This window comes from Streptomyces sp. YGL11-2 (genome assembly GCF_050054615.1).
Classification (GTDB): Bacteria; Actinomycetota; Actinomycetes; order Streptomycetales; family Streptomycetaceae; genus Streptomyces.
Window position 1 is genome coordinate 18,830 of the sequence record NZ_JBNHIN010000027.1, and the last position, 57,671, is coordinate 76,500.

The 57,671-nt window shown below is 69.4% G+C and carries 43 protein-coding genes and 4 pseudogenes (1 of these 47 cut by a window edge); 24 read left to right on the top strand and 23 right to left on the bottom strand.

The genetic code is table 11. The features are described 5' to 3' along the window. Window positions 1-107: 107 nt before the first annotated feature. Both ACO1BR_RS27065 and ACO1BR_RS27070 read right to left on the bottom strand, forming a co-directional pair. Complete coding sequence (locus tag ACO1BR_RS27065) at window positions 108-1,106, bottom strand: helix-turn-helix domain-containing protein (protein ID WP_426797713.1); 999 nt, start codon at window positions 1,104-1,106, stop codon at window positions 108-110. Between the two features lie 267 nt (window positions 1,107-1,373). Beyond that, window positions 1,374-1,760, bottom strand: coding sequence for a VOC family protein (locus ACO1BR_RS27070; protein ID WP_426797714.1), 387 nt, complete (start codon window positions 1,758-1,760; stop codon window positions 1,374-1,376). Between the two features lie 202 nt (window positions 1,761-1,962). Between ACO1BR_RS27070 and ACO1BR_RS27075 the strand changes: the two are divergent. Together ACO1BR_RS27075 and ACO1BR_RS27080 are read left to right on the top strand one after the other, a co-directional pair. After that, window positions 1,963-2,208, top strand: a pseudogene (locus tag ACO1BR_RS27075) (histidine phosphatase family protein); the annotation flags it as partial. Next, a pseudogene (locus ACO1BR_RS27080) lies at window positions 2,207-2,477 on the top strand (IS5/IS1182 family transposase); the annotation flags it as partial. The pseudogenes ACO1BR_RS27075 and ACO1BR_RS27080, both read left to right, overlap by 2 nt. Before the next feature lie 28 nt (window positions 2,478-2,505). On the opposite strand, the gene ACO1BR_RS27085 reads toward ACO1BR_RS27080, so the two are convergent. From ACO1BR_RS27085 to ACO1BR_RS27100, 4 genes are all read right to left on the bottom strand, one after another. Next, complete coding sequence (locus tag ACO1BR_RS27085; protein WP_426797715.1) at window positions 2,506-3,051, bottom strand: helix-turn-helix domain-containing protein; 546 nt, start codon at window positions 3,049-3,051, stop codon at window positions 2,506-2,508. 152 nt (window positions 3,052-3,203) lie between these two features. Then, entirely contained in the window at window positions 3,204-4,091 is an 888-nt protein-coding gene (locus ACO1BR_RS27090; protein ID WP_426797716.1) for a DUF4190 domain-containing protein, read from the bottom strand. A gap of 221 nt (window positions 4,092-4,312) precedes the next feature. Further along, entirely contained in the window at window positions 4,313-5,197 is an 885-nt protein-coding gene (locus tag ACO1BR_RS27095) for an aminoglycoside phosphotransferase family protein (RefSeq protein ID WP_426797717.1), read from the bottom strand. 344 nt (window positions 5,198-5,541) lie between these two features. Continuing rightward, a complete protein-coding gene (locus ACO1BR_RS27100; protein ID WP_426797718.1) occupies window positions 5,542-5,892 on the bottom strand; it encodes an ArsR/SmtB family transcription factor in 351 nt (116 codons plus the stop codon). Between the two features lie 90 nt (window positions 5,893-5,982). Here ACO1BR_RS27100 and ACO1BR_RS27105 point away from each other — a divergent pair, with 90 nt between their 5' ends. Continuing rightward, entirely contained in the window at window positions 5,983-6,960 is a 978-nt protein-coding gene (locus ACO1BR_RS27105; RefSeq protein WP_426797719.1) for a quinone oxidoreductase family protein, read from the top strand. A 450-nt stretch (window positions 6,961-7,410) separates the two neighbouring features. Here the strand turns inward: ACO1BR_RS27105 and ACO1BR_RS27110 are convergent, their stop codons facing one another. After that, the gene (locus ACO1BR_RS27110) at window positions 7,411-8,076 is read right to left on the bottom strand and encodes a class I SAM-dependent methyltransferase (protein ID WP_426797720.1); all 666 of its coding nucleotides are present in this window, start codon (window positions 8,074-8,076) and stop codon (window positions 7,411-7,413) included. Between the two features lie 412 nt (window positions 8,077-8,488). On the opposite strand from ACO1BR_RS27110, the gene ACO1BR_RS27115 reads away from it, so the two are divergent. After that, on the top strand, window positions 8,489-8,962 hold the full coding sequence (locus ACO1BR_RS27115; RefSeq protein ID WP_426797721.1) for a carboxymuconolactone decarboxylase family protein: 474 nt from the start codon (window positions 8,489-8,491) through the stop codon (window positions 8,960-8,962). 385 nt (window positions 8,963-9,347) lie between these two features. Here ACO1BR_RS27115 and ACO1BR_RS27120 read toward each other — a convergent pair whose 3' ends face one another. Together ACO1BR_RS27120 and ACO1BR_RS27125 are read right to left on the bottom strand one after the other, a co-directional pair. Continuing rightward, window positions 9,348-10,394, bottom strand: a complete 1,047-nt coding sequence (locus tag ACO1BR_RS27120) for an alcohol dehydrogenase catalytic domain-containing protein (protein ID WP_426797722.1) — start codon at window positions 10,392-10,394, stop codon at window positions 9,348-9,350. A gap of 88 nt (window positions 10,395-10,482) precedes the next feature. Further along, entirely contained in the window at window positions 10,483-11,469 is a 987-nt protein-coding gene (locus tag ACO1BR_RS27125) for a GlxA family transcriptional regulator (protein WP_426797723.1), read from the bottom strand. Between the two features lie 191 nt (window positions 11,470-11,660). On the opposite strand from ACO1BR_RS27125, the gene ACO1BR_RS27130 reads away from it, so the two are divergent. From ACO1BR_RS27130 to ACO1BR_RS27140, 3 genes are all read left to right on the top strand, one after another. Next, window positions 11,661-12,614, top strand: coding sequence for an NADP-dependent oxidoreductase (locus ACO1BR_RS27130; protein WP_426797782.1), 954 nt, complete (start codon window positions 11,661-11,663; stop codon window positions 12,612-12,614). A gap of 399 nt (window positions 12,615-13,013) precedes the next feature. Further along, window positions 13,014-13,721: a M24 family metallopeptidase gene (locus tag ACO1BR_RS27135; protein ID WP_426797724.1), complete on the top strand. Its 708-nt coding sequence runs from the start codon at window positions 13,014-13,016 to the stop codon at window positions 13,719-13,721. Between the two features lie 348 nt (window positions 13,722-14,069). Beyond that, a complete protein-coding gene (locus tag ACO1BR_RS27140; RefSeq protein ID WP_426797725.1) occupies window positions 14,070-18,347 on the top strand; it encodes a molybdopterin-dependent oxidoreductase in 4,278 nt (1,425 codons plus the stop codon). A gap of 191 nt (window positions 18,348-18,538) precedes the next feature. On the opposite strand, the gene ACO1BR_RS27145 is transcribed toward ACO1BR_RS27140, so the two are convergent. From ACO1BR_RS27145 to ACO1BR_RS27170, 6 genes are all read right to left on the bottom strand, one after another. Further along, entirely contained in the window at window positions 18,539-18,664 is a 126-nt protein-coding gene (locus ACO1BR_RS27145; RefSeq protein ID WP_426797726.1) for a hypothetical protein, read from the bottom strand. A 67-nt stretch (window positions 18,665-18,731) separates the two neighbouring features. After that, complete coding sequence (locus ACO1BR_RS27150) at window positions 18,732-19,922, bottom strand: RNA-guided endonuclease InsQ/TnpB family protein (RefSeq protein WP_426797783.1); 1,191 nt, start codon at window positions 19,920-19,922, stop codon at window positions 18,732-18,734. 182 nt (window positions 19,923-20,104) lie between these two features. Then, window positions 20,105-21,331, bottom strand: a complete 1,227-nt coding sequence (locus tag ACO1BR_RS27155; protein ID WP_426797727.1) for a DUF418 domain-containing protein — start codon at window positions 21,329-21,331, stop codon at window positions 20,105-20,107. A gap of 192 nt (window positions 21,332-21,523) precedes the next feature. Next, a complete protein-coding gene (locus tag ACO1BR_RS27160) occupies window positions 21,524-22,183 on the bottom strand; it encodes a TetR/AcrR family transcriptional regulator (RefSeq protein WP_426797728.1) in 660 nt (219 codons plus the stop codon). Between the two features lie 362 nt (window positions 22,184-22,545). Beyond that, window positions 22,546-23,316, bottom strand: coding sequence for a class I SAM-dependent methyltransferase (locus ACO1BR_RS27165; protein WP_426797729.1), 771 nt, complete (start codon window positions 23,314-23,316; stop codon window positions 22,546-22,548). A 271-nt stretch (window positions 23,317-23,587) separates the two neighbouring features. Then, complete coding sequence (locus ACO1BR_RS27170) at window positions 23,588-24,166, bottom strand: DJ-1/PfpI family protein (protein WP_426797730.1); 579 nt, start codon at window positions 24,164-24,166, stop codon at window positions 23,588-23,590. A gap of 504 nt (window positions 24,167-24,670) precedes the next feature. Here ACO1BR_RS27170 and trpS point away from each other — a divergent pair. Continuing rightward, window positions 24,671-25,783: a tryptophan--tRNA ligase gene (gene trpS / locus ACO1BR_RS27175; RefSeq protein ID WP_426797731.1), complete on the top strand. Its 1,113-nt coding sequence runs from the start codon at window positions 24,671-24,673 to the stop codon at window positions 25,781-25,783. Window positions 25,784-25,957: 174 nt separating this feature from the next. On the opposite strand, the gene ACO1BR_RS27180 is transcribed toward trpS, so the two are convergent. Together ACO1BR_RS27180 and ACO1BR_RS27185 are read right to left on the bottom strand one after the other, a co-directional pair. Next, on the bottom strand, window positions 25,958-26,128 hold the full coding sequence (locus ACO1BR_RS27180; protein WP_426797732.1) for a hypothetical protein: 171 nt from the start codon (window positions 26,126-26,128) through the stop codon (window positions 25,958-25,960). A gap of 113 nt (window positions 26,129-26,241) precedes the next feature. Next, window positions 26,242-26,835: a TetR/AcrR family transcriptional regulator gene (locus tag ACO1BR_RS27185; protein ID WP_426797733.1), complete on the bottom strand. Its 594-nt coding sequence runs from the start codon at window positions 26,833-26,835 to the stop codon at window positions 26,242-26,244. Window positions 26,836-26,970: 135 nt separating this feature from the next. Here ACO1BR_RS27185 and ACO1BR_RS27190 point away from each other — a divergent pair, with 135 nt between their 5' ends. The 7 genes and pseudogenes from ACO1BR_RS27190 to ACO1BR_RS27220 all read left to right on the top strand — a co-directional run bounded on the left by ACO1BR_RS27190 (window position 26,971) and on the right by ACO1BR_RS27220 (window position 37,928). Beyond that, entirely contained in the window at window positions 26,971-27,708 is a 738-nt protein-coding gene (locus ACO1BR_RS27190) for an SDR family oxidoreductase (protein WP_426797734.1), read from the top strand. A 392-nt stretch (window positions 27,709-28,100) separates the two neighbouring features. Further along, complete coding sequence (locus tag ACO1BR_RS27195) at window positions 28,101-30,491, top strand: ATP-binding cassette domain-containing protein (RefSeq protein WP_426797735.1); 2,391 nt, start codon at window positions 28,101-28,103, stop codon at window positions 30,489-30,491. Between the two features lie 410 nt (window positions 30,492-30,901). After that, a pseudogene (locus tag ACO1BR_RS27200) lies at window positions 30,902-32,724 on the top strand (1-deoxy-D-xylulose-5-phosphate synthase). Beyond that, window positions 32,721-32,978 (top strand): annotated as a pseudogene (locus tag ACO1BR_RS27205) (flavodoxin-dependent (E)-4-hydroxy-3-methylbut-2-enyl-diphosphate synthase); the annotation flags it as partial. The pseudogenes ACO1BR_RS27200 and ACO1BR_RS27205, both read left to right, overlap by 4 nt. Before the next feature lie 613 nt (window positions 32,979-33,591). Next, the gene (locus tag ACO1BR_RS27210; protein WP_426797736.1) at window positions 33,592-35,460 is read left to right on the top strand and encodes a glycoside hydrolase family 35 protein; all 1,869 of its coding nucleotides are present in this window, start codon (window positions 33,592-33,594) and stop codon (window positions 35,458-35,460) included. 371 nt (window positions 35,461-35,831) lie between these two features. Beyond that, window positions 35,832-36,545 (top strand): hypothetical protein, encoded by a 714-nt coding sequence (locus tag ACO1BR_RS27215; protein ID WP_426797737.1) that lies wholly within the window; start codon window positions 35,832-35,834, stop codon window positions 36,543-36,545. Between the two features lie 81 nt (window positions 36,546-36,626). Then, complete coding sequence (locus ACO1BR_RS27220) at window positions 36,627-37,928, top strand: glycosyltransferase (protein WP_426797738.1); 1,302 nt, start codon at window positions 36,627-36,629, stop codon at window positions 37,926-37,928. Between the two features lie 1,644 nt (window positions 37,929-39,572). Here ACO1BR_RS27220 and ACO1BR_RS27225 read toward each other — a convergent pair. Continuing rightward, window positions 39,573-40,106 carry a GNAT family N-acetyltransferase gene (locus ACO1BR_RS27225; protein WP_426797739.1) on the bottom strand — a complete coding sequence of 178 codons (534 nt, stop codon included), beginning with the start codon at window positions 40,104-40,106 and terminating at the stop codon, window positions 39,573-39,575. A 221-nt stretch (window positions 40,107-40,327) separates the two neighbouring features. Here ACO1BR_RS27225 and ACO1BR_RS27230 point away from each other — a divergent pair, with 221 nt between their 5' ends. From ACO1BR_RS27230 to ACO1BR_RS27250, 5 genes are all read left to right on the top strand, one after another. Further along, window positions 40,328-40,717 carry a hypothetical protein gene (locus tag ACO1BR_RS27230; protein WP_426797740.1) on the top strand — a complete coding sequence of 130 codons (390 nt, stop codon included), beginning with the start codon at window positions 40,328-40,330 and terminating at the stop codon, window positions 40,715-40,717. A gap of 288 nt (window positions 40,718-41,005) precedes the next feature. Beyond that, window positions 41,006-41,251, top strand: coding sequence for a chaplin family protein (locus ACO1BR_RS27235; RefSeq protein WP_426797741.1), 246 nt, complete (start codon window positions 41,006-41,008; stop codon window positions 41,249-41,251). Between the two features lie 393 nt (window positions 41,252-41,644). Then, entirely contained in the window at window positions 41,645-42,301 is a 657-nt protein-coding gene (locus tag ACO1BR_RS27240; RefSeq protein WP_426797742.1) for a class I SAM-dependent methyltransferase, read from the top strand. Window positions 42,302-42,655: 354 nt separating this feature from the next. After that, the gene (locus tag ACO1BR_RS27245; protein ID WP_426797743.1) at window positions 42,656-43,804 is read left to right on the top strand and encodes an NAD(P)/FAD-dependent oxidoreductase; all 1,149 of its coding nucleotides are present in this window, start codon (window positions 42,656-42,658) and stop codon (window positions 43,802-43,804) included. Between the two features lie 84 nt (window positions 43,805-43,888). Continuing rightward, a complete protein-coding gene (locus ACO1BR_RS27250; RefSeq protein ID WP_426797744.1) occupies window positions 43,889-44,362 on the top strand; it encodes a flavodoxin family protein in 474 nt (157 codons plus the stop codon). Between the two features lie 224 nt (window positions 44,363-44,586). Here ACO1BR_RS27250 and ACO1BR_RS27255 read toward each other — a convergent pair whose 3' ends face one another. Then, window positions 44,587-45,117 carry a GNAT family N-acetyltransferase gene (locus ACO1BR_RS27255; protein WP_426797745.1) on the bottom strand — a complete coding sequence of 177 codons (531 nt, stop codon included), beginning with the start codon at window positions 45,115-45,117 and terminating at the stop codon, window positions 44,587-44,589. A 663-nt stretch (window positions 45,118-45,780) separates the two neighbouring features. Between ACO1BR_RS27255 and ACO1BR_RS27260 the strand changes: the two genes are divergently transcribed. From ACO1BR_RS27260 to ACO1BR_RS27270, 3 genes are all read left to right on the top strand, one after another. After that, complete coding sequence (locus ACO1BR_RS27260; RefSeq protein ID WP_426797746.1) at window positions 45,781-46,983, top strand: hypothetical protein; 1,203 nt, start codon at window positions 45,781-45,783, stop codon at window positions 46,981-46,983. Between the two features lie 423 nt (window positions 46,984-47,406). After that, window positions 47,407-48,549 carry a DUF4185 domain-containing protein gene (locus tag ACO1BR_RS27265; RefSeq protein ID WP_426797747.1) on the top strand — a complete coding sequence of 381 codons (1,143 nt, stop codon included), beginning with the start codon at window positions 47,407-47,409 and terminating at the stop codon, window positions 48,547-48,549. Window positions 48,550-48,892: 343 nt separating this feature from the next. Next, window positions 48,893-49,597: an HNH endonuclease family protein gene (locus ACO1BR_RS27270; RefSeq protein ID WP_426797748.1), complete on the top strand. Its 705-nt coding sequence runs from the start codon at window positions 48,893-48,895 to the stop codon at window positions 49,595-49,597. A gap of 141 nt (window positions 49,598-49,738) precedes the next feature. On the opposite strand, the gene ACO1BR_RS27275 is transcribed toward ACO1BR_RS27270, so the two are convergent. Further along, window positions 49,739-51,460: an acyl-CoA dehydrogenase family protein gene (locus ACO1BR_RS27275; protein ID WP_426797749.1), complete on the bottom strand. Its 1,722-nt coding sequence runs from the start codon at window positions 51,458-51,460 to the stop codon at window positions 49,739-49,741. A gap of 95 nt (window positions 51,461-51,555) precedes the next feature. Further along, window positions 51,556-52,113 carry a PadR family transcriptional regulator gene (locus ACO1BR_RS27280; protein WP_426797750.1) on the bottom strand — a complete coding sequence of 186 codons (558 nt, stop codon included), beginning with the start codon at window positions 52,111-52,113 and terminating at the stop codon, window positions 51,556-51,558. 399 nt (window positions 52,114-52,512) lie between these two features. On the opposite strand from ACO1BR_RS27280, the gene ACO1BR_RS27285 reads away from it, so the two are divergent. Next, window positions 52,513-55,134, top strand: coding sequence for a methyltransferase (locus tag ACO1BR_RS27285; protein ID WP_426797751.1), 2,622 nt, complete (start codon window positions 52,513-52,515; stop codon window positions 55,132-55,134). 158 nt (window positions 55,135-55,292) lie between these two features. Here ACO1BR_RS27285 and ACO1BR_RS27290 read toward each other — a convergent pair whose 3' ends face one another. Further along, window positions 55,293-56,669 (bottom strand): hypothetical protein, encoded by a 1,377-nt coding sequence (locus tag ACO1BR_RS27290; protein WP_426797752.1) that lies wholly within the window; start codon window positions 56,667-56,669, stop codon window positions 55,293-55,295. 405 nt (window positions 56,670-57,074) lie between these two features. Then, a protein-coding gene (locus ACO1BR_RS27295; protein ID WP_426797753.1) for a C2 family cysteine protease crosses the window boundary here: on the bottom strand, window positions 57,075-57,671 show its final stretch. It continues 723 nt past the right edge of the window; the window shows 597 of its 1,320 coding nt (coding positions 724-1,320); the start codon falls outside the window, past its right edge — the gene reads right to left on this strand; the stop codon is at window positions 57,075-57,077.

The following is a 57,671-nucleotide window of genomic DNA, read 5'->3' on the forward strand; positions in this document are numbered from 1 at the left end:
CCGGTGCGCACCGGCCTGCGACGCACAGGATCTGCCCCACCAGCGGTTCGCGTACCTCACGGCCGTCATCGCCTCCCCCGTCACCACCGCTGACGGGAATCCTCCTGTCAGGGGCCGAGGGGGGCGTGCTGGGCGCGGCCGGTGCGGTGGCGGTATTCGTTGGGCGGTATGTCGTAGGCGGTGCGGAAGGCGCGGGTGAAGTCGGCGGGGCGCGGGTAGCCCCAGCGAGCGGCGATCAGGTAGATGGGGGTGGCCCGTAGGGAGGGGTGGGCGAGGTCTCTGCGGGCGCCTTCGAGGCGTTGCCGACGGATCCAGGCGGCGACGGTGCCGTCGCCCTGGTCGCGGAAGAGTCGGTGCAGGTAGCTGACCGAGATGTAGTGGGCGGCGGCGATCATGCTCGGAGTCAGCTCCGGGTCGTGCAGGTGCTGCTGAATGAACGCCTTGATGCGCAGCAGTGACGTTCGTCGGCGCGAGTCGTCCGGCACCGCGTTGGCTGCGTCGAGGTGGTGGGCAACCACGGAGGTCAGCAGGTCGTGGGCGAGCGCACCGAGTCGGGGAAGGTCGCCCGGCCCGTAGGGGGTGGAGCGCGCGGTGATGCTGCTGAGGAACTGGGTCAGCAGCCCCCCGAACCCGGTCGTTCCCGATAGCGGCGTTGCCAGTATTCGCTCCAACCGCTTGGCGGGTGCCCCCAGCAGTGCCCGGGGGATGTGGACGCGCACCAGCCTCGTCGTCCCACCATCTGCGCCGAGCCGTAGGGAGAAGGGCTGCGAACTGTCGTACAGCGCGAGTTCGTGTACCTTCAGCATGGTCTCGCGCCTGGCCTGGCTCACCACGAGCGTGCCGCTCAACGGAATGATGACCGAGCACAGTTCGGGGTCGGCCTGTCGGATCAGCTTGGGCGTTCGCACCACCTCGACCGGCGACAGGGCCAGTTCCACGACGTTCACCGCCGCGAGGTCCAGCATCCGAGCCGTCGCCTGGACGCCCTCAGGATTGTCGCTGATTGCCCGCATGGGGTGTTCGGAGTTGACCCAGAGGGCGTCCAGCGCAGCCAACCGGTCCTTTGCCGGCAGGTCCTCGCTCCGGAACACCATCTCGCTCAGCATTCCCACAACGTCTCCCGGAATCGGTCACGACCGGCCCCCTCGACCTGTCTCCGACGCTGCGAGGCTATCGCCGACCGCTGAACAGGCGAGAAGCAGGTCGTTTACCCGCCATCTCGTGCGGCATGTTCGGTAAGCCCAGTGGCATGGGGATCGTCGAGCGCACTGCACCGTGGGCCTTGCGCCTGACGAGCTGGGGGAGTTGTTCCAGCGGGTGGTTCCCCTGGCACCCAGCACGGTCACCCTCGCAGCGATCCGGCTGTGGCTCCGTCAACGACTGCCGCTCAGTCCTTCGGGTCGATGGCAGACGGCCTCGACGTTGTTCCCATCGGGATCGCGGACAAAGGCTCCGTAGTAGAACTCGTGGTAGTCCGGCCAGAGCCGGGGCGCGTGCAGTACCTCGGCACCCGCGGCAAGGGCCGCTGCGTAGAAGCCGTCCACGGCGGCGCAGTCGGCCGCGGCGAATGCGATGTGCAGCTCGCGCGCAGGCGCGGGATCCGTCGCGGGGACCAGCCACAACGGGTGGCCCGTAACCCCGAAGCTGATGTTCCCGCCGAACTGCTTCTTACGTTCGCCACCTAACGGCGCGAGTACGGCATCGTAGAAAGCGGCGCTGGCCACGATGTCGCGCACCTGAATGGCGATATGATCTAGCATGCGCCAACCCTCTCCCATCGCGGGGGTGTTGTCGCGCGTTTTTCCTTCATCCGCTGCCCGGACGGGCGCAGCGGCACACGCCGGTGCTCCGACCCATTGACCACGCCTCAGAGCTTGCCTCTCTGGCTGGTGGAGGGAACCGGCACTCAGTGCGGCCGCGTCCGTTGATGCACAAGATCCAGTGGGCGCAGAGGAGCTTGAGATGACCGGCACAGCCACCCGTTACCTCTATCTCGCCCGGCACGGTGAGGCATCGGCTGATGAGAGTGGACTGACAGAGGCCGGCCGACGGCAAGCCACACTGCTCGGCCAACGCCTCCGGAACATTCCCTTCACAGCTGTCCACCACGGTCCACTGCCGCGGGCAGAGCAGTCCGCGCGCCTGATCGGCGACCAACTCAAGAACGTCCCGCTCCACGTCTCAGACGTCGCCAGGGACTACGTGCCAACATGCCACCGGAGCCCGCAAGGGGGCCGTCCCAGGCGCGCCCACCGACCATGCCGCCCTGGGTCGCTCCCGCGGCGACCTGAGCACAAACGGCCACGTCGCCAGTGACAAGCATACGCGGCCCCTGGCGATCAGGGTCACCGCCGGGCAGGCAGGTGACGCCCCGGAGTTCACCGCCGCGATGGCCGTGCTCCGCGCGCCCCGCGCGCCCTGGCACCAGACCGGACATGGTGATCGCGGACCAGGCGTACTCCTCGCGCGCGATCCGCTCCCCCGCTGCACCAACAGAGACAGAGCCTAGCCGTCTTGGTGCGGCAGCCGCTCCAGCGGGAAGAGGATCGGGCTCAGCAGGTGCAGACTGCGGCCCGGCGCGGGTTTGTTGTGTCTCTTGGACCTGATGGCGCTGAGGAGTTCGTCGACCAGCTCGGCGAGTTCGTCCCGGTCGAGCCAGAGCGGAATCTGGGTGTAGCCCACCGAGTCGGCGATCGGGTCGGTGTCGTCCCGGTCGAGGTAGGCGTTGAAGTCGGCGTGCAGGCCGGCCAGCGCCGCGGTGAAGCCTTGCCGGTGGTCGTCCAGGGACATGGACGCGGCCTCGTCGGCGTCGATCACCGCACGCTCGCGGCGCAGTCGGTAGTGCCGTTCGACGGCGCCGTGCACCCGCTGCTCGTCAGTGACTTCCAACACCCCGGCGTCGGCCAGCAGTCCGACGTGCCGGTACAGGGTGGTCTTGGGGACGTCGGGAAGGCTCGCGCACAGGTCGGAGGTGGTGCGCGTGCGCCCACCTGACATGGCGTGCACGATGCGCAGGCGCACGGGATGCAGGAGCAGGTCGAGCTTGTCCACCCCGATACAATCCCACATCCGCTACTGCCCCCAAAGTTGGGAAAGCAACGGGAAGGGGTGAGCCATGGCCCGGCAGCCGCTCCGAGCCCGGCGCGAGGCGGGCCCGAGGCGGGCCCCTGAGCCGCTCCGTCATGGAAAGTCGGCGTACGCCGTCAGGTGGTGGGACCGCTCCAGTAGGCGTCGTCCCACCGCTTCACGTCGGGGCTGAACTCGACCTCGATCCGGTCGGCGGCACCGGGGGGCAGAGAAAAGGCGTACTTGCCCACGGCTTCCCTGCCGGGGAGGACATAGCCGGTGAGGACCTTCTGCCGCCCGCTACCGTCGATCACCAGCTCCGCCGACGCCCCGTCAGCGTCGTTGACGCTGGGCAGCCCGGTCTCGACGGCGGCCCGCTGGCCACCGGTGTTGACCACCGTGACCGTGACCTGGACGGCCTTGTTGCCCTTGGCGTGACCGAGGACGTAACCGTCCGGGCTGAACGGCACCGGCTTGCCGACCGTGACCTTCAGACCGTCGCCGAAGGTGTACGACTTGCCGAAGGACAAGTGCCGGGCCTTCTCGGCGGCAGCCGCCGACTCCTTGGCCGCCTTGGCCTTCGCGCGCGCATCGGCGTCGACCTCCTTCACGTGCGCACGGTCACGGTCGACCGCCCCCTTGACCAGCACGACGGTGAACGCCGCGCCGCCAGCCGCCGCGAGCAGACCCAGGACGCCCAGAACGACACCGCTGAGCGCCATGGCCTTGTTGGTGGCCCGACCCATGCGCACCCGGCTCAGCCCGATCCCACCGAAGATCACGGCCAACAATGCCGGCAGCCAGGACAGCCAGAACAGGAAGATGAACGCGCCGAGGACGAGGCCGACAAGGCCGAGTACCAGTGCGGTGATGCCCATGCCGTTGCTGGGCTGCGGGGTCCAAGCCGGCGGCGGCCAAGGCGCCCGGTACGCGTCACTCTCAGCGGGCGGCGCAGTCCAAGGGTCGCGGTGCTGGGGCAGCGGATCCCCGGTCGTGGGGCCGTCGGCAGAGACGGGCGTGGTCATGCAGAATCCTTCAGCCAGATCACTCGGTGAATTTCCGACCATACCAGGAGTTTTACCTTTTCATTACCCCTCACGGACGCGGTCGGCACACCACCCAGGCACCCAGGCACCCAGGCACCCAGGCGCGAACTTGCAGTTGGCGCAGCGAGCGCTGCGCTGCGGACATGGACCCACCTGCGGCGGCGACGCGCACCCCACCGTCACAGCCGCACACGAACCGGTCAGCCCTCGTGCAGCACCGCCCGGATCACATACCGGGCGTTGTGTGCCATCGCCCGGTTCGTCCTGCGGTAGTACGGCAGCGCGATCAACGCCTGCGAGAGCGTCCGCGCCCGGCCGCGGCTCCATGCCGCGTCGTCCACGCCGAGCGCCTCACGGAAGACCTCCCGCGCATCGGCCGGCAGCAGATTCCATGCCGGGAACAGGTCACACGCCGGATCGCCCACTCCCATGCACCCGAAATCGATCACCGAGGCCAACCTGCCACCCTCCACCAGGAGATTTCCCGGCATCACATCAGCGTGCAGCCACACCGGCGGCCCGTCCCACCCCGGGGCCCGCAGCCCCTCCTCCCATACGGCCACCGCGGCATCGCAGTCGACACCCTCCTGCGGAATCCCACGCAGTTCCTCGATGGCCGCCCGCGTCGACGCGTCCAGAGAGGCAAGAGGCCCACCGCGGTGGGCCCGCGGCGCCCCGGGCAGGGTGACGCACCGCATCGCCGCCACGAAACCGGCCAAGTCCTGCGCCAGCAGCACAGGTTCGCCCAACTCCCCTTCCACAGGGGTCTCCCCCACCAGCCACCGATACACCGCCCACGGCCACGGGTACCCCTCCGCCGGCTCCCCCGCCCCGAGCACCTCTGGAACGGGCACGGGCAACCGGCCCGCCAGTCGGGGTAGCCACTCCCGCTCCCGCACCACGTCCTGGGCTCCGCCCTCGCCCAGCGGCAACCGTACAACCATGCCCTCGCCCAGCCGATACACGGCGTTGACCGTGCCACCGGACGTAACGCGCTCCACCGCCAGCCCCGCCCACTGCGGAAACCGCCCAGCGATCAACCGTCGCACCACGTCATCGTCGATGGGGTACGGTCCGGGATGCATCGGCCTTGTGCTCATGGAGCGCCATCCGATCCCCCAACGCCGCCCGCGTCAAACGCTTTACGCCTCGCCCCGCGCGGGGAGGCGGAGCCGCCGCGTGCGGCGACGGATGACTGCAGACACGTCCGGGAGAGGGCATGCCGGGGGTGGCGAGGATCGCGAAATGACCTCAACAGGCGGAGAATCGAGGCAGGTTGGATCCCCCCAGCCCAGGGTGAAGGCCGCCACCCGCGAGGAGACGCGCGAGGCGGCAAGCAGCACAGTCATCCCTGTCCGGTCGCCGTTCCGGCGGAGCCCCTCCGGTGGTTCACCGGCCGGGCGGACAGCTCACCGTTCGCTCGGAGGGCTCAGCGATCGAGCGGGTCCCGGCGCAGGACCAGGTCGAGGAGCCCAGGGAAGCGGGCGTCGAACTCCTCACGGCGCAGTCGGTTGACCCGCTTCGGGCCCATGTCGCGCTGCTCGACGATGCCTGCCTGGCGCAGCACGGAGAAGTGGTGACTCAGTGCGGCCTTCTGCACCGGTACGTCGAAGCTGCCGCATGCGCGGGTCCAGTCGTCGCTGCCGGCAAGCTCACGGACCAGTCGGAGTCGGACCGGGTCGGCCAGCGCGGCCAGCGCGGTCTGCAACGGGACGTCGTCGGGGTGGGTGTGCGCGGGGGCGGCCCGGTGGCCGGCGGTTCGGGTGGTTCGGTCTGCCATGTCATTCCCCCTTGCCTGGTGTTCGATGAACATCATACACTCCGGATGTTCGATGTCCGTTGAACACTCGGCTCGGTGAGGTGTGTCCGTATGCGTGTGGTGCGGTTTGAGCGGTATGGCGGCCCGGAGGTCCTTTCGGCCGTGGAAGTTGAGGTACCCGAGCCCGGCCCGGGGCAGGTGAGTATCGATGTCGCCTTCGCCGGGGTGAACTTCGCCGATCTCAAGGCGCGGGCCGAGGGCTACCGTGTGCCCGCGCTGCCGTTCGTGCCGGGCCTGGAGGTGTCCGGCCGGATCCGCGCCGTGGGCGAGGGGGTGGCGGCGTTCCATCCCGGCCAGGAGGTGGCCGCTCTGACGCCGGGCGGGGCGTACGCGGAAGTCGTGGTCGCCGACACCGCGACCGTGTTCCCCATAGAGGACGGCCTGGACCTGCGCACCGCCGCCACTCTGCCCACCGTGCTACCGACGGCCCATGCACTGCTTCACGAGGTGGGACGGCTGCGCGAGCGGGAGAGCGTACTCGTCCAGGGAGCGGCGGGGGGAATCGGCACGGTCGTCGGGCAGTTGGCAAAGGCAGCCGGAGCGGGCGCGGTGTACGGGGTCGTCTCCCGGCCGTCGAAAGCCGGTCATGCCCTCAAGTACGGCTACGACGAGGTCTTCTGCGCAGACGACTTCACCGACGAGGTGCGCCGGGCCACGGCAGGCCGGGGCGTCGACCTCGTCCTCGACCCGGTCGGCGGCGACACCTTCCGCCGTGGCCTGGACTCGCTGGCCGTCTTCGGCCGGCTGGTCTCCTTCGGTAACGCCTCCTCGGCCGAACCGTGGCAGGTGGGCCAGTCCGAGCTCTACCCGACAGGCCACTCCGTCGCGGGCTTCTCCATCCTCTCCCTGGCGCACACCGCCCCGGAGGCGCTGCGGGAACTGGCCGAGCGAGCCTTCCGTACGGTCGCCGACGGCACCGTGGAACTCCCCGTCACCGCCGAATTCCCCCTCGCCGAAGCCGCCGAGGCCCACCGGCTCCTGGGCAGCCGGACCACCACCGGCAAGCTGCTGCTACGAGTGGCGGCGTAGAGGCCGATGCAGCCCCTGCAGGGTCGCCTGGTCCGTGTGGAGGCGTGCGCCGACCGGACACGTGAAGTTGAGCCTGGGGCACTCGGCGACCGTTGGACGTATCTGCGCCCTTGAGGGGTTCTGTCGGTTCTGTCGACCTATGGCTCGGGGAGGAACAACAGCCCCCCATCGCGCCACAGTCGCCGGAGGCTCCCATGACGATTCATCAACTCGACCCCGTCGTCGCACAATTCGTTGACGCCGCCAACGCGGCGTAGGCCGGGGGCTACGATGCGCCCGGCGGTGGCATTACGGCCCCCGCCGGGTCGACCTGCGACGACGGACCCAACAGACAAGGCGAGATCTCACCGGTCTGCTGGACGGCGTGCCCACCGAGACACGCAACCACCCACCGGACACGCCCGGCCCGAGCAGGTCTCGGTGGTGGATGGTCGCGCTACGCCGGACCAGTCAGGAGGACGCCCCTCGGCAGTCACAGGCCCGTTCCCGTTCGGGGTGAACCGGTGGGCTCACCGGCACCAGATGGTGGACCCGGGCCGGCGGCAGGTTCCCCAGCACCGTCTCCGTACGGAAGGTGTGACGGCGCAGGATGCGGCGCAGTACGCCCAGACCGGCGAAGGTGCGCTCGCGTTCCGCCGCGTCGGCGAACGTCCGGCGCATCGTCTCGCCTCCCACATAGCCGAAGAACGACAGCGTGCCGCCGGGCCGTAGCGCCCCGAGCAGCCGGTCGAAGATCTCCTGCGTGGTCCGGGCCTCGAAGTTGGCGAACGGCAGGCCGCACACGATCGTGTCGTAGGAGCCGAGTTCGTGTTCCTGCACAAGGCCCGTGCGGATCCGGAGCCTGGGATCACCGGCATATGTCTGCCGCAGCAGGTCGGCGAAGCGCGGATTGGCCTCGATCAGGTCCAGGGTGTCCAGCCGGTCGAGTGAACCGGCGATGTGCCTGGTCACCGCTCCCGTGCCCGGACCTACCTCAAGTACCGCGCGGGGGCGACCCGGGCTGGGGATCAGATATCGGGTAAGGGCTCTGCTGAGCCGGGCGCTGCTCGGGGCGATCGCCCCCACGTCCTGACGCGTCCTCGCGTACTCCCGGAGGAACAGAGCCACTTCAGCCACAAGTCACCCACTGCGATAGTGAAAGTACCGGTATTGCCCGTTGCGTAGCTGGATGCCCCAGTTCCGCAACATCATTCGGACCAGTCTGCCCCTGACCTGGTAAAACGACCGGCAAATGCCTGGGGAGATGTGGTGAAGGAAGGGTGTCGGAACAGACTCATTGCTGACTGGCCGTTAACAACGGATCCGGCTTCCCGTCCGCCGCCCCACCGCACGCCGCCGAACACGGAGTGACTGGGGATGCCCGGTGCCGGGGACCATCTCTCCCGGCACCGGATCCGAACGACCCCGCGGGTGGCCCCTGCAGCGGTGCAGGGTGGCGAGACGCAGGTCACATTGGTTCGTGTCACAACGTGCGGGAGCTGTTTCGTCCAAGACGGTGTCACCACCAACAACGACACAGGAGCGCACCATGGAAGCTCGGCTGAACCTCATGACCAGCCCGGCCGCGGCCAAGGCCATGAAGCACATCATCGCGGCGCACAAGGCGCTCGCGGACTCGACGCTGCCGGCCGCGACACGCGAACTGGTGATGCTCCGCGCCAGCCAGATCAACGGCTGCGCCGGATGCATCGACATGCACACCAAGGAAGCCGCCGCGGCGGGGGAGACCTCGTTGCGCCTCAACCTGGTCGCAGCCTGGCGCGAGGCCACGGTCTTCACCGACGCCGAGCGCGCCGCACTGGAGCTGGCGGAGCAGGGCACCCGCATCGCGGACGCGGCCGGCGGCGTACCGGACGAGGTGTGGGCGAACGCCGCCAAGCACTACGACGAGGACCAACTCGCCGCCCTGGTCGCCCAGATCGCCATCATCAACGCCTTCAACCGCGGGAACGTCATCACCCAACAGCCTGCCGGCGACTACCAGGTCGGCCAGCTCCACTGACAGGACGGCCGTGGCCGCCGGTGCCGACCACGCCAGCAGCCAACACCCCGGGCACCGCTTCGTGGGGGCCCGGGGTGTTGTTCCGGCTCGTCCGGTGGTCCGACTGCCCCTCACGCGAACTCCGACGGCACGCGCTCCGCGTGGGCCGTGGAACAGTGCTGTCCTGCGCAGAACCTGACAGGTCATCGGCGCGAAGCGTGATGCGGGGTCGACGTCACCTGACGCCGATCCCGGCCGGTGCGCCGCCGATTCGCCACACACGGCCAGCCGGCATGGCCACGGCGCTTTTCGCCCGTGCTCTGCAGGTGCTCGGCCGGATTCGGTTCGTCGTGGAACTGAGCGTTCGTCGTGGGACCGAGCCCGTCAACCACCTGGTGTGGTGCCATCAGGGCAGCATGACGACCTTGCCGAACTTCCCCGGACCAGCCAGCCGGGCGTAGGCGTCGGCGTAACGGTCCAGTGGGAAGGCCGCGTCGACAGGTACCCGCAGCCTGCCGTCGGCCAGCAGTGGGACGACACTGGTGCGCACCGTGGCCGCGAGGAGCGATTTCTCTGCGTGGGAGCGGCCTCGAATGGTGGTGCCGATCAGCTGGGCGCGCGCAAGCATCAGGTCAAACATGCGCAAGGGGGCCACCGTCCCGCCCTGGACCCCCACAACGAGGATCCTCCCCCGAGTACGCAGCAGTTCAACCCGCCGCAGGCAGTCCTCCCCGCCGACCAGCTCGACGACGACGTCGTACGGCGCCCGTCCGCTCTCCTGACCGGGGACCACCACCTCTACGCTGCTGCCGACGGGGGCAAGTTCCTTCATTCGGTCGTGCAGTTCGGTCCGGCGCACGCTTGCCACGACGTGGGCGCCGGAAACGGCGGCCACCTGCACCATGGCCGTACCGACCCCGCCCGCAGCTCCGGTGACCAGAACCCGATCGCCCGCGCAAACACCGGCTTGGATGACCAGTGCGTCCCAGGCAGTACTGAACGCCTCGGGGAAACCTGCTGCCTCCCGCCAGGACAACCCCGCGGGTATCGGAAGCAGCAAGTCGGCGGGCACCACGATCCGCTCGGCGTGGCCACCGCCACCCACGAGGGCCATGACCCGGTCACCGACGCCCACTCCCGTGACCCCCGCGCCGACCTGTTCGACCTCACCGGCGATTTCCAGCCCGGGGATGTCGGCCGGCCAGCCTGATGGCGCCGGGTAGTCACCCCGGGCCTGCTGAAGGTCGGCCGCGTTGAGCCCTGCGGCGCGGACCCGCACTGCCACCAGGCCGGGCCCAGCCACCGGATCAGCGCGCCGTTCAAGCCGGAACGCGCCCCTGCCGTCGATCACAACTGCTTGCATGATCACGAACCTACTCTCCCGCTCCGGGCACGACAGCCGGGAGCATTCCCCCTCCAGGTCGTACCAATGTGCCGCAGTGATCTGGATCAAGGACCTCCTCGCACGAGCCGTCCCGGGAACACCACCGCATACGCGGACGAGGACCAGCCTGCGGCCCCGTCACAAGGACCGCGAACGTTCACCCGGTGGCGGGTTCGGCCTTGCGGGTGGCATGGAAGGTGCGCCGGTAGGTGAGTGGGGGTACGCCGATGGCGGCGTGGAGGTGCTGGCGGAGGGAGGTGGCGGTCGCGAAGCCGACCTGGCCGGCGATGCGGTCCACGGACAGGTCGCTGGTTTCGAGGAGTTGGCGTGCTTGGGAGATGCGCTGCTGGATGAGCCACCGTCCCGGACTGGTCCCGACCTCGTCCTGGAAGCGTCGCGCGAAGGTCCGTACGCTCATCTGCGCGTGGCCTGCGAGGTCGGACAGGGTCAGTGGCAAGTGCAGCTGCTCCAGGGCCCATTGCCTGGTGGCGGCCGTTGTGGCGGCGGTGGGTTCGGGCACGGGGTGTTCGATGTACTGCGCCTGGCCGCCTTCCCGCCACGGCGGAACCACGCACATGCGGGCGACATGGTTGGCCACCTGGCTTCCGTGGTCGGTGCGCACCACGTGCAGGCACACATCGACGCCCGAGGCTGCGCCGGCCGAGGTGAGGATGTCGCCGTCGTCGATGAAGAGCACCTCGGGGTTGAGCCGAACCTGTGGGAACAGCTGCCGGAAGCGCTCGGCGAGCGCCCAGTGCGTGGTGGCGGGGCGGCCGTCGAGCAGTCCGGCTGCCGCGAGGACGAAGGCACCGGTACAGATGGAGATGAGCCGGGCGCCGGGGCGGATCATGGCGAGGGCCTGGGCAACGAGTTCAGGGAGTTCGGCGGTGGCCAGGGCCAGGTCGAACGGCGGGATCACCACGGTGTCGGCGGTGCGCAGCACCTCGGGACCGTGCTCGACGGCGATCTCGAAGTCGGCGTCGGTGCGCACCGGGCGGCCGTCGGCGGTACAGGTGAGCAGCTCGTAGCGGCCGTGCACACTGCCGAAGACCCGGTTGGGGATGCCGAGTTCGAACGGGTACACCCCGTCGAGTGCGAGGACGGCGATGCGGTGCGGCGATTCCGGCCGCGTTATCTGGTCCATGACACGACCGGTCCTTCCCATCGGTTCTCCCCGCCGCCTGATTGGCAGGATCCTATCGAATAGTGACCATCATGCCATTGCCCGTGCCGTCACGCGGCGGCAGTGTGGACCGCATGAGTGCAGAGACCAGGGAAAAGACCACCACCGAGCACGCCGCGACCGGGCACGACACGGCGACCGGGAACGACACGATGCGGGCGATGAGCCAGGACGTCCTCGGCGGGCCCGAGGTACTGAAGGAAGTGGAGGTGACGCGCCCGGAACCCGGTCTGAGCGAGGTACTCATCAGGGTCCACGCGGCAGGAGTCAACCCCACCGACTGGAAGCACCGGGAACTCGGCGTCTTCCTCGGTGAGCCGCCGTTCGTCCTGGGGTGGGACGTCTCCGGAGTGGTGGAGGCGGTCGGAACGGGAGTCACCCTGTTCAAGCCGGGCGACGAGGTCTTCGGGATGCTGCCCTATCCGCACGGTGTGGGCTCCCACGCCGAGTACGCCACCGGGCCCGCCCGCGCCTTCGCCCACAAGCCCACGGTGATCGACCACGTCCAGGCGGGGGCACTCCCGCTCGCCGCCCTGACCGCCTGGCAGGCACTTGTCGACACTGCCGCGGTACGGGCCGGGGACCGTGTGCTGATCCACGCCGCGGCCGGGGGTGTGGGCCACCTCGCGGTGCAGATCGCCAAGGCGCGCGGCGCGTATGTGATCGCTACGGCCAGCGCGGCCAAGCACGCGTTCGTGCGCGGCCTCGGTGCCGACGAAGTGGTCGACTACCAGCGGTCCGACTTCGCCGAGGCCGTCCACGATGTCGACGTCGTCCTGGACACCATCGGTGGCGAGTACCAGTTGCGTTCACTGCGCACGCTGCGCCGTGGCGGCCTGCTGGTCTCGATCCTGCCCTTCGCGGCGCAGGGGCTGGCCGAAGAGGCGGACCGGCTCGGAGTGCGTACGGAACTGCTGCTCGTCGAGGCCGATCACGCGGGGATGACGGCGATCGCCGAGCTTGCGGAGGTGGGCGCGCTCCGCGCGGAGGTCGCGGGTACGTTCCCGATGGCGCAGGCCGCGAAGGCGCACGAGCTCGGCGAGACGAACCGAACGGCGGGCAAGCTGGTGCTCGTCATGACCGCCACAGGCGGCGCCGGCGACTGATCGGCGACGGAGTTCCGCAGACTCCGCTCATCCCATCCCGGTACGGCTCAGGCAGCCGCTGGGGAGGCACCGGCCCGTCGACTGCGGCCGGCAAGGGGCTGCCTCCTCAGCGGATCCGCAACGGCGGCGACTTTCTGGAACCTTGCCGACCGTCTACCGCTCCCCCACCAGTGCATCGTCGCCATCGCCCGGGCGTCCTTCGCGGGAGTGTGTGGTGATCGGCGAACTCGCCGAGTGAGGGCCCCTGTTCGAGGAGGGGCAGCCCTCAGAAGTGCCGGATGCTCATGGCCTGGGTGTGCATCCGGCATGAGTGCTCTTGCCTCGGTGGACGCGCCGATACGATGATCGATCGAGACTGGCGCAACACCCGGCAACACCCGACAACGCCCAGGAGTCCTCGTGACCGACGAGACAGTGGATGTGCAGGAGACCCGGCGGGTCGAGGGGCTGATTGCAGCTCAGGAGAAGGCCGTCGCACTGTTCCACGAGGTGGAGAGGCGTGAGTTGGTGGCGCCCGGCCGGGGTGAACGCGAGGTCAGCGACCTGATCCGCGATCTGGCCAACGAGATGTTCGGCACCACCAAGCACTGGCACAAGCGGATCATCCGCTCCGGGCCCAACACCCTCGCGCCGTACCGGGACAATCCGCCGGACCGGGTCATCGAGCCCGACGACATCGCCTTCGCCGACTTCGGGCCGATCTTCGAAGAGTATGAGGCGGACTTCGGCCGCACGTACGTCTTCGGGGACGATCCGCACAAGCACCGTCTCCGCCGGGACCTGCCGGGCATCTTCGACGCCGGCCGCGCCTTCTTCGCCGCACACCCGGACATCACCGGCCGTCAGCTGTACGCCGAGGTCGAGCGCCTTGCCATGGCGGCCGGTTGGGCCATCGGCATCTGGCATGCCGGCCATCTGGTCGGCGAGTTCCCGCACGAGACGAACGACGGCGCCAAGGCCGATTCCTACATCACCCCGGAGAACAACACCCCGTTGCGCCGCACCGACCGAGCGGGCCGGACCTGCCACTGGATCCTCGAACTCCATCTGGTCGACCGGGAAGGGGGCTTCGGCGGGTTCTACGAGCAGCTCCTCGACCTCGCCTGATGCGCCGGCTCCGGGCCCGGCGGGCGGGTGCCATCGGTGCTCCGGCGACACGGCTCGCCCGACTACTGAGCGGTTCCGGCCGTAGCAGGACGTAGTCGCAGGCGTGGGCGTGGCCGCAGCCGTCCTCGCGTCGTCCCTGGTCGTGCGCCGGTGCGGGCCGCCGCGGCAGGTGGGCGCGCTCGCCTCACATGGCACGGGTGCGACGTGTGCGTGAGGCGTAACTCCGGATGCTCCTGTCGTGTGACGGGCCGGAAATTCGGTCTTTCTACGGTGCTGGGCAGAGGGCTGCCCGCCACCTGCGGGACGGTCCGGTTCGGCAAGGCGCACGCACCACGGGGTGGGGTTTCGGTGGCATCTGGCTCGAAGGGCGGCGGTGTCCGCACGGTCTGCTCGTACTGCGGGGTGGGCTGCGGGATCGTGCTGGACGTGGCACGGGACCCCGCTGACGGCCGCCGCCGCGTGGCGAAGGCGTCCGGGGACAAGGCACACCCCACCAACTTCGGCCGGCTGTGCACGAAGGGGGCGACCAGCGCGGACATGATGGCCGCGGCCGGCCGTGCGGAGAAGGCACTGGTACGTGCCGAGCGTGGCGCCGAGACGGTCGAGACGGATGTGGACGAGGCCATCACGGCGGTCGCCGGGCGACTGCGGGCCATCCTGGACGCGCACGGGCCGGACGCGTTGTCCTTCTACGTGTCCGGGCAGATGTCCCTGGAGGCGCAGTACCTGGCGAACAAGCTGGCCAAGGGCTTCGTGCGCACCAACCAGATCGAGTCCAACTCACGGCTGTGCATGGCCTCCGCCGGATCCGGTTACAAGCTGTCGCTGGGCGCGGACGGCCCGCCCGGCTCGTACCAGGACTTCGACAGCGCGGACGTGTTCTTCGTGATCGGCGCCAACATGGCCGACTGCCACCCGATCCTCTTCCTGCGCATGATGGACCGGGTCAAGGCCGGCGCCAAACTGATCGTCGTCGACCCGCGCCGCAACGCCACCGCCGACAAGGCCGATCTCTTCCTGCAGATCAGGCCCGGCACCGACCTCGCCCTGCTGAACGGCCTGCTGCATCTGCTGGTCGCGAACGGCCACACCGACGAGGAGTTCGTCGCCGAGTTCACCGAGGGCTGGGGGGAGATGCCCGCCTTCCTTGCGGACTACCCGCCCGACCGGGTCGCGGAGATCACCGGGCTGACCGAGGACGACATCCGGCAGGCCGCGCGGTGGATCGGCGCGGCCGGTGACTGGATGAGCTGCTGGACCATGGGCCTGAACCAGTCCACGCACGGCACCTGGAACACCAACGCCCTGGTCAACCTGCACCTCGCGACCGGCGCCATCTGCCGTCCGGGGTCCGGTCCGTTCTCGCTGACCGGCCAGCCCAACGCCATGGGCGGCCGCGAGATGGGGTACATGGGACCGGGGCTGCCCGGTCAGCGCTCCGTGCTCGTCGACGCCGAGCGTGCCTTCGTCGAGCGACTGTGGCGGATCCCCGAGGGCTCCCTGCGTACCGAGGTCGGGCGCGGCACCGTCGAGACGTTCGAGCAGCTGGCCGCCGGCGACATCAAGGCGTGCTGGATCATCTGCACCAACCCGGTCGCTTCGGTCGCCAACCGCAAGACCGTCATCGCCGGTCTGGAGGCCGCCGAACTCGTCATCACGCAGGACGTCTTCGCCGACACCGAGACCAATGCGTACGCCGATGTCGTGCTGCCCGCGACGCTGTGGGCGGAGTCCGACGGCGTGATGGTCAACTCCGAGCGCAACCTCACCCTCGTACAAGGGGTCGTCGACCCGCCCGGACAGGCGCTTCCCGACTGGCAGTTGATCGCCCGGGTGGCCTGCGAGATGGGCTTCGCGGACGCGTTCGGCTACGCCTCCGCGGAGGAGGTGTTCGAGGAACTCAAGCAGGCGTGGAATCCCCGGACCGGCTGGGATCTGCGCGGGGTGAGCTACGAGCGGCTGCGCGCCACGCCGGTCCAGTGGCCGGCACCGGACGCCGGCGGACCGGACCGCAACCCGATCCGCTACCTCAACGACGGCGTCAGCCAGCCACTGCTGGAACGCGAGGACGGCACACGCCCTCGCCTGGCCTTCCCGACCCCGAGCGGACGCGCCCGGTTCTACGCACGTCCGCACCTGCCGCCGGCCGAACTCCCCGACGACGACTACCCGTTCGTGCTCAACACGGGTCGCCTGCAGCACCAGTGGCACACCATGACCAAGACCGGCAAGGTCGCCAAACTCGCCCGACTCAACCCCGGTCCGTTCGTGGAAGTCCATCCCGAGGACGCCGACGCACTGGGGATCGCGGAGGGCGACCACGTGGAGATCGCCTCGCGCCGCGGGCGAGCCGTACTTCCCGCCGTGGTCACCGACCGGGTCCGGCCCGGCACGTGCTTCGCCCCCTTCCACTGGAACGACCTGTTCGGCGAATATCTCAGCATCAACGCCGTCACCAACGACGCCGTCGATCCGATCTCCTTCCAGCCCGAGTTCAAGGTCTGCGCCGTCACCCTCACCAAGACGGCCGTCCCTGTCCCGGAGGCCCGCCCGAACACCCGGCCCGAGCCCGCCCCGGCGGACACCGCCCACCGGGGAGAGCCCATGAACCCCGTACCGACCGCGGCCGGCGCAACCGCCCGGCCGGACTCCGCCGTCCCCGCGCTCGCCGCACTGTTCGGCATCGGCGACCTCGCCCCCGCACCACTGGCGGAGCCGGAGCGCCGCTACCTCTCCGGCTATCTCTCCGGTCTCGCCCTGACCCCGCCCGACGGACGTGTCCCCGTACTGCCGCCCGACGCGCCCATCGCCCCCGAACGGGCACTGTGGGTGGACGGCGTCCTCGCCGGCATGTTCTCCCGCACCGCGGCGCCCGCCACCACCGCACCCGCCCCCGTGCCCGCGCAGCCCACCGCGCCGGAAGCCGACCCGGCGGTACCGGTCCGTCGCCTGGTCATCCTGTGGGCGTCGCAGACCGGTAACGCCGAGGATTTCGCCACGACGGCCGCCGCACACCTCGCCGAGGCGGGTCGCACCCCCGAACTCCTGCCCATGACCGACGTCGCGCCCGCCCAACTCGCCGCCGACACCGACCTGCTGATCGTCACCAGCACCTTCGGCGACGGTGACGCCCCGGACAACGGCGCCGACTTCTGGCAGGCGCTGTCCGCCCCGGACACCGAGCCGCTGGAGGGAATCCGGTACGCGGTCCTCGCCTTCGGCGACTCCCACTACGACGACTTCTGCGGCCACGGCCGCCGGCTCGACGAACGGTTGGACGCACTCGGAGCCACCCGGCTCGTCGCCCGCACCGACTGCGAGCCCGACTTCGAGGAGACCGCCGAGCGGTGGCTGGGCCAGGTGGTCACCGCCCTGGCCACCCCCGAAGACGGCCAACCCACCGCCACGGGCGGGATCGCGACGACCGCACCCGCCCCCGCCGCCACCTCAGCCGTCGCGGCCACGCCCGCCACCGCCTCCCCGCCACCGGCTTCCGCACCGGCCGGCCACACCAAGGCATCGCCGTTCGCCACCCTCCTCGTCGGCAATCGGCTGCTGAGCCTGCCGGGTTCCGAGAAGGAGGTACGGCAGTTCGCCTTCGACACCCGCGACGGCGAACTCGCCTACGACGCCGGTGACGCCCTCGGCGTATGGCCGGTCAACGGCGCCGGTCTCGTCGCCGAATGGCTCGCCCTCACCGGACTGGACCCCGACGAACCCGTCGACATCGGCGACGGCGCACCCAACTCCTTCGAAGACGCCCTGCGCACCCGACTGGACATCACCCGCCTGACCACCGACCTGCTCAGGTTCGTGGCGGACCGCACCGGGAGCCAGGACCTGAGGCGACTGCTGCGGCCCGACAACAAGGACGCGCTGGCGAAGTGGAGTTGGGGCCGCCAGGCCGCCGATGTCGTCGCCGAGTTCCCGGTCCGCGCGTCCGCCGCGGAATGGACCGCCGTACTCAAGCGCCTCCAGCCCCGCCTGTACTCCATCTCCTCCAGCCCACTCGCGCACCCCAGCGAGGTCCGCCTCACCGTCTCCGTCGTCCGCTACACCAACGACCTCGGCCGCCACCGCAAGGGCACCTGCTCGACCTACCTCGCCGACTGTGCGGACGACGGCCCGGTACGGGTCTTCGTGCAACGCTCACCGCACTTCCGCCCGCCCGCCGACCCCGCCACCCCCATGATCATGGTCGGCCCCGGCACGGGCGTGGCCCCCTTCGTCGGCTTCCTCGAAGACCGCCAGGCCCGCGGCCACACCGGCCCCAACTGGCTCTTCTTCGGCGAACAGCGCCAGGCCACCGACTTCTACTACCGCGAGGACCTGGAGGCGTACCAGGCATCCGGCCACCTCGACCGCCTCGACCTCGCCTTCTCCCGCGACCAGCGCAACAAGGTCTACGTCCAGGACCGGATGCGTGAAAAGGGTGCCCGCCTGTGGCAGTGGCTCCAGGACGGCGCCCACTTCTACGTCTGCGGAGACGCCGGACGCATGGCTCAGGACGTCGACCAGGCACTCAGGGAGATCGCCGCCACCCACGGCGGCATGGACACCGACGAGGCCACCGCCTACGTCAGGCGCCTCTCCACGGACAAACGCTACGTCCGCGACGTCTACTGACGATACCGGCCGCCGCCGACCGCCCCGTGAGGGCAAGCGTCCTGCGGATGACTGTGGTGCCGTCAGGTTGCCAGTGACCTCTCAGGTGGCACCGTCCGAACAGCGCACAGACACCCCTGCGCGTAGCGGAACTTGGACCCCCGCCCGGCCGACGGACGCCGACCGGACAACAACCCAACGCCCGCTTGCGGTCAGGTCGAAGCGGTGAGCCCGGTGGGCACCTGCCACTCGTAGCGCCGGCCCTTGTTGGTCAACCGGTGGACCGACCTGAACATCACCGTCCCCAGCTGGCTGGCCGCGTCCGCCACTCCCGGCACCGCGTCACTCCCCTTGCTTTGACTTCCGCTCCCCGTCCTAAATGGCGGGGATTCCTACCACGGTCGGCTAACCGTCTCGGTGGGTTCCTGCTTCACCGCGCTGTGCCGGGACCAGAGGTTCCGGTCTTACCTGCGCTCCACAGGCTGAAACGGCTAGTCCGGCCGTCTTGGCGACGTTGACCGCCGCGTTGATGTCTCGATCGAGGATGGTCCCGCACGCCCCGCACTCCCACACACGAACGTGGAGGGGTTTGGGGCCGTCCTTGACGCCGCAGGCCGAGCAGACCTGAGAGGTGGGTTCGAAACGTCCGATTCGGCGGAAGGTGCGGCCGAACTTGGCGGCCTTGTACTCCAGCATCGTGACGAACGCGGACCACCCGGCGTCGTGGACGGACTTGGCCAGCTTGGTGCGGGCGAGTCCCTTGACCGCCAGATCTTCCACCGCGACCGCTTGGTTATCGCGTATCAGCGTGGTGGAAAACTGGTGGTGGAAGTCCCGCCGTGCGTCCGCAACACGGGCGTGTGCCCGTGCGACGCGAACCCTGGCCTTGTCCCGGTTGTTCGACCCCTTCGCCTTCCGGCTCAAAACCTGCTGCGCCTTCTTGAGCTTCTTCTCGGCTCGGCGCAGGAAGCGCGGGGCGTCGATCTTCGTACCGTCGGAGAGGACGGCGAAGTGCCCTAGACCCAGGTCGATGCCGACCACGAATTCAGTCTCGGGCAACGTCTCGGGCTCGGTCTCGACCACGAACGACGCGAAGTACCTACCGGCGGCGTCCTTGATCACGGTCACCGTGGACGGAGTGGAGGGAAGGTCGCGTGACCACTTGACGCGCACGTCGCCGATCTTCGGCAGGGAAAGGTCCCCGCCAGTGGTGATCTTCCATCGTGCGTTCGCGGTGAACCGTACGGCCTGGCGCCGGTCCTTGCGGGACTTGAAGCGGGGTGCCCCCACGCGGGGGCGTTTTCCCTTCAGGCCGTCGAAGAAGTTCCGGTACGCGACATCCAGGTCCCGCAGGGACTGTTGCAGCACCACAGCCGACACGTCGCCGAGCCATGCCCGTTCCTGGGTCTTCTTGGCCTCGGTGATCAGCAGCTTGGAGAGGTCCCCAGTCTTCGAGAACATCTCGCCATTGGCGCGGGCGGTCTCGCGAACGCGCAACGCGTCGTTGTAGACCACCCGAGCACACCCGAACGCCCTTGCCAGCGCGGCGCGCTGAGGCCCGTTCGGGTACAGGCGAAAGCTGTACCTCAACTGCATGCCCATCACCATACATACTTGGACCATGGCTGAGTACGGCACTACCGCACTGGTAAACACTGCGCGTTCGTGATGCACACGCACTTGGCGTTCGCTGTACGGCAGATGACGCCGGCGGTCGTGAGTGGGCGGCGGTCGTGAGTGGGCGGCGATCGCGAAGCCCGTCCGGGCTGTGCGCAGGGCTACCTGACGTGCCGGGCGATGCCGGTTGCCTTGGCCATGAGCTGTTCGAGCGGGCCGCGGCGGAAGAACCGCGACCAGACGGTGGCGAACACCATGACGGCGCCCATGAAGCCGAACAGGACGGGCAGTGGCGACCCAGGCAGTTCCTCGATGCCCAGGAGCCAGATGCCGGCGATGTGGAGGACATACGCCGTCAGCGACATGGACCCGACCGCTATGACCGGCCGGGCCAGCGCACGCAGGCGCGGGACGGCGTCCACGGCGATGAGGCAGGTGGCCAGGACGGCCATCGCCACGCCGGCGTTGCCCACGAGGGACAGGGTGGTCTCACTGTGCGGCGAAGCCACCAGCATCCAGGCGGGGGTGTCGTACGTCGGGTACCCGGCGATGTCGGACCACCACGCGCTCGCCACGTCCGGTCCGGCCGCCTGGACGAGGGCGTCGAGAGCACCGGGGACGAGGTGCAGCGCCAGCCAGGAACATCCGTAGCCCGCGACGGCGAGAGAGGCACCGGAGACCGCGAGCCGTATGCGGACCGCTGCGGAGGCCAGGTCGAGGCGGGCGACGGCCATGCCGGCGATGACGAAGGGGACCCATGTGAGGGCCGGGTAACTGCCGGAGAAGAGAAGGGAGATGATGCCGTCGACGCCACCGTGGCCGCGGTTCCCGTCGTCGTACGTACCGTCGCCGATCGCCTGCATCCCGATGTACAGCAGCTGGGGGAAGACGACGGCTGTCCCCGCCGCGATCACTGCCAGCGACCTGGCACGGAGGCGGTAGAGCGGCAGCACGAGCAGGAAGTAGACACCGTAGAAGGCCAGGATGACGTCGACCGGCGTGCCGGTCGACGTCAGTGCCGTGCCCATCGCCAGCAGTATCACGGCCCGGATCACCACCTTGGCGATGGCCTGGCGGCCGGCGAGCCCGGTCTTCGGCGTGCTGCGCCCGGTTATCAGGACGACGGCGAAGCCCGCCAGGAAGGCGAAGAGCGCCGAGGCCCTGCCATGGGTCAGTTCCATCAGGAAGCCGGTCACCCCGCCCTGGTCCGGGGAGGGGCCGACATGGGCGGCGTACATGCCGAAGACCGCGAGTCCGCGGGCCAGGTCGACGCCGATCAGCCGGTTCGCCGAGGCCCGGCGGCCGGTCTCGGGCGTCGGGGCCGGGGCGTGGTCTGCGGGCGGAACACGGTCCCCTGGAGGGTCCTGTAGATGCTGGACGGAGGCCATGCGGGGTCTCACTCTCGTCTCGTACTGGGCGGGTGCCCCGGGGCGGGCGGACTGGTGTGGACGCCGTGGCCGGCGGTCCGGGTGGTCTTCGCCGCAAGCCGTCAGGGCCTGCGGAGTGGGGTGACGTCGGGCATGGCGAACTCACCGCGGCGGACCCGGAATCGGGCGGGTCCCCATGCGAGGTGCCCGCGATCAGCGCCCGGAGTTCCGGCGCGTGGGGTCTGCGGTGGCCTCGACCGCGAGCCAGAAGGCTTCCAGCAGTGCGTCGAGGACGCGGTCGCCGTCCTGCTTGGCGAGGTAGGGAACGTGGGCGGTGAGGGCCGGGTACCGCTCCGGCGAGAGGGGGGCGTAGGTGGCGGCCCGTGCCTGCTCGTCGCCGTCCTTGACGTGCTGCGGCAGTACGGCGTACCCGGCACGCATGCCGGCGTAGGCGAGGACCGTGTCGGCGAGCATCCGCTGGAAGCGGGCGACGGCCTCCGCCCGCAGACCGATTTCCTGCAGTCCGGCGAGCATCATCTCGACCGCGGCGAACTCCCCCGGGCCCCGTGTGGCCCGGCAGGCGACGGCGGCGCCCACAAAGGGATGCGCGACGTAGACCTCCACCACGCTGCGGGCCAGTGACTGCAACCGCTCACGTGCCGCCAGTCCTTCCGGGACCTGCGCGACCGCCATCCGCAGCAGTCGGTCCCCCACCGCGAGCAGCAGCGCATCGCGGTCGGCGAAATGCCGCCACACCGCCGAGCGGTCCACGCCCAGCTCCTCCCCCAGCGCCCGTCCGGTCAGCCCGTCCGCCTCCGCGCGCGCCGCGACCCGCACCGCCGCATCGGTGATCACCTCCGGCGACAGTCGCACCGGCCGTCTCCCCACCTGTCCCCTCACCCTCCCGACACCTTCCCGACCACTTCCCGACCGCCCCCTGACATCTGCGCTGTCATCATTGATGACAGCGCAGATGCTAGACAGCTCCGACATCAAGGGGCAAATCCCCGGCGGTGCAATCCCCTTAGGTCTAACGGGACTTCAGCAAGGGGAGGTTCCCGCGTCGGAACGCGATGGCCAACACGGCGGGAAATCCAGGGCCGATGACACCCGAGAGCCAAGGCTGAGCAGGGCGGCGCGTTGAAGGCGGGGGCCCGCACCAAGGCGCCGACCACGGCGAAGCATTGCCCTGCTCCTCGACCAACGCACCTGTGCTGGCACGGAGTCAGCCTCTCCTACCGGCGCTCAGCGATCAAATGGAGAAGGGCCGCCACCCGCCGATAGGGGTCGGTGCGCCCGGCACGTTCCTCGGCGCGGAGAATGACACCGAGCGTCTCCGCGTCCGGCAGTGCCGCATCCGACGCGACGGCGTCGGTGAACACCCGAACCCCGTACCACTGGCGCACACGCATCTCACGCCGGGCCAATGCCGCCGTAAGGTCCTCCAGACGATCGGCACGGGCCCGCACACCGATCCGGTTGACATAGGAGTCCCCCTCGAAGGCCCTCTCGACGTCGTCCCAGTCGCCCAGCAGCCCAGGGCGCATCGCAAGGGCATCGCCGTTCCGTACGAGCAGGGAGACGATTCCGCCCGGCGCCAGGACCTGCCCGACGGCGTCCAGCAGTGGACCGGGATCCGGAAAATACATCAACAGGCCCTGACACAACACCACTTCGTAACTCGACGGCGCGAACATCCCCGCCAGCCGCTCGGCGTCGCCCTGGACCAGCCGTACCCGGTCGCGGACCTCCACCGGCTCCGCGGCCAACGCGGCGCGAAAGTCGTCAAGCAGCTGGGGCGATGCGTCCAGTCCGGTGACCCGGTGTCCGCGTCGGGCCAAGCCCAGAGCCTGTGTGCCCTGACCGCAACCCACATCCAGCACCCGTCGGGGCGGCAGGTCCGGCAAGTGGGTCACCAGCTGCCGCGACACCACCTCCTGGCGCACGACCTGTCGCAACGTCCCCGAACGAGCCCGCCACTGCTCCTCCCCCACCGAGAAGTCCATGTCCCTGTCCTCGCCCCGTCCTTGTCCCTGTCCCTGTCTGTCCCTGTCCACATGGCCTCCTCTGTCGCCGGGTCGCGCCGAGCCTGGACGAACGGGCTCGCCGCGACCGGTTGGCCCGGCCACGCTGCGGGGCACCGCGCCGTAAGCCGAGCGGAGCCGAGCCCAAGACGCCTGCGGCGGCGGAGCCGTCCCGGAACGTGGTCGGCTCCGCCCCGGCCCGCCCGGCGGCGCTCCGACCGCCGACGTGCTCGGCGGCCACACCGCGCGACGCTCAGCCCTGCGCGGGCTTCCCCACCGGTGCGTACTCCCGCAGGATCTCCACGAACGCCCGCATCCACTCCGGCTGGTCGTTCCAGGCACGGGCCGAAACGACCTTGCCGTCCACCACCGCCGGGCCGTCCACGAAGACCCCGCCGCCCAGTGCCACCTCCGGCGCACAGGCGGGGTAGGCGGAAGTGCGGCGGCCCTTCAGCACACCGAGCGGGGCCAGCGCGATGGCCGCGTGGCAGATGTGCGCCACCGGCTTGTCCGCGTCGAAGAAGTGCGTGACGACGCGGCGGAAGTCGGGGTCCTGCCGGAGGTATTCGGGCGCCCGGCCACCAGGGAGGACAAGGGCCGCGTACTCCGCCGGTTCGACCTCGGACAACGCGAGATCGGCCGGCCAGGAGTGGCCCTGGCGCTCGACGTAGGTGTCGAAGTCGTCGACGAAGTCGTGCACGACGAACTGCAGCTTCTTGCGGGAGGGGGCGGCGATCCGCGGCTCGTAGCCCTCCTCCAGCAGCCGCTGGTACGGGTAGAAGAACTCCAGGTCCTCGGTGGCGTCGCCGGCGATGAGCAGGATCTCGGGCATGGCGGTACTCCTCGTGATCGCAGCGTCCAGCCCGATCGGAGATGACCGGGCCGTATCGGTCCATCGGTTCCCCACCCGGTGGACTCGAATGCGCCTTCCGGACGACTGCTTCGTCGTCGGCGGGGTCACCAGCAGGCCCTGTTCGGCCGGGTGGCCGACCTGGGTATCGACGCGGCAACCCGCGCACGAGCGACCGCCGTCGCCGGCACGATCCGCACCGCCGGGGCGACGGTGGCCCACTCCACCACTGCGCGTACCACCGCCTGGCCAGGGCCATGACCATGCCCCTGGGCGACCGCGCACGACCGGGACACGTCACCTCGGCGGCGAATGCGACTATGATGAGCGCATGCATGTTTCGTCCTGTCTGAGCTGGTGGCGCTCCTTGTAGGAGCGGCCATCTCTCATGCATGACCGGGCCGTTCGGATGGACGGCCCTTCTGCATCCCCTGGGACCAGGGCTCGTGCCGTCCTGACGGCACGACCGACCCACCAGGAGACCTCGTGAACACCATCCACCAGACCCCGGGCCCCGACGCCGCCGCCTCGGATCCCTCCGCCGACACACTCGGGACGTCTGCCGCGCAGGCCCGCAATGCGGTGTTGGAGGAGCTGGTCCTCAAGGAACCCGGACAGTTCCGTGTGCTGACCGGCGACCGCCCCACCGGCCGTCTGCACCTGGGGCACTACTTCGGCACGCTGCACAACCGGGTACGTCTTCAGGACCTCGGAGTGGAGCTGTTCGTGATCATCGCGGATTACCAGGTCCTGACCGACCGCGATGTAGCGGACAACCTGACCGGGCACGTCGAGGAACTGGTACTGGACCACCTCGCCATCGGCGTGGACCCGGCGCGCAGCACGATCTTCACGCACAGCGCCGTCCCGGCCCTCAACCAGCTGATGCTGCCCTTCCTCAGCCTCGTCTCCGTCGCCGAACTCAACCGCAACCCCACGGTCAAGGACGAAATCGCCCACTCGCGCCAGTCCGCCGTCAGCGGCTTGATGTTCACCTACCCCGTCCACCAGGCCGCGGACATTCTCTTCTGCAAGGCCAACCTGGTCCCGGTCGGCCAGGACCAGCTCCCCCACCTCGAACTCACCCGCACCATCGCCCGCCGCTTCAACGACCGTTACGGCAACGGCAGTGCCGTATTCCCGCAGCCCGACGCCCTGCTGTCGAACGCACCACTGCTGCTCGGCACGGACGGCACCAAGATGAGCAAGAGCCGGGGCAACGCCATCACCCTGGCCGCCGATGCCGACGAGACCGCCCGCCTGATCAAGGGGGCCAAGACCGACTCGGAGCGGCACATCACCTACGACCCGGCCACTCGCCCCGAGGTGTCCTCCCTGCTCCTGCTCGCGGCCCTCTGCCTGGACCGCACCCCCCAGCAGGTGGCCGCCGACATCGACTCCGCGGGAGCCGCCGCGCTGAAGAGGACCGTGACCGAGGCGGTCAACGAGTACCTGGCCCCGATGCGAGCCCGCCGTACCGAGTACGCGCAGGACCGCACCTTCCTCCGCCGGACACTGCGCGAGGGCAACGAGCGCGCCAGAGCGACGGCCGATGCCACTCTCACCGAGGTCCGTGCCGCCATGAACAGCCACTACTGACAATCTCAAGCCCGTTGGCCCGTTGGCCCGTTGCCCCGAGGGCCGCGCCCGGATCGGATCGTGACTGAGCGCGGCACATGGCGGGTTGCGCCGGATGCCGCGCTCGAATCGTTTCAGCCGTCGCGGCTCGGCGGCGCGCGGAGACGCTCGTTGCCGTGCCCGACTGACGCTAACTCACTGCTCGTCGAGGTCGTCCTGGATGTCGTCGATGGACTGCTGCCTGCCCTGCTGCTGGCGCGACTTGTCCTGCGCCTGCTGGCCCCGCTGCTGCGCCTGCTCCCTGGCCTGCTGTGCCTTTTCCCGGGCCTGCTGCGCCTTGGCCTGCATGTCGTCCTTCATCCCCATTGCACATGCTCCTTCATACGTAGGAATACGGGGCGGGTGCCCAGATCGATGATGCTGGAGCGGCCGGGCGCCAGCTCTCCCGCAGGGGCAAAGGGGTGAACGGGGTCGGGCCGTCAGCCTTCCGTGCCCGGCGGCGCCGGGACGGGCCGCAGTCCGTCCAGGGTGAGGTCGAGGAGGCGTTCGGCCTGCTCCCGCTGCTCGGGCCTCGCCGAGGTGAGGGCGATGCCGGCGAGGGCGGCGAACATGTCGGTCGGCAGGATGTCGGACCGGATCACGCCGGCGGCCACTCCGGCGTCCATCAGGGAGGACAAGGCCGCCTGAATCATCTCGCGGCTGTCGGCGTACGGGTTGGCTCCCGAGGCGACGACGGCGCGCAGGGCGTCGGCCATGCCGAGTTTGGCGGTGGCGTAGTCGATGAAGCGACGCGTCCACGCGCGCAGGGCCTCGCCTGGCGGCATGGTCGCCAGGAGACCGGGGACGGCGTCGCACAGCCGGGCCACCTCATTGCGGTAGGCCGCCTCGATCAGTGCCTCTCGGGTCGGGAAATTCCGGTACAGGGTGCCGCTTCCGACGCCCGCTTCCTTGGCGATGCGCTCGAAGTGCGCGTCCAGACCCTCTTCGGTGAACACGCGCACCGCCGCGGCCAGGATCTTGTCCCGGTTGCGCTGCGCATCAGCCCTCAGTGGACGTCCTGCGGACGGGACCATCAGCGGCTCTCCCCTCATCACCATTGCCAAGTGGAGGCGTCGCCGCTTAGCGTGGATGAAGTGGCGGCGCCTCCACTTTCACTCTAGGGCATGCCCCGGCCTGCCCTCACTCTCCTCCCGGAAGGACTGTCGATCATGCGGGGAATCGAAGGCAAGGTCGTGGCGATCACCGGCGCCGGTAGCGGCATCGGTGCGGCAACCGCGCTGCTGCTCGCCGAGCGCGGCGCGAAAGTCGTCCTCGGGGCACGCCGCACCGATCGTCTGGAAGCCCTGGCCGCCCGCATCGAGAAGGCCGGCGGCGAGGCCGCCTGGGTCCGCACCGACGTGACGCGGCGCGCGGACCTGTGCGCTCTCGTCGAGCTGGCCCGCGACCGGTTCGGCAAGATCGACGTCCTCGTCAGCAATGCCGGGGTCGGCCTGATCTCCCCCCTGGACGAACTCCGCGTCGAGGACTGGGAGCAGATGATCGACGTCAACCTCAAAGGCGTGCTGTACGGGATCGCCGCCGCCCTGCCCGTATTCCGGCAGCAGGGCTTCGGGCATTTCGTCAACACCGTCTCCACCGCCGGACTGCGCGTCGTTCCCCTCCAGTCGGTCTACGCCGCCACGAAGAACGCCGTCCGCACTCTCTCCGAGGGCCTGCGCCAGGAGGCCGGCGACAGCCTGCGCGTCACCGTCGTCTCACCGGGCTTCGTCCGTACGGACTTCGCGGAGGCCATGCCGAACCCGGACGTCAAGGCCCAGATCCTCGACCGGATGAACAAGATCGCGATCTCGCCGGACGCTGTGGCCCGCGCCATCGCGTTCGCCATCGAGCAGCCGGACGGCGTCGACGTGGGCGACATCGTCGTCCGCCCCACCGCACAGGACTGACGGCCCGTTCCCCACCGCTCGGCGGTCCGCCCGACGCCGACCGTCTCGTACGTCGCGCCCCGCCTCCCACCCGCAGGGCAGGTGGGGGCTCGCCCCGAACACCGTGCGCCGCGTGACCTTTGTCACGTGACCGCGGCCCGGTTCCGCGAGCCCGAAGCGGCGGGGACGACCAGGTTCGCGTGCCGAACGTGCCCCTGGCCGGCGCCGGTCGGACGGGCACCGCGCCACTCCGGCCGACACCGGCGCTCGTGGCCAGCTACCGTTGCCGCCGACCACGCCGATGAAGAAGACGTCCTGCTCCCAAGAGGACGTCCTGCTCGAAGCTGGTCGGCCGGGCCAGGCGACGCCTACGGGGACCGCGCAGGCGGCCCCGCGTGACAGAGGGAGATCCGATGAGCAAGGCCAAGCGGACGGACACCCGGTCGCCTGAGGTGCACGTGGCCGACAGCCACGATCTGATCCGTGTGCACGGCGCGCGCGAGAACAACCTCAAGGACGTCAGCATCGAGATCCCGAAGCGCCGGCTGACGGTCTTCACCGGTGTGTCCGGCTCGGGCAAGAGCTCGCTGGTGTTCGACACCATCGCGGCGGAGTCGCAGCGGCTGATCAACGAGACGTACAGCGCCTTCGTGCAGGGCTTCATGCCGACACTGGCGCGGCCCGAAGTCGACGTCCTCGAAGGGCTGACGACCGCGATCACCGTCGACCAGCAGCGGATGGGCGGCGACCCCCGCTCCACGGTCGGCACCGCCACCGACGCCAACGCGATGCTGCGCATCCTGTTCAGCCGGCTGGGGCGGCCGCACATCGGCTCGCCCAAGGCGTTCTCCTTCAACGTCGCCTCGATCAGCGGGGCCGGGGCGGTCACCGTCGAGCGCGGTGGGAAGACCGTGAAGGAGCGGCGCAGCTTCAGCATCACCGGCGGCATGTGCCCGCGCTGCGAGGGCCGCGGCGCCGTCACCGACCTCGACCTCACCCAGCTCTACGACGACGCCAAGTCGCTCGCCGAGGGCGCACTCACCGTCCCCGGCTACAAGGCGGGCGGCTGGAACCATCGGCTCTACAGCGAGTCCGGCTTCTACGACCCGGACAAGCCGATCCGCACATACACGAAGAAGGAACTGCACGACTTCCTGCACCGCGAGCCGACCAGGATGAAGATCGCGGGCATCAACATGACCTACGAGGGGCTGATCCCGCGCATCCAGAAGTCGATGCTCGCCAAGGACAAGGAGGCGATGCAGCCGCACATCCGGGAGTTCGTGGACCGGGCGGTCACCTTCACCACCTGCCCGGAGTGCGACGGCACCCGGCTGAACGAGGGTGCCCGGTCGTCGAAGATCAAGCGGATCAGCATCGCCGACGCCTGCGCGATGCAGATCAGCGACCTGGCCGCATGGGTGCGCGGCCTCGACGAGCCGTCGGTGGCGCCCCTGCTCGCCAAGCTGCAGCACACCCTGGACTCGTTCACCGAGATCGGCCTCGGCTATCTCTCGCTCGACCGGCCGGCGGGCACGCTGTCGGGCGGTGAGGCGCAGCGCGTCAAGATGATCCGGCACCTCGGCTCCTCGCTCACCGACACCACCTACGTGTTCGACGAGCCGACCACGGGCCTGCACCCCCATGACATCCAGCGGATGAACGACCTGCTGCTTCGCCTGCGGGACAAGGGCAACACGGTGCTCGTCGTGGAGCACAAGCCGGAGATGATCGCGATCGCCGACCACGTCGTCGACCTCGGCCCCGGCGCCGGCACGGCCGGCGGCACGGTCTGCTTCGAGGGGACGATCGAGGGGCTGCGGACCGCCGGCACCATCACCGGCCGCCATCTCGACGACCGGGCCGCCGTCAAGGAGAAGGTCCGCACGCCCACCGGCCGGCTTTCGATCCGCGGCGCGAGGAGGCACAACCTGCGCGACGTCGACGTGGACATTCCGCTCGGGGTGCTGGCCGTCGTCACCGGCGTCGCCGGCTCCGGCAAGAGTTCGCTCGTGCACGGGTCGATCCCGGCCGGTGCGGGTGTGGTGTCGGTCGACCAGGGCGCGATCCGCGGCTCGCGGCGGAGCAACCCGGCGACGTACACCGGGCTGCTCGACCCGATCCGCAAGGCGTTCGCGAAGGCCAACGGCGTGAAGCCGGCGCTGTTCAGTGCCAACTCCGAGGGCGCCTGCCCCACTTGCAACGGCGCCGGCGTCGTCTACACCGATCTGGCGATGATGGCCGGCGTCGCCACCACCTGCGAGGAGTGCGAGGGGAAGCGGTACGAGGCGTCGGTGCTGGACCACCACCTCGGCGGTCGGGACATCAGCGAGGTGCTGGCGATGTCGGTGACCGAGGCAGAGGAGTTCTTCGGCGACGGCGAGGCACGCACCCCGGCCGCGCACCGGATCCTCCAGCGGCTCGCCGACGTCGGGCTCGGCTACGTCAGCCTCGGTCAGCCGCTCACCACGCTGTCCGGCGGCGAGCGGCAGCGGCTCAAGCTGGCCACGCACATGGCCGAGAAGGGCGGCGTCTACGTCCTCGACGAGCCGACCGCCGGTCTGCATCTGGCCGATGTCGAGCAGCTGCTCGGTCTGCTCGACCGGCTCGTCGACTCCGGCAAGTCGGTCATCGTCGTCGAGCACCACCAGGCGGTGATGGCGCATGCCGACTGGATCATCGATCTCGGCCCCGGCGCCGGTCACGACGGCGGAACGATCGTCTTCGAGGGCACGCCCGCGGATCTGGTCGCCGCCCGCTCGACCCTCACCGGTGAGCATCTGGCGGCCTACGTCGGCACCTGACCCGGGGCCTTTCCGACCCTGATCCATCGGACAGGCCCCGGGCCCCGGCGGAACGCCGGGGCTCCCCCGTCCCGCCGTAACCGACCGAGCGTTTCAGGCGGTTCGGCGCGTACGGCACACAGCAGCCGGGCATCCGGCCGGAGGCGTACCGCCCGGGGCCGGACGGGGACGTCGCTCAGGTCGGCGAGCCGGGAGCGTGACGGCTGAGTGACGCACCCGGCTTCACCGCACCGATCTCGTTCACAAAAGCCTGACCTTTCAACGCCTTCACGCTCTCCGGCGGCGATCTCCCTTCCCCTCCCCGCCGTGTTTCCGCCTTCCTGGAAGTGCAGCCCTTTCGGTTCGTGCGGTGGTCAACCGCGCCGTCGGGGAGGGAGAACGGCATGGCAACGGCCCGGACGGAACACTCCCTGTCGGTCCTGGATCGGGTGAACGACCCGGGCGCGCTGCGGTCGCTGCCGGACGGGGAACTTGCCGCGCTGGCAGCGGAGATCAGGCGGTTCCTGGTGGAGAAGGTGTGTGCTGTCGGTGGCCATCTGGGGCCGAATCTGGGCGCGGTCGAGCTGACCTTGGCGCTGCACCGGGTCTTCGACTCCCCGGATGACGCGCTGGTCTTCGACATCGGTCACCAGGCATACGTGCACAAGCTGCTGACGGGGCGTCGGAAATGTTTCGACTCGCTACGGCAGCAGGGCGGCTTGTCGGGCTATCCCTCGCGCCGGGAATCCGTACACGACCTGGTGGAGAACTCCCACGCGTGCACCGCCCTGTCGTACGCGGACGGGCTGGCCAGGGCACGGCAGTTGGCCGGCAAGCAAGAGCGTGCCGTGGTGGCGGTCATCGGGGACGGGGCGTTGACCGGTGGCATGGCGTGGGAGGCGCTGAACAACCTGGGCGGCGCCCCGGATCGGCCGGTGATCGTGGTGGTCAACGACAACGGCCGCTCGTACGCCCCACCACCGGCGCGCTCGCCGAGCACCTGCGCCTGCTCCGGTACGGAGGCGGCGCGGAGGCATGCCGCAACCTCTTCACCGACCTGGGCTTTGCCTACTTCGGGCCGGTGGACGGGCACCACACCGCGGAGGTGGAGGGCGTGCTGCGCCGGGCGCGTGCCCTGAAGCGACCGGTGGTGGTGCATGTGATGACCGTGAAGGGCAAGGGCCATGCGCCCGCCGAGGCGGACCCGGCGGACTGTCTGCATGCCGTCGGCGTGGTCGACCCGGCCACCGGTCGGCCCGTCGGGGGGCCTTCCGCTCCGTCGTGGACGAGCGAGTTCGGCCGGGCGTTGGTGGAGGTGGCCGCGGACCGTCCCGAGGTGGTCGCGGTCACCGCGGCGATGCTGCTGCCCACCGGGCTCGGGTTGATGAAGGAGCGGTTCCCCGGGCGGGTCTTCGACGTGGGGATCGCCGAACAGCACGCCGTTACCTCGGCGGCGGGCCTGGCCATGGGGGGTTTCCATCCCCTCGTCGCCGTCTACGCGACGTTCCTGAACCGGGCCTTCGACCAGGTGCTGATGGATGTCGCGCTGCACCGGCTGCCGGTCACCTTCGTCCTGGACCGCGCCGGTGTCACCGGGCCGGACGGGCCGAGCCATCACGGCATGTGGGATCTGGCGCTGCTGTCCACGGTTCCCGGGCTGCGCCTGGCTGCTCCCCGCGATACCGCCCAGCTGCGCCGCCTGTTGACGGAGGCGGTCTCCTGGGGTGCGGGCCCGACCGTGCTGCGGCTGCCCAGGGCCGCCGCCGGCGCGGGTGTCGGGGCGCTGGCCCGTATGGACGGGATGGACATCCTCCACCGCAGCAAGGGCCGTCCGCTGGATGTGCTGCTGGTGCCCGTCGGACCACTGGCCCAGGCAGCCCTGGAGGCGGCTGGTGTCCTGGACGCCGAGCACGGTATCGGGGTCACGGTCGCCGACCCGCGCTGGGTGTTCCCCGTCAACGAGGGGCTGGTGTCACTGGCGGCCCGCCACCGGCTGGTGGTGAGCGTGGAAGACGGCGTACGCACCGGCGGTGCGGGCGCGGCGCTGGCCGGGCGGTGCCGGGACCAGGGCGTCACCACGCCCGTTCACGTCCTCGGCCTCCCCCACGCCTTCCTCCCGCACGGCCCCCGGCCAGGGCTGCTGGCCGCGGCGGGGCTGGACGCCGCGGGCCTGGTCCGTACCGTCCTCGCCTCCCTCGACCACCGCCACCCGGCCCCTGCCGCACCCGGACATCTCCTGGGAGGGCCCCGGTGACCGCCATCGATCTCGGACTGCCCACCCTGCCCACACCCAGGACCCCGGTGCGCCGCCGCCCCACCCGTCAACTCCGCGTCGGGACGGTGCCCGTCGGCGGCGGGGCACCGGTCAGCGTGCAGACCATGACCACCACCAACACCGCCGATGTGGACGCCACACTGCGGCAGATCGCCGCGGTGACGGCGGCCGGGTGCGACATCGTCCGCGTCGCCGTGCCCTCCGCCGACGATGCCGAGGCCCTGCCGAAGGTCGTGGCCACCGCGGCAGAGAGCACCCCCGACACCGCCACGGCAGGTGAACGGCCCTGACCACCGCGCCCGTCCAGCCGGACGCGAAGCCGCTGGAACTCCAGGCCCTGCGCCGCCGGGTCGACGCCGTCCTGGATCAGTTCCTGCAGACCAAGGCGCCGCAACGGCCCGGGACCTGCCCGGGCAAGCCGCCCAGGTGCTGGCCGAGTTCCTCGCCGCCGGCGGGAAGCGCCTGCGGCCCGTGCTGTGCGCGCTGGGCTGGCAGGCGGCGTGCGCGGGTGCTGCGGATGCTCGGCGCTGCACGTGGCATCCGCCCTGTTGCCCGGCAGACGCTGCGACAGCTGGCCGACACCGCGACGCGGCGTACCTCCTGACCACGCCACCGTCGGGTCACCGCCTGCCGCTCGTCTGCGGCCCGCTGTCCTCCCTGCCGATCTGAACGTCGTTGCCCTGACCGGCAGTTCACCTGCGACTCGTCCGCATCCGGTTCACCGCACTCGACGACGAACCCTTGTGCTCGTTTCTGTTCTACAGAACACTCTCAATGAACAGAAACGAACACCACTGAACATTTCCGAGTCATGGGCGACGACCGGTCGAGCCGAGGAGAGCAGACATGACGCAGTTCAGCCGACGTGGATTCCTGAGCGCGGCCGTGGTGGGTACCGCGACCGTGGGTGTCTCCCTGGGCGGCAGCCGTACCGCCCTCGCCCAGGCCGCAAGCCCGAGGGGACTGACCATCCGCGGAAAGGAGTTCCTGCTGGACGGCAAGCCGTTCCGGATCCTCTCGGGTGCCTTCCACTACTTCAGGACGCACCCCAAGGACTGGCGCGACAGGCTGCTGCGGATGCGGGCCATGGGCCTGAACACGGTGGAGACCTACGTCGCCTGGAACTTCCACCAACCATACGAGAGAAAGGCCGACTTCACCGGATGGCGCGACGTCGCCGCCTTCATACGGACCGCGGACGAGGTCGGGCTGAAGGCGATCGTGCGACCGGGACCGTACATCTGCGCGGAATGGGATTTCGGCGGTCTGCCCGCCTGGCTCCTCAAGGACAAGGACGCCCCGCTGCGCCGTTCCGACCCCTCCTACGAGCGAGCGGTCGACACCTGGTTCGCCGAACTGCTCCCCCGGCTCGTCGACCTGCAGGCCACCCACGGCGGTCCCATCATCGCCATGCAGGTCGAGAACGAGTACGGCAGCTACGGCGACGACCACGTGTATCTGGAACATCTGCGGGACACCATGCGGGCGCAGGGCATCGACAGCCTGCTGTTCTGTTCCGACGGGGCCACCCAGGAAGCGCTGCGGGCCGGCAGCCTTCCCGATCTCCTGGCCACCGTGAACTTCGCCGGGGATCCCACCGGTCCCTTCTCAGAACTGCGCGAATTCCAGCCGGACAAGCCCCTGTTCTGCACGGAGTTCTGGGACGGCTGGTTCGACCACTGGGGCGAGCGGCACCACACCACCGACCCGGCGCGGACCGCCGCCGACGTGGCAAAGCTCCTCGAAGCGGGAGCGTCGATCAACTTCTACATGGCGGTGGGCGGCACGAACTTCGGCTGGTCCGCCGGCGCCAACCTCGACGGCAGCACCTATCAGCCCACCGTCACCAGCTACGACTACGACTCCCCGATCAGCGAATCCGGCGAACTCACCGAGAAGTTCCACACCGTGCGCGACGTGCTCGCCAAACACACCACCGTGCCGGACGCTCCGCTGCCTCCCACACCACGCCGGATGCCGCCCCAGAAGGTCGCCGTCCGCGAGTCGGTGCCGCTGCTGGACGCCCTCGACGCGCTGAGCACTCCGGTACGGCGGACCACGCCCGTCCACATGGAGGCCCTCGGGCAGCCACACGGACTGATCCACTACCGCACTCGGGTACGCGGACCGCAGGAGGCCAAGAGCCTGAAGATCACGGGACTGGGCGACCGTGCGCTGGTGTTCGGCGACGGCAAGCGGATCGGCACCTTCGACCGCAACCAGCCCGACCACACGGTCGACTTCACCGTGGCCGGCGCCTCCGGCACCCTCGACCTCCTCGTGGACCCGACCGGGCGCGTCAACTTCGGCCAGGGCCTCAACGACCCCAAGGGCATCAGCGGGAAGGTGCTCCTCGACGGCCGGGAACTGCGCGACTGGGAAATCCGCCAACTGCCCCTGGACAACCTCGCAGCTCTGACGTTCCGCAGCGAGGACACCCCGACCGGCCCCGCCTTCCACCGGGCCCGGGTTCACGTCGACACCCCCGCGGACGGCTTCCTCGCCTTCCCGGGCTGGGACAAGGGCATGGTCTGGCTCAACGGCTTCGCGCTCGGCCGCTACTGGTCCCTCGGGCCGCAGGTCACCCTCTACGCGCCGAGCCATCTGTGGCGGGAGGGGCGGAACGACCTCATCGTGCTGGAGATGGAACGGACCGGAGACCGGATCGAGGTGCGCTCCGCGCCCGATCTCGGTGAGCAGACCCCTCTCGCGTAGAGCGACCGGCAGGGCACGCCGTCGGTTTCCTCGCTACGGCGATCCCCCAGACCACGTCAGGACGGTGGAACGGTGAAGCCGCGCCACCCATCCGCCCGCTGAAGCGCTCCGTCACCGTCCCCCGGATCTCTCTGCCGTCCAAAAGCTGGACCTCGGCACCGGGGGACGTACGCCTTTCGTCGACCGCCACGTCGACTCGCGGTCGGCGCCTGCGTGTTCTTCACGTTCCGCGTGCCTCGTGCCACATACGTTAAGAGCCCCGGCGCGTGCTGAACGCCGGCGAGTCGCCCCGTGCGACTTTCGAGGGACAACCGCCCCGAGCCGCTCCATCCGCTACGGGGGAGTTGTTGAGTCGACGGAGGAACAACCAGATGGACCGCGGCAGTAGTGCGATGCGCACCGTCAACCTGAACGGTGTCCCCGACATGCTGATGTGGAATCTGTATCACCGCGCATGGGAAGCGCGCCGCCCCCGACCGGTGCTCCACGACCCGAAAGCCGCGGAACTGGTCGACATGCTCGACTACCCTTTCGAAAGCCACTTCGGGCGCCCCATCGGACTCGTTGCCCAAGGCAATACGCTGCGTGTCCGCACCTTCGACACCGCAGTACGAGAATTCCTCACCCCCCACCCCGACGGCACCATCGTGCAACTGGCCGAGGGCCTGGAAACCCCATGTGAGCGAACTGATCGCCGGCCGCGCCGAAGCCTTTCCCGGCAGTTCCCTGGTCCTCGACACCGTGCCACGCTGGTTCAGCGCCCGTACGCTGACCGGCACCATGCGCACCACACAGGGATTTCCGGTACCCCCCATGCCATGGGGAATCAATCGCAGCGAACTCCCACAACTGTCCATCGCGCACCGGTCCATCACGTCGGTCCGTCAACTCCGGCCGCCCGCGGGGCGAGGTCCGTACCACGGAACAGTCGCCCCCTCATCACTCATATCGGCGTCCGCAACGCACTCGTACTGGTCACGGCAGTAGCGCAATTCGCAAGCGCCGGCCGGAAAACGGGCGGCATCCGCACGCCGCCCATCCCCGAACTCGCGCATGTGGGCGTGGAAAAGCTCTGTGATGCATAGTCAGGCGCATTGGCCGGTCCATGTGACGATCGACGGTGCGACTCGCAGGCCGAGCGGCCGAATTCTGGAAGGAATGCTGCGGTGAACGTATTGCTGGTGACCCATGGCTCGCGGGGTGACGTCCAGCCGTTTCTGGCGCTGGCGTCCGGCTTGACGGCAGCCGGGCACACAGTGACGTTGATGGGGCCATACACCTTCGTGGAGTTGGCCCGCTCGGCAGGCGTGCCCTACGTTCCGGTACTGGACGGACCCCTTGAGCTCTACACCGATCCGGTTGTCAGGAGAGCCAATGAGGATCGCCGCGGACTGCGCGGAATTGTGCGGGGCGTGCAGTGGTTCAGGCGGAACAGGCCGCAGTACGTGAAGCTCCTGGACGATCTGACGGCCAAGGTCAAAGCACAGCCCCGCCCCGATGTCGTGGTGTTCGCACCCTGGTTGCCGGTGCAGCACCTCGCCGAGTGGCTGAAGGTGCCCGCTGTGCCGGTGTGCTTCCAGCCCGGCTGGGTGCCCACCCCCGACTTCGTCAATCCTCTGGCACCCGGACGACTTCCCGCGTCGCTGAGCCGGGCCTCCTATGCTCACGCCGAGTTGCCGGTCCGTCTTCTGTACGGCTCGGCACTGGCACGAGTGCGATGCGAATCGCTGGGGCTGTCGGATCGCGGCAACAAGCTCAGCATTCTGTCCCGGCCCGACGGAGGGCCGGCCACGGTATTGCAGGCATTCGATCCCGGTGTACTGCCCGGCACTCCTCGGTATCCCCCCACCACTCACACGACGGGCTTCTGGCATCTGCCGACTACGGGTGACTGGCGCATGCCCGCGGACCTCCGCGCGTTTCTCGATGCGGGGGAACGGCCGGTGTACATCGGATTCGGCAGTATGGCCGGGAGCCGTGCCGCCGCGAAAAGCAGGGCCGTTCTCGCCGCAGTCCGGCAAGCCGGGGTACGCGCTGTGATCGCCACCGGCTGGGGTGGGGTGCGGGCTCCCGACGGGGAACAGGGCCGCGACGTCGACAAGGTGTTCTTCATGGACGAGGTGCCGCACGAAGAGGTCTTTCCGCACATGGCCGCGATCGTGCATCACGGCGGCGCCGGAACCACCGCATCGGCTCTGCGCTCGGGCCGTCCGCAGGTCGTGTGCCCTTTCACCTTCGACCAGCCGTTCTGGGCCCGGCGCATGCACGCCCTCGGTCTGGCGCCACCGCCGTTGCCGCAGTACCGCCTCACAGCGGGGCGTCTGGCCGCATCACTGGACCGCGCGGTGAACGATCGCGAACTGGCCGAAGCCGCCGAGCAGTTCGCTCTGCGAACTGTCACCCGGAACGGGGTGGAAAAGGCCGTCGAGGTGATCGAAACCGTTGTGGAGTCCAGAGTGCATTGCTGAACTCTCAGGCTGAGCCGCCGAGTTGCAGCGCGAGTGGGGCGATGCCGTCGTCCTGCGCATCACCACCGCCAACGTCGCTCGGCAACGCGAGGTCAGGTCGCCGACGAACGAGACCGAACGCCCCCACAGGCGCCTCGGTGCAGCCGGGGACAACGCACAGTCCGGCCGAGGCGAGCGGAACACCTGCCGCTCGCCTCGACCGGGCTCGACACGGGCTCCATGGCCGGCCGACCGTCGCTGATGGCCACCCAGGAGATCGACTCGTTCGTCAGCGCCGCGCTGACCGACCCACGATCGACCTCGCCGTCCCGCAGGGATGTCAGACGCCGGACCGGACACGCCCGGCGATCCGGAATCCGCCCTGGTGAAGGGGCGAGACCTCGTGGGAGATCGCTGGGACTTCGGCTTCACACCGCATTCGATGAAACCGCTGGCCGTGCCGACGAGCATGCCCGGGAACGCGCCCTCGGGACCGGCCAGGAGGCCCCCGAGCATTCCTTTGACCATCTCCTTGTTCATGCAGTGGCCCCACTCTTTGAACTTGTCGTCGCCGGCTTTGAACAGCGCGATCGATGCAGCCGAGCCGCGGGAGGACGCCTCGCCGGCGAGCGAGCTGACCGGCGGTGTCACCGTGCCTTCGATCGTCTCTCCCGGAGCATCCTCGATCGTCTGCGTCACCGTGTTGCCGCTGACGGACACGTGCAGCTTGTGGGGCTTGCCGGCCTTGTCCTTCATCTCGCCCGCCACGACGGTGGCGAGGGTGCGCCCTCGGTCGTCGGTGAACTTCACCCCGCCCGCGGAGGCGGCGAGGTGGACACCGGCCGGAACGTCGAGGGTCTTGGTGACGGTGGTGGCAAGAGTGGTGGGGGTGCTGGTGCCCCCGGTGCCCCCGGTGCCCCCGGTGTCCGCAGGAGGAGTCACACCCGGCGGGGTCGTACCGGTGTGGGCGACGTACATGGTCGAGCCGGCCGGGGAGTCGACGACGGGGACGGTGACGGTGGCGTCAGCGGTCCACGGGAAGCGGTTCTTGTCGAAGGTCCAGGTTCCGGTGACCTTCTTCCCGACCGCCGCGAAGTCGACCCAGCCGTAGTTCTTCGGCGGGACGGTGACGGCAACGCCGTTGATCTGGGACTCATCCGACTGGTAGGTGACGGTCGATCCGAGCTGGGAGCTGATCATGGCCTGGACCGGAACCGAGACACCGGCCGAGACGGAGACGCTGGAGGCGAGGCTCATCGACCATCCGCTGTGATAGATCGTCGTGAAGACCTGGGTCACCTTCTCGGAAGTGTCGTTGTACCAGACCGAGGACGCCTTCACACGGGGTAGCACCTCCGGGGCACCTTCGGATGCCTGTTTCCAGGAACACGTCGAGGTGTCCTTCGAGCAGAGGTCCGAGTAGTACTCGACCGCCAGCTTCATCGCCTCGGGCGCCTTCGACTCCGGGACCAGCCACTGCTGTGTCTGGGAGCTGCTGCAGGGATTCGGCTGGGCCTGGATGCCCCAGAGGTGAAGGCCGCCCCTGATGGTGCGCGCCGCGTCCCCGCCATCCGCGGCAAGCCAGGGAGGGCGCCCGGGAAGGGAGGACGCTGGGCTTCCGCCCTGATGCGCCCCAGCCCCGAGTCGAGGGGGCGCTGCCGCAGGTCAGGCTCTCGCGGCGGTGCTCGCCTCTGGTGGGCGCACCATGAAGACGTCGATCGGGTCCTCGGCTTCCACGTGGAATCCGTGGCGCTCGTAGAGTCGGCGGGCGGCGCTGCCCTGCAGGACGTTCAAACCCACGGTCGCGCCCAGCGCGTCGGTCCGTTCCAGCACCGTGCGCAGGACAGCCGATCCGAGCCCCCGGCCCTGATGATGCGTCACGAGGTAGAAGTGCTCCAGCCACCGCCTCCCTTCGGCGGGCCGGACCGTGACGCATCCCGCGAGTTCACGGTCGAGCATGATGATCGACGTGTGCTCCGTGGAGAAGGAGTCCCTCAGCCGCTGCCGCACCCGGTGCTCGTCGTAACGCCCAAGGCGCTCCAAATCCGCACGCATCACCGTCGCCCGCAACTCCGCGATCGTCTCGATGTCCGCTGCCGTCGCAGCACGCAGCGTCCAGCCCGCGGCATGCCGCGACGTGGTCCGTGCAGGCATCGCTCTCGCCGATCGCCGACCGCTCCCGATCGCCCCGGTATCCATGGCCGGAGTATCTCAACCCGCCTGCTCTGAAAGGCACATGGGTATCCGAACCGGTTCGCCGGGCCCGCGACACGCCCGCTACGGAAGGGTCGCACCACTATCCGAGGTCGGATCGATCCGGCGCGTCGGGGAATTCTTTCATCATATTTCGTATTAACCTTCCGCAACTGGACGAACTCGGTACATCGCAGATCAGATCTGCTCACACTTCCGGAGAAGAAATGCACAAGCTTCACAAGGCTGCCGTCCTGGCCGCCGCCCTCGGCAGCATGGCCGCATTCGGCACCGGCACCGCCCACGCGGGCGGCCATGGCGGCGACAACTTCAACGTCAGTCAGCACACCTCCTGCCGCTCCCACGACCTGAACGTCGACGTACTCGGCGAGGTCGGGATTCTGAACGGCGTGCTGGGCAACGCGCTCAACGGCGAGGGCTCGCCGGGCGCACAGGCCACCTCGATCGGTTCCAGCATGGGCTGCGACGACACGGTCGGGGGCCATATGGGCGACGACGAGGGGCACGGCCATGGCGGCGGGGGCGGCGGCCATGAGGGCGGCGAGGGCGGCGGCCATGACGGGGGCGAGGGCGGCGGCCACGGCGGCGGCAGGTAAGGGACACGAGTAACGAGAGTGGGCCCCGGCGTCCGACCCATCAGCCTGACGCCGGGGCCGTCCACATCCGCGCTCGGGGGCCTCGCGGAGTTTTCCCCACACCCGCGCGAACGTGGCCATAACCAAGACGGGTTACCGGTCCTGGACTCTCCGCCGCAGTGTCTTCACCACCGCCACGCCGAAAGCGGCATCTGTTGGCCCCCTTGGCGGGTCCCCTTCGAGTGATTGCTGTTTCTCGGTTCATCCAACGGAGATTGTCTTGGTGGCGCTACTCAACAGGAGGAATTCATGCGCGCACATACCGCTGTCGCCGTGGTGGGCTTGACCGTCGCCGCTCTGTTTGCCGGTGCCGGGGCCGCTGCTGCGAATAACCACGACGCCCACTCCACCGGAAATGGCATTCACAGCCCGGGAGTTGGCTCCGGGGGCGGCGAGCAGCCTCCCCTGGACATCTCGGACAATGCCGCCGGAAACACGGGGACCGCCAACAACGGACTGAACCAGACCTTCGGCGAAAACGGCTTCAACGGCTGACATGCCGTATCGCCTGTGCGGCCCTGCCCCATCCACTGGTCCAAATGGAAGAGGCAGGGCCTACGCCGTGCGCAGACGGGTGCCGGTCTCCGCTTCTCCGCCGGAGGCCACCGGCCGGCCCATTCCTCCGCGCTCGCCTTCCCGGTCCCGGTCGAACACCGTCCGCAGGTGAAGGAGGGTCTGGCACAGATCCTCGGAGTAACGAACGGGGACCGGCTTCCAGCACTCCGGGCGAACACGAACGAGGAGAACTGCCGCCGCGTCGATCGACCGGCGTAGTTGTGGACGTCGCTCGGCCGATCCACCGCACTGCGGTGGCTGTTGCCTCTCTGTGCACCCGGTCGTTTGGCCGTGGGGATGACGCAGACGCAAGGGGCTTGATGGAGTGACGGCATGACGACACTGCCGCACCGCGTCCTGCGGGCTCTCGACGAGTTCAATGCCGCGCACCCCTGGGACCACAACGCCCACTACCACCGCTGGATCCTGCGACAGCTCCCCCGACGCTGCGACAGTGCCCTGGACGTCGGCTGCGGCAGTGGCGACCTGGCCAGGCTCCTGGCCGTGCGCGCCGGCACGGTACACGGCATCGACGCCGACCCGGAGATCATCGCCCGGGCACAGGAAGTCACCCCTCAGGCAACTCCCGTCACCTTCACGACCGCAGATGCGCTGACCGGGATCCCCGCAGACTCCTACGACGTCATCACCTGCGTCGCCACGATCCACCATCTGCCGTTCGCCGATGCGCTCACCGCCTTCCGCAGGCACCTCGCGCCCGGTGGAACCCTTGTGGTTCTCGGCCTTTCGCGCCCGACGACGCCAGGCGACCACCTGCTCGGAACCGTGGCAAGCCCGGTCAACGCCGCCACCGGCTGGCTCAGGAACAGGGGCCGCACAGCACCTCGTCCCCTCTCGATGACGGCCACGACCCGACCGGCGGACATGGCCTTCCCCGGGATCGTCCGCGAGGCTCGTACAATCCTGCCCGGTGCCCGACTGCGCCGCAGGCTGTTCTGGCGCTACACCCTCGTATGGCACCACCGTTGAACGGCCCCTCGGTCTCACTCCGTTGGGGTGGCAGCCTCATGCGCCGTCGTCTTCCGGTTCGCCCACTCGATCCCCGATCCCCAACGCGTCACACGATCCGCGCGGCGCGGCAGTGCCGGGTGGCGCTGCGGGGAGCCGACCTCACCGGAGCCGGCCTTCGGGACTGCGCCGGCCTCACCGCGGAACAACTCCCGGACCTGCTGATTCCCTCGCGTCCGCGGCTTGGTGTCGCCGGAAGTCACCACTCCGCCCGCCGACACCCCCTGTGACCGTCACCACATTCCTCCGATGTCACAATCGCCGTGCCTGCGGTGTCCTCAGGGTGTGAGGTCGATCTGATCGGAGGTGGTTGTGGTGGCACGGGTGCTGGTGGTCGGCGCGGGCTACGCAGGTGTGATGGCCGCGAATCGACTGGCGGTCGTGGGACGGTCCGAGGTGAGTGTGACGGTGGTCAATCCTCGGCCGGAATTCGTGGAACGTGTCCGGCTGCACGAGCACGCGGCGGGCGGGGCGAGCGCGGTACGGCCGTTGAGCGGTCTGCTGCACCGCGACGTGCGACTGCGGGTGGCGGCGGTGGAGGAGATTGCGGAGCGATCCGTGCTGCTCGACGACGGTGACGCGGTCGACTTCGACTATCTGCTGTACGCGGTGGGAAGCACGGCTCCCCGAGACCCGTCCGGTTCCGGGGACGCGTGGAGTGTCGCCGATATCGACGGCGCCGAGTCGTTGCGTACACGACTGCGGCGACTGCCTGCGGGAGCGCATGTGGTGGTGGTCGGTGGCGGCATGACCGGGATCGAGAGTTCCGCCGAAATCGCCTACCGGTACCCGTCGTTGACGGTCGAGTTGGTCTCCCAGTCGGTCGCCGGGTGGCTGCCCGGATCGAGCCGAGTGGACATCGGACGCAGGCTCGCGAACGCCGGAGTCGTGGTGCGCACCGGACTGCGGGTCACCGGAGTCCGCCGGGACGGCGTCGAGACCGATGCCGGCCCGCTGCCCAGCGATTGCACGGTATGGGCGGGCTCGTTCGACGTACCGGACCTGGCACGGCGCAGCGGCCTGCCGGTGACCCCCGACGGACGCCTGCGCACCGACGACGCTCTGGTGTGCCTGCACCATCGACGCATCGTGGGCGCCGGTGACGCGGTTGCGCCACCCGGGCCGGTCGGGGGTCACCTGCGGATGAGTTGTCAGGCAGCGATGCCGATGGGCGCCCATGGCGCCGACACGGTGCTCGCGCTGATACGGGGTGAACAACCCGCGGCGGTGTCGATCGGCATGACCGGGCAGGCGATGAGCCTCGGTCGGCGCGACGGGTTCATCCAGGCCACGCACCGGGACGACACCCCTCGGGGGTTCGTGTTGTCGGGACGGGTGGCGGCGGTGGTCAAGGAACGAGTGTGCCGCTACACCATCACCTCGATGCGGTTCCCCCGTGCCTACCGATGGCTTCCCGGCGCGACACCGACGGAGCCCGCGCCGGCCCCGGCCGCAGTCCGCTGAGCGAGGTGGGATCGGGCGGCGGACGAACCGCCGCCCGATCCCACCAACGCCAACCGAAATCGTGGAAGTGAAAGGAACAACGTCATGAAGGCCATCATCGTGTGCACCTCCGTGTCGCACGGCAACACGAAGAGGATCGCCGACGTCATGGGACAGGTCCTGGAGGCCGCTGTCGTCAACCCCGAACAGATCGACAGCGCAGAGCTAGCCGGCTACGACCTGGTGGGATTCGGCTCGGGAATCTTCTTGCAGAACTTTCATCCGCGGCTGCGCCAGTTCGCCCGGTCGCTCCCGAAGGGGGAACACGGCCAGGCGTTCGTGTTCGCGACCAGCGGACTGCCCGAACCTCCGATCCGCCCCTTCACCCGTCCCCTCGTACGGCTTCTCGACCGGAAGGGCTTCGAGGTGGCCGACACCTTCACCTGCCGCGCGTTCGACACCTGGCTTCCGATGAAGCTCGTCGGCGGAATCCACAAGGACCGGCCCAACGCCACCGATCTGGAGGCGGCGCGCGTGTTTGCCGAAACGCTACGGGCTCGGACCGGCGGGGTGTCCTGACCGGCCCGGCACGGCACGGCGTGACCAGGCGGAGGCGTCGGATCAGGACGGGCTGATCCGGCGCGCCTCCTGGAACAGGCCCTATGCCTCGGGCAGGGGCCGGGCGGTCAGGTGGTAGTCCTGCCGGATCCGGCCGTCGTCGTCCAGCATGAGGAAAATGGCCCTGGACCTGCCCTGGCTCCGACCCTCCGGACGAACCGTCGGCGCGTGCCCTGCCCGCGCTGTCAGCCGACCCGGCGGGCGAGCACCTGTCCGGGCCAAGTCTGGGACAGGAAAGGGTCGGTGCGGGTGAAACCGTTGCGCTCGTAGAACGCGACCAGCTCGCCCCCGCCACCCGCCCAGCAGTCGACCCGCAGCAGGTCCACACCGGCCCGCCGGGTCTCCTCGGCGGCATGGGCCAGCAGCGCCGCCCCGATGCCCCGACCTGCGTACCGTCGGTCGGAGATCAACAGCCGGACGTATCGCTCGGGTTCCGCTGCCGGCGCGATGGGCATCTGCGGGCTGGGCCCGGAGTCCAGCACCAGGGCCCCGACGGGCGTTCCGTCCAACTCCGCGATGTACGGGGAGTTCTCGGTCGTGTAGCGCTCGACCCGGGCCGGCCCACCGGGCTTCTGCGAATACGGTGTCGTGCCCCACTGCTCCGTGTTGCCGCGCGCGTTCATCCAGACCACCGCGGCGTCGAGCATGTCCAGAATGGCCGGGGCGTCGGCCAGGCTGCCTGGTCTGATCCGTATGCCCTGTGTGGTGTCGTTCATGGCGGAAGCTTAGGCGCCGCCGGACGGATCACGGGCCGAGCCGTGGCCTGATCGCAGCGGTCGTGGCGGTGCCGTACAAGCCGGCGGGTAACGTCCGGCCCGGCCCTCGCCAACGTCTCTGAAGGTCTGCATTAGCGAGGCGTTATCGGTGCGCTAGTGATCTCCGCCAGAGTCATGTGCGTCCGAGGGAACTGGTTGCGGGCCGCATCGGCCTTCAGCATCCTGTCCGCCCGTCGAACGGGGACGCGCGATATGCAGACGACGATGGACGACGACGGTCGCGCCGGGCAGGAAGGCCGAGAGGAAAGCAAAGTGGCACGGTCGAGAATTTCACGGGCGGGGTCGGTGCGGCAGCGCAGAGGATTACCTCTTCGTCTTCACCGTTGACCATCGCGTGGTTCGCGGCCGAATTCCGTCCGCGACGCTTCCGTTACCGGTCCCGGGCAGCTGCTCGGCCAACCGGCGGACGGAACGGCGTCGGATCCTGGTAGCCGCTGTCTGCGGGACGGGCGTCTGCCGCAGCCACCCGCGACGTCGCGCCGCCGAGGGTTCCCGGGCCATTCCCAGCCAAGGTCGGCAACCCCCTCCCCCCTCTCTCCGGGCGCCCAATTCTCTGGGGTGTCCCATATACCAGAACTTCGAACGAATGCGACGGGGACCGTGATGCGTGAATTCAGCCGCCGACAGATATGCGGACTCGGGGTGGGGGCGGCGGCCGCGCTCTCTGTCGCCGGGTGCTCGGCCTCCGGGACGTCCACCTCCGGCAAGGTCGACACCACACCCGGACAGGTGGCGCAGGGCAAGCCGATAGGTGACGGCTCAACCGCGTACACCGGAAAGCAGCCCAACCAGCCGCCCGCGCCGCAGAAGCTGGAGCGGGGTCAGAAGCCGCCGCAGTTCGTTGTCTTCTCGTGGGACGGTGCGGGTGAGGTGGGTAACGGTCTCCTTCCGCGGTTCCGCAAGCTGGCCGAGGACCACAACGCCTCGATGACGTTCTTCCTTTCCGGGCTGTATCTGCTGCCCGAAGCGAAGAAGCGTCTGTACCGCCCGCCGAACAATCCCGTCGGCGCCTCCGACATCGGCTACCTCAACGACGGCCACATCAAGGAGACGTTGAAGAACGTGCGCGCGGCGTGGCTGGCGGGGCACGAGATCGGCACGCACTTCAACGGCCACTTCTGCGGCACCGGCCGGGGCTCGGTCGCGCACTGGACCCCCGCCCAATGGGACGACGAGATCGAGCAGGCCATGTCCTTCGTCACCAAGTGGCGGACCAACACCGGCTTCACGGACCTCGACCCGCTGCCGTTCGACTACGGCAAGGAACTGGTCGGCGGCCGTACACCGTGTCTGCTCGGGCAGGACAACCTGCTGCCCACGGCGCGCAGGCGCGGCTGGCGCTACGACGCCAGCTCGCCCGGCGGCCTCCAGGTCTGGCCCGTCAAGCGGCAGGGCGTGTGGAACTTCCCGCTCCAGCAAGTACCGTTCCCCGGCCACTCCTTCGAGGTGCTCTCGATGGACTACAACATCCTGGCCAACCAGTCGAAGAACTCCACCAAGGCACCGCCGGCCCACTACCCCGGCTGGCGCAAGCAGGCCACGGGGGCGTACATCGCGGGCTTCCAGCGGGCCTACGAAACCAACCGGGCACCGTTCTTCATCGGCAACCACTTCGAACAGTGGAACGGCGGCATCTACATGGACGCCGTCGAAGAGGCCCTCAAACACATAGCCGACACCAAGAACAAGGACGTCCGACTCGTCTCCTTCCGCCAGCTCTGCGACTGGCTGGACGCCCAGGACCCCAAAGTCCTCACCGACCTACGCCGCCTCGGGGTGGGACAACAATTCACCGGACACGGCTGACGGCTCGGGGAGGAGCCCCCGAGAACCAGTCGGACTCCGGCCGGGCCCGTGACACACGGCAGCACGGCCGGCCGGCGTGGACGCCGTAGGTTCGGCGGGCGCCGCCCTGACCCCTCGGCGACGTGCCGCCCGTGATGTCAGCCGGCCCAGCAGCCAGGTCATCGTTGTGTCATCGCCATTTCATCGGCCGTGAGTAGCGTCGACGCCGTCCGACGCAGGCACGCTGCCCGGCGTCGGTCGTCTTCCACCCGAAGATCTCACGCACGGCAGACGCGAGGAAGGTCACGAGGAAAGTGGCGTGTACGGAACATCGGTGTCCGTTGCCCCAAGAGTGCCGGAGCGGCGGCTCCTCGGGAAGGCATCCGGGCAACGGCCCGACTTCGCCTGCTTGCACGTGAGTTGACCCTGAAAGGCATCGACAGAATGACACGTCCATCGGACGAGCAGGACCCGGCGACCGGCGGGTACTCCCGCCGTAAGCTCCTCAAGCTCGGCGTCGGCCTCGGCGTGGCCGTGGGAGCGGGCGTCGCCGTTTCGGGTGCCGAGGTGGCAATGGCCGGCGGGCCGAACGACCCGACCAGTCCGACGCTCGCGACCAAGGTGAAGAACCTGAGCGGTCCGGCCGAGACCGGCCCGTTCGCCTCGCCGTGGACCGACCTCGGCATCCCCGTACGGTGCCCGAACGGCACCATGCTGTTCGTCGGCGGCGACACCTTCAACGGCGACCACGTGCCGCGGCCCGGGGAGGCCCCCGATGACTGGCGCGCCCCGGTCGGCCTACGCTCCGGCAGCGCGGATCTGAACAACCTGCGTATCGACGGCAGCGTCGGCGGCAACCACGCCGTCAGCCTTGTCGGCGAGCCGCACCACCCGGTCGGCGGCCATGCCACGACGGCGATCCCGTCCGATGTGTTCGTCGTCGACGGCGTCATGTACATGCACCTCATGCGCGGCGTCATCTACGACACCCACCACACGGACTTCTGGCGCTCCACCGACAACGGCGAGACCTGGGAGTACCTGTGCCAGTGGCCGGGTGACCTGCACGGCGGCCAGTTCCAGCAGAAGACCTACGCGGTGGCCGACGGCGACTACTGCTACGTCCTGTCCACGGTCTTCAACCGCGAAGTGGAATCAGGGATGCTGCTGCACCGGGTACGGAAGGACAGCCTCGGCAAAGCGGACGCGTACGAGCCGTGGGGCTACGCCGACGGCGGCTGGCGGTGGGGCGCGCCTCCGACGACCGTCTTCGGCACCCGCAAGTGGGGCGAGATCTGCTTCCGCGCCATGGACGGCAAGTACGTCCTCACATGGCTGAACATGAACGCGCTGTCGATCCGGGCGATGGTCTTCCCGCTCCCGACCTCGGACCTGACCAAGACGCTGGAGCAGACCATGATCCTGCCCTGCGCCCCGGGGCAGGAGGTGGCCAACCTCGTCGCCAGCCCGTACGGCGGGTTCGTCGTCCCCGGGTCGACCTTCGGCAACTTCCACATCGTCGTCAGCCAGTGGTACGACGTGTGGAACTACCGGTTCATGCAGTACAAGATCAACATGCTGTCCTGACCCCCCGATGCCAGTCGCGCACGCAGAACAACACACCAACGCCGCCGGAGAGTTGGGGCTTCCCGGTCGCGCCGGGCTCTGCAGGCCGGGTCCTCCGCCGCCGCACGACGAACCGTCGTAGCGGCGTGCGGGCGACTGCGGCCACGACCTGCACACAGGGTGAGCCACCCCCTGCCCTCCCGCACACAGCGTCGACTGTGGGGAACGGCACTCCCTCCACAACATCGCCGAGATCAGGGCGAGTTGGATGCTCGGGAGCGGGTAGGCACGGATCCGCGTTTGCCTGCCTCTTTGCGGTGGGTCACCGTAGGTGACGTCGCGTCATCCGTTGCTTGGGGAGATCATGTTCCGCGCCCGCCGCCTGGCAGTCCTCGCCTGTCCGCTCCTGCTGCTGTCCACGGCAGCCTGCTCTCACACCGACTCCGACGACGCGAAACCGCCGGCGTCCTCGCACCGGAACCCCGCCGACGGCAAGCGCAACAGACTCTCCCTCACGGACGCGATAAGCCGGTTGAGAACGGCCCCGGAGTCGCGGGCCGGCTACACCCGCACGAAGTTCCGCCTGTGGACCGACGCCGACCACAACGGCTGCGACACCCGGCAGGAGGTCCTCCTCTCCGAAGCCGTCAAGAAGCCCAAGGAGGGCAAGGGCTGCAAGCTGACCGGCGGCACCTGGCACTCGTACTACGACGACCAGACCGTCACCGACGCCCGCGGGCTCGACATCGACCACGTCGTACCGCTGGCGGAGGCGTGGGACTCCGGTGCCTCCAAGTGGACCGCCAAGCGACGCGAGCAGTACGCCAACGACCTGGGCGCCGAACGCAGTTTGACAGCCGTCAGCTCGGGACCCAACCGCGCGAAGGGCGACAAGGACCCGGCGGAGTGGATGCCGCCCGCCAGGAACGCCGCCTGCACCTACGCCTCTGACTGGGTCGCCACCAAACTTCGCTGGAACCTCACGGCCGACCGCGCCGAGAAGAAGGCGTTGAGCAAGATCGCCGCCGGGTGTGCGCAGGCGGCGGTGAGGTACTCGCCCGCGCCGTGACACGGGGCCGGTGAGAGAGGGGGAAGGGCTCTGCCCAGGATCCTCGCGACGACGAGGTGCCGGCGACACAGCGGGCTCGGCCGGCGTCCCTGGACGTCGACCGAGCCCGCCAACCTGTCGTGGGCTCCGGCCACTTGGGTGTTACGGGGCCATCTCGTACGCTCCGGACAGCGCCTCGACGCGCTCCCAGACGCGCTTCGAGCGGGCGTCGTCGACGACCGGGCGCCGGACCGCGCCCAGCGCCCAGCTCTGCTGTTCCGCGGTGGCCGAGTCCTTGCCGTGCAGCTCGACGGCGTGCGCGGAGAAGTCGCGTACGAGGACGGCGAACAGCTCGTCGAGCACATCGGCGTCGAGGTCGGTCAGGCGCGCCTGCTCCAGGATCAGCTGGGCGTGCACGACGAGCGCGAAAAGCTGGCCCACGGCGAGCAGCAGGTCGAGGTCGCGGCTCTGCCCCTCGTCGGGGGCCGCGGTGGTGACGAACTCGCACAGCGCGTCCGCCTGCTCGCGGAAGCGGGCGACGTTGGGCGTCTCGGCATAGGCGTCGAACGCGGCCCGCCAGTCGTGGAAGCGGATGGATCCCAGGCCGCGGGCCGGTCCCTGCCGGAAGAGGAACGCGTCGTCGGCCGCGTCGAGGCGGGTCGGCACCGCTTCGTACTCGGTGGGGTTCAGCAGATGGTTGCCCATGAACTTGAGGATCAGGGCGAGGTTGACGTGGACCGTGCCCTCCAGCTTCGGCAGGCCCCGGATCTCGGTGGCGGCCTGGGCGAAGTAGGTGTCCTTCTCGAAGCCCTTGGCCGCGATGACGTCCCACATCAGGTCGATGACCTTCTCGCCCTCGGTGGTCACCTTCATCTTCGTCATCGGGTTGAAGAGGAGGTAGCGGCGGTCGTCGGGGCCGGCGGAGCGGAAGTAGTCGACGGCGCGGTCGCTGAACATCTTCATCCCGACGAGGCGTACGTAGGCGTCGGTCAGCTCGCGGCGCACGTGCGGGAAGGCGGTGACCGGGCGGCCGTAGAGGATGCGGTTCTGCGCATGGGTGACGGCCTCGTACATCGCGTGCTCGCAGATGCCGATGGCGCCGGTGCAGAGGTTGAACTTGCCGACGTTGACGGTGTTCAGGGCGGCGTCGAAGGCGGCACGGCCGGTGTGCAGGATGTCGTCCTGGCCGACCGGGTAGTCGTCGAGGCGGAACTCGCTGACGTACTTGGAGGAGTCGACGACGTTCTTCACCAGCTGGTAGGCGGGGTGCCGGCTGTCGGCGGCGAAGAAGACGTAACCGTCCGGGCCCTCGATGTCGGTGCGGCGGCCGAAGACGGAGACGAGTCCGGCGGCGTTGCCGTTGCCGATGTAGTACTTGGAGCCGCTGGCGCGGAATCCGCCGTCACCGTCCGGCTCCAGCAGCATGTCGGTGGAGTAGATGTCCGCGCCGTGGGCCTTCTCGGACAGGCCGAAGGCGAACACCTCTCCCTGGTCGAGGAGTTCGGCCGCACGGGCACGGGCGGCGGCGTTGTCGCTCTGCCAGACGGGGCCGAGGCCGAGGATGGTGACCTGCCAGGCGTACCAGTAGTCGAGCCCGTAGAAGCCGAAAATCTCGTTGAGGGCGGCGATGCGGGCGGTGTCCCAGCGCTTGTCCGGCTGCCCGTCGGCGGCGGAGGCCGGGGTGAGGAAGGTCGCGAACAGCCCTTCCTTGGCGGAGAACGCGAGGAAGTCCGCCAGCCAGGTGCGGGAGCGGTAGTCCTCGATCAGCTGGCGCTTGCCGCGGTCCTCGAACCAGTCGACGGTGGCACGCAGCAGCCTGCGGGTCTCGGGGTCGAAGTGCGCCGGGTCGTAGGTGCGGGGGTTGAACAGCAGCTGGTCGGCCATGGACGGTCGCCTTTCCGGATCGGGGTGTGAGGGTGGTGACGGAAAGCTTCGGGGCATGCCGGTGCACGGCGGCACGGGAGTGTGTCGGCGGTGGTTCAGCGCTCGGGGCCGAGTCGGTGGAGGGTGGCGAGCACGTCGTCGAGCCAGGCGAGGGTCATCTGCTCATACGCGATACCGCCGCGCAGCACGACGTGCTGGAGCTCTTGCCCGGCGTCGAGCGTGGCGGGTGCCTCGGGGCCGGTGAAGTCCCGCCGCTCCCCCACGAGATAGTGCGCGAGCCGGTCCGAGTGCGCCTGGTGGTGCCGCTCGACCTCACGGATCAGCGCGGCCGGGTCGTCGAAGGCCGCGCCGCGGATCTTCACGGCGAGTTCGTGCCGGACGCTCTCGGGTTCGATCGGCTCGTGGAGCCACGCGGAGAGCACAGCCCGGCCCGGGGCGGCCACCGAGTACTCCTTCTTGTCCGGCCGGGCCTGCTGCGGCACCTCTCGGACCTCGATCCACCCGTCGCCCTCCATCCGCTTGAGGACGCGGTAGATCTGCTGATGGGTGGCGGTCCAGAAGTACCCGATGGACCGATCGAACCGCCGGGCCAGCTCATAGCCGGAGCCCGGCTGCTCCAGCAGAGAGACGAGGATCGCGTGTTCGAGCGCCATACCGCGATTCTGCTATGCAACTCGTTGCATAGGCAAGAGCGGGCCTCCCGGTGAGACGGGGCTCACCCGGGCGGCACGACGGCCGCAGACGACACCTGCTGACCTGGGGAACTTGCTCGCCGGCCGGTCCCCGGCGGCGCACTCGGCTACTTCGCCAGCCCCTCCGCGGGACCCGGACCGCGGTTCACAAGGGCACAACCGTTCAACACGTTCACGGCATTCACCTGTGACTCACCGGTTCCTGCCGTCCGGTCAGGGCGATAGTGGAACCTCCTGGGCCTGCCTTAGTACCAGTGGTGCGAGCCTTTGGATCTTCACGTCGCGGGGACGGAGTCATGGCACATATGTGGTCGGTTCGTGCCCTGCACCTGAACCCGATCATCGATTGCCGGAGGAATGATGGGCGTCACCATCGGCATCATCGGAGGCGGCACTGCGGGCGCCTGCGTGATCAACGCTCTGGCGGAACATCCGCCGGACCTGTCCGGCGCAGAGTCCGGTGAGGTCCTGGTGTTCGATGACACCGCGCTGTGGTGGCGGGGGCGTGCGTACCAGGACGACGGGGAGTACGTCTGGTGCAACGTGCCCATGAGCGACATGTCCGTGCGGTACCACGATCCCGATCACGGCCTGGCGTGGATGCGCGCCAGGGACCTTGCCGTGGACGATCCGGTCACCGGTCAGCCCGCGCTCCTGACCCGTCCGGCCTATGGCGACTACCTGAACGCTGCCACCAGCGAGGCCATCTCCCGGCTGGGGGGCCGGGGTTGGCGCGTGCGCCTGGTATCCGAACGTGCGGCCCGCCTCTGGTGTGACCGCCGTGGAGTACGGCTGGAGACCACCGGCGGCAGGTGCCACGACCTCGACAGGGCGGTCCTGGCAGTGGGGGGCAACGCCTACGCCGACCCCTACCGTCTGTCGGGCACTGCCGACTACCTGCCCGACCCCTACCCACTGGAAAAGCGCCTGGCCGGCCTTGACCGCGGTTGCCGGGTGGGCATCCTGGGCACCGGGCTGGCCGCCGTCGATGTGACTGTGGCTCTCCAGGAACTCGGCCACGACGGACCCATCAGCATGTTCTGCCGCAGCGGCCTGCTGCCCGCCGTGCGCGGCCCCCACCGCAGCCATCAGCTCACCCATCTGACCGTTCCCGCGATCGAACGTGCCGCCCATGACGGTCCACTCTCACTCGCGGCTCTGAGACGGCTGGTCGAGGCGGAACTCCGTAGCGCCGGCAGCAGCCTTGACCACCTCCGCCGCATGCTGCTCCCCCAACCCCCGCTCACCCGCCTGTCCGCCGAACTGGACGCCTTCCGCACCGGCAACGACATCGGCCCCCAGGTCCTGCAGAAAGCAGTCCCCACGGTCGGACAGGACCTGTGGTACCTGCTGGCGCAGGACGCCAAACACTGGATCCTCGACCGCCTCCACCGCTACGTGATGGCTCTGTGCTGCCCGATGCCCCTCGTCAACGCGACCCGGATCGCCCACCTGCTGTCCAGCGGCCGGCTCACCGTCCATCCCGGCACCACCGGCGTACAGCCCGCACCCCTCAGAGGGTTCACCATCGACACCAGTGCCGGGCCCGTCCGCGTGGACCTCCTGGTGAACACCGTGACCCCGGCTCGCCGCACCATCCCCCACCTGGCGCGCGGCCTCATCGACCATGCCACCGCCACCGGCGTGCTCGGGCGGCACCCCCTGGGAGGGCTGCACCTGGACCGGCACACCAGCCTGGCCCTCACCCCGCACGGCCGCCCCCAGCCACGCCTCCACCTGCTGGGCGAACTCACCGGCACCGCCTTCTACTTCATCTCCGGCATGCCCGTACTGGCCAAGCGCAGTGCCGACATCGCCCATTGCCTCAGCCGCGGCAACACCCCCACCGCACCTCGCCGTTCCAGGCGTGTCGGTCCGCCGAACCGAAGGCCGGCACCCTGGCGCGCAGCTGCCGACCGCATCCATGACCCGAAAACGACCGACAGGGAGATCTCCATGAGCAACGAGACCACCGCCGTCGACAAAGGATCGGAAGCCCTGACCCTGCTGGAACAGGCAATGGAGTACGCCTACCCGGCAGCGCTCCGCGCCGCAGCGGTCACCGGCGTGGCGGACCACCTCGCCGACGGTCCCAAGACACCGGAGGAACTCGGCCGCATGACCGGGGCCGACGCGCAGAAGCTTTACCGGACACTGCGGCTCCTGGCCACTCGTGGCGTGTTCCGCGAGGACGAGCAGGGACGGTTCGAGCTGACCAGCACCGCTGAGTATCTGCGCAGCGATGTGCCGCTGTCGGTGCGGGCGGCGATCATGATGATCACCAGCAAGGCCATGTGGCTGTCGACCGGCGAGCTCGCCGGAACCCTGCGAGGCGACAGCGACATCTCGTTCGAGCGCCTCTTCGGCAAGACCATCTGGGAACACTGGGGCCGCGACCTGCCGCCGGAGGAGGAGTTCCACACCGGCATGATGTCGATGACCGAGCCGGAGATCCAGTCTCCTGTGCACAGCTACGACTTCCCCGAAGGAGCCACCGTCGTCGACGTGGGCGGCGGCTACGGAGGGCTGCTGCTCCCCGTCCTGCGGGCAAACCCGACCCTGCGAGGCGTCCTGTACGACCGGGAACACGTCCTGGCCAAGCACCGACTGGCCGAACTCGGCGCGGACAACCGCTGGGAGGCGGTCCCGGGAGACTTCTTCGAGACGTGCCCGGAAGGAGACGTGTACCTCCTCAAATACATCACACACGACTGGGACGACGAACGGGCAGCGCTGATCCTGCGCAACTGCCGCCAGGCAATGAAACCCGGCGGACGCGTGCTCCTCTTCGACATGGTCATCCCGCCGGGGAACTCCCCGCATCCAGGCAAGCTCATGGACTTCATCGTGATGGCGATCTATCCCGGCCGCGAACGCACCGAGGAGGACTTCCGCCAACTGCTGGCGAAAGCGGGGCTGCGGCTGACCCGGATCAACAACACGGCCGGCTACCTCTCGACGATCGAAGCCGTCGCAGCCTGACGACGCGTTCGGCACGGGACGCTGTCGCGCATCCGGAGGAAACGGAGCACCGCCGACTTCACCGCGGGCCGCTTCCGCGCCAGTATGACGCTCCGGTATCACCCGGTGCGCGACAGAGCGGCTTGGCTGCCGGACCGGCGATCACGGGGAGCCCCCCGTCACGTTGCCGATCGCTGCCCGGCCTTGGGGCGGGCGAGGGTCCGGGCGCGTTCGCGCAGGGCGGTGGCGCGTGGTTGGCGGGGGAAGCATCGCAGGTCTTCGCGGAGGCGGCCCAGGGCCCGCTCGACTTGCGCGGAGTGCAGGTGGGGGTAGTGGTCGAGGAACGTGTGCCAGTGGCTGCAGGCGGCTTCGAGGTGCCCGGCCTCCAGAAGGGTTTCGGCGAGTCGGGCCTGCGTGAGGGCGTAGGAGCGACGCCGGTCGGGGTCCCGGTGGGTTGCGGCGCGCAGGCTCACAAGGGCGCTCTCACGGTCGCCCAGGAGCTGGAGGGTGTGCGCCTGTTGGTAGTTGAGTGAGGGGCGGGCGTAGGAGCTGAACGGGCCGGCGGGGCTGGTGGCTTGTTCATGGTGGCGTTCTGCCGCGGCCAGGTCGGCCAGGGCGAGGCGGGGACGGCGTTCATGGGCGTGGATGACGGCGCGTTGGGCGAGCAGGTATGCCTTGGCGGCCGGGAAGGCACGGGGGCCGGCGGTGTGGACGGCGGCCCTGGCGAGGTCGCCGGCGTGGCTGTGGTACCCCAGTTGAAGGGCATGCCGGCTCATGGCGCGCAGGGTGATCGCGTACAGGACGCGGTGGGCGGCCTGGCGGGAGAGGGCCAGGGCGATGTGGAAGTAGCGCTGGGCCAGTCCAGGGTGGCCGGCGTCCGCGGTCATGGTGGCGAGCAGGTGGGTGAGTTGGGCGGTGCCGGTGAGCAGGTCCCGGTGCAGGGATCGTGGGGCGGGGCCGGCGAGGAGCGGACGGGTGCTGCCGGCGAGGTAGCAGATCAGGGCGAGGCGGACGTGGGTGCCGCCGTGCCGCTCGGAAAGGTACTCGAAGGTGTGGGTCAGCTCCTGAAGGGTTTCGGCGTCCGCGGGTACGACCGTCTGCCTGGGTGGGGGCGGCGGTTCGGAGCCGTGCCGCGGCGGTGAGGGGTCCCAGGCAGGCAGGGGACGGTCGGACAGGCTGTAGAGGGAGCGGACGAGGAAGCCCCGGCGTTCCGGATCGGTTTCCTGGCGACACAGAGTGAGCAACTGGTGTACGGCGTTGGCCTTTTCGGGCCGGGCGGGCAGAGGGGCACCCGACGCCGGCCTTCTGGACAGACCGGTTTCCTCGGCGGATATCGGTCGGCCGAGATGCCGGCTGAACGTTTCCGCGACCAGGTGGGGAACCGGCGGGCGGGGACGGGATCCGGCCAGCCAGTGCGCGACCGAGGTTCGGTCGTAGCGCAAACGCAGGCCCTGGGCCGCGCCCAGGCCGTTGACCGCGCGGGCCAGCTTCCCGGCGCTCCAGTTCGTCTCGGAAAGTAGCGCGGCGAGTCGGAGGTTGGGGTGACGAGGGGGCATGGCTTTCCCTAGCTTGGCGCGGCATCCGGCCGCCCCTCACCGGCACGCAGGCGTTCCGCGAGTGCACGGAGGGAGGACGGTGGCAGAATTCCGCAGAAGCCCGGTCGGGTAGGCGATGGGGTCACTCCCGCCAGTCGGGTGTCTCACCCACGCCGTGGGGAGGTCGTGGTGGCCCCACCGACTGGCCATCTTGGCACAGGGAGCGTCACGACTGCCGAGTTCACGGTCACAATGTTTTCGGGCCGGGGGCCACAACGTCCGGCGCGCAGGACCGCAGAGCGTCCGGCAGCAGTCCGGCGAGAGAACCGCAGGTGGCGGCCAGGGACGCGGAACACAGCGGAACAGCCGGACCCAGCAGGCCACTTCGCTCCGGCGGAGGTCGGCCGCGACCGTGACGTGGGAATGTCACCAGGTGTCGACGGCGTCGATCTGCACCAGGTAGTAGCCGACCTCCTGCAAGGTCAGCCAGCACTCCCACAACTTCCGGGTGGACCCATCGCCCCACGGGTTGCCCAGGCAGAGTCGGCCGCCGGCCGGGTCCACGTCCTTGACGAAGTAGGCGTGGTTCTGGACCAGCCGGCCGTCCGCGATCTCCGCGGCGTCGCCGGGGTCGGCGTTGGGCGCGGCGGCGGTGGTGGCGACGAGTGCCTGGCCCCGCGACTTCCGGGTGTCGATGTCCTGGATGAGCCATGGCGAGCCGATGTCGACCTTCTGCCCCACGCGACCGGTGATCAGGGTGAGCGCGTCGCTCGGGGGGCCACCGTGGACGATGTCGTGGTAGTTGCCGTGGAACTGGGCGGCAGCCTTCTCGAAGAAGCCCGGCCACGTCTCCGCGTAACGGGCGTCCTCGGTGTGGCCCTTGGCGCCCCAGAGCCTGCCGTGGCCGTAGGGCAGGTCGGGTGCCAGGGTGATGGTGATCGGGCTGCCCTCGTCGTAGAGCGTGACGGTGAGGGTGCCGTTGGCTTCCTGCCGGACGTGTCGCGGGGCGTGCTGCGGATTGGC

Excerpts from the sequence above, each read along its gene's own strand:
- ACO1BR_RS27065 (WP_426797713.1), bottom strand. The coding sequence starts at position 1,106 with ATGCTGAGCGAGATGGTGTTCCGGAGCGAGGACCTGCCGGCAAAGGAC.
- ACO1BR_RS27070 (WP_426797714.1), bottom strand. The coding sequence starts at position 1,760 with ATGCTAGATCATATCGCCATTCAGGTGCGCGACATCGTGGCCAGCGCC.
- ACO1BR_RS27090 (WP_426797716.1), bottom strand. The coding sequence starts at position 4,091 with ATGACCACGCCCGTCTCTGCCGACGGCCCCACGACCGGGGATCCGCTG.
- ACO1BR_RS27095 (WP_426797717.1), bottom strand. The coding sequence starts at position 5,197 with ATGCATCCCGGACCGTACCCCATCGACGATGACGTGGTGCGACGGTTG.
- ACO1BR_RS27100 (WP_426797718.1), bottom strand. The coding sequence starts at position 5,892 with ATGGCAGACCGAACCACCCGAACCGCCGGCCACCGGGCCGCCCCCGCG.
- ACO1BR_RS27105 (WP_426797719.1), top strand. The coding sequence starts at position 5,983 with ATGCGTGTGGTGCGGTTTGAGCGGTATGGCGGCCCGGAGGTCCTTTCG.
- ACO1BR_RS27115 (WP_426797721.1), top strand. The coding sequence starts at position 8,489 with ATGGAAGCTCGGCTGAACCTCATGACCAGCCCGGCCGCGGCCAAGGCC.
- ACO1BR_RS27125 (WP_426797723.1), bottom strand. The coding sequence starts at position 11,469 with ATGGACCAGATAACGCGGCCGGAATCGCCGCACCGCATCGCCGTCCTC.
- ACO1BR_RS27130 (WP_426797782.1), top strand. The coding sequence starts at position 11,661 with ATGCGGGCGATGAGCCAGGACGTCCTCGGCGGGCCCGAGGTACTGAAG.
- ACO1BR_RS27150 (WP_426797783.1), bottom strand. The coding sequence starts at position 19,922 with ATGCAGTTGAGGTACAGCTTTCGCCTGTACCCGAACGGGCCTCAGCGC.
- ACO1BR_RS27155 (WP_426797727.1), bottom strand. The coding sequence starts at position 21,331 with ATGGCCTCCGTCCAGCATCTACAGGACCCTCCAGGGGACCGTGTTCCG.
- ACO1BR_RS27165 (WP_426797729.1), bottom strand. The coding sequence starts at position 23,316 with ATGGACTTCTCGGTGGGGGAGGAGCAGTGGCGGGCTCGTTCGGGGACG.
- ACO1BR_RS27170 (WP_426797730.1), bottom strand. The coding sequence starts at position 24,166 with ATGCCCGAGATCCTGCTCATCGCCGGCGACGCCACCGAGGACCTGGAG.
- ACO1BR_RS27180 (WP_426797732.1), bottom strand. The coding sequence starts at position 26,128 with ATGGGGATGAAGGACGACATGCAGGCCAAGGCGCAGCAGGCCCGGGAA.
- ACO1BR_RS27185 (WP_426797733.1), bottom strand. The coding sequence starts at position 26,835 with ATGGTCCCGTCCGCAGGACGTCCACTGAGGGCTGATGCGCAGCGCAAC.
- ACO1BR_RS27190 (WP_426797734.1), top strand. The coding sequence starts at position 26,971 with ATGCGGGGAATCGAAGGCAAGGTCGTGGCGATCACCGGCGCCGGTAGC.
- ACO1BR_RS27195 (WP_426797735.1), top strand. The coding sequence starts at position 28,101 with ATGAGCAAGGCCAAGCGGACGGACACCCGGTCGCCTGAGGTGCACGTG.
- ACO1BR_RS27210 (WP_426797736.1), top strand. The coding sequence starts at position 33,592 with ATGACGCAGTTCAGCCGACGTGGATTCCTGAGCGCGGCCGTGGTGGGT.
- ACO1BR_RS27215 (WP_426797737.1), top strand. The coding sequence starts at position 35,832 with ATGGACCGCGGCAGTAGTGCGATGCGCACCGTCAACCTGAACGGTGTC.
- ACO1BR_RS27225 (WP_426797739.1), bottom strand. The coding sequence starts at position 40,106 with ATGGATACCGGGGCGATCGGGAGCGGTCGGCGATCGGCGAGAGCGATG.
- ACO1BR_RS27230 (WP_426797740.1), top strand. The coding sequence starts at position 40,328 with ATGCACAAGCTTCACAAGGCTGCCGTCCTGGCCGCCGCCCTCGGCAGC.
- ACO1BR_RS27235 (WP_426797741.1), top strand. The coding sequence starts at position 41,006 with ATGCGCGCACATACCGCTGTCGCCGTGGTGGGCTTGACCGTCGCCGCT.
- ACO1BR_RS27240 (WP_426797742.1), top strand. The coding sequence starts at position 41,645 with ATGACGACACTGCCGCACCGCGTCCTGCGGGCTCTCGACGAGTTCAAT.
- ACO1BR_RS27250 (WP_426797744.1), top strand. The coding sequence starts at position 43,889 with ATGAAGGCCATCATCGTGTGCACCTCCGTGTCGCACGGCAACACGAAG.
- ACO1BR_RS27255 (WP_426797745.1), bottom strand. The coding sequence starts at position 45,117 with ATGAACGACACCACACAGGGCATACGGATCAGACCAGGCAGCCTGGCC.
- ACO1BR_RS27260 (WP_426797746.1), top strand. The coding sequence starts at position 45,781 with ATGCGTGAATTCAGCCGCCGACAGATATGCGGACTCGGGGTGGGGGCG.
- ACO1BR_RS27265 (WP_426797747.1), top strand. The coding sequence starts at position 47,407 with ATGACACGTCCATCGGACGAGCAGGACCCGGCGACCGGCGGGTACTCC.
- ACO1BR_RS27270 (WP_426797748.1), top strand. The coding sequence starts at position 48,893 with ATGTTCCGCGCCCGCCGCCTGGCAGTCCTCGCCTGTCCGCTCCTGCTG.
- ACO1BR_RS27275 (WP_426797749.1), bottom strand. The coding sequence starts at position 51,460 with ATGGCCGACCAGCTGCTGTTCAACCCCCGCACCTACGACCCGGCGCAC.
- ACO1BR_RS27280 (WP_426797750.1), bottom strand. The coding sequence starts at position 52,113 with ATGGCGCTCGAACACGCGATCCTCGTCTCTCTGCTGGAGCAGCCGGGC.
- ACO1BR_RS27285 (WP_426797751.1), top strand. The coding sequence starts at position 52,513 with ATGGGCGTCACCATCGGCATCATCGGAGGCGGCACTGCGGGCGCCTGC.
- ACO1BR_RS27290 (WP_426797752.1), bottom strand. The coding sequence starts at position 56,669 with ATGCCCCCTCGTCACCCCAACCTCCGACTCGCCGCGCTACTTTCCGAG.